The organism is Enterobacter sp. KB-221C9 (assembly GCF_041320715.1).
Taxonomy (GTDB): Bacteria; Pseudomonadota; Gammaproteobacteria; order Enterobacterales; family Enterobacteriaceae; genus Enterobacter; species Enterobacter asburiae_D.
Map to the genome: position 1 here is coordinate 284071 of NZ_JBGIWG010000006.1, position 57671 is coordinate 341741.

Annotated in this window: 50 protein-coding genes (1 of these 50 running past the window's edge); 26 read left to right on the plus strand and 24 right to left on the minus strand. The window is 54.3% G+C overall.

Going from position 1 to position 57671, the window contains the following annotated elements; all coding sequences use genetic code 11:
- Positions 1 to 32 precede the first annotated feature (32 nt).
- A complete protein-coding gene (locus AB8846_RS11505) occupies positions 33 to 473 on the plus strand; it encodes a PTS sugar transporter subunit IIA (RefSeq protein WP_063143373.1) in 441 nt (146 codons plus the stop codon).
- 62 nt (positions 474 to 535) lie between these two features.
- Entirely contained in the window at positions 536 to 1783 is a 1248-nt protein-coding gene (locus AB8846_RS11510) for a polysaccharide deacetylase family protein (protein WP_370732738.1), read from the plus strand.
- 3 nt (positions 1784 to 1786) lie between these two features.
- Here AB8846_RS11510 and AB8846_RS11515 read toward each other — a convergent pair whose 3' ends face one another.
- The 16 genes from AB8846_RS11515 to thpR all read right to left on the minus strand — a co-directional run bounded on the left by AB8846_RS11515 (position 1787) and on the right by thpR (position 16134).
- Complete coding sequence (locus AB8846_RS11515; RefSeq protein ID WP_370732739.1) at positions 1787 to 2866, minus strand: fimbrial protein; 1080 nt, start codon at positions 2864 to 2866, stop codon at positions 1787 to 1789.
- Positions 2867 to 2891: 25 nt separating this feature from the next.
- Positions 2892 to 3497 (minus strand): fimbrial-like protein, encoded by a 606-nt coding sequence (locus AB8846_RS11520; RefSeq protein WP_370732740.1) that lies wholly within the window; start codon positions 3495 to 3497, stop codon positions 2892 to 2894.
- Positions 3498 to 3521: 24 nt separating this feature from the next.
- Positions 3522 to 4085, minus strand: a complete 564-nt coding sequence (locus tag AB8846_RS11525; RefSeq protein WP_331413350.1) for a fimbrial protein — start codon at positions 4083 to 4085, stop codon at positions 3522 to 3524.
- Positions 4086 to 4111: 26 nt separating this feature from the next.
- A complete protein-coding gene (locus AB8846_RS11530; protein ID WP_370732741.1) occupies positions 4112 to 4684 on the minus strand; it encodes a fimbrial protein in 573 nt (190 codons plus the stop codon).
- 39 nt (positions 4685 to 4723) lie between these two features.
- Positions 4724 to 7318, minus strand: coding sequence for an outer membrane usher protein (locus AB8846_RS11535; protein ID WP_370732742.1), 2595 nt, complete (start codon positions 7316 to 7318; stop codon positions 4724 to 4726).
- Positions 7319 to 7399: 81 nt separating this feature from the next.
- Complete coding sequence (locus tag AB8846_RS11540; protein ID WP_331413345.1) at positions 7400 to 8143, minus strand: fimbrial chaperone; 744 nt, start codon at positions 8141 to 8143, stop codon at positions 7400 to 7402.
- Between the two features lie 83 nt (positions 8144 to 8226).
- Complete coding sequence (locus AB8846_RS11545) at positions 8227 to 8841, minus strand: fimbrial protein (RefSeq protein ID WP_370732743.1); 615 nt, start codon at positions 8839 to 8841, stop codon at positions 8227 to 8229.
- Between the two features lie 328 nt (positions 8842 to 9169).
- Positions 9170 to 9550: an aspartate 1-decarboxylase gene (gene panD, locus AB8846_RS11550; RefSeq protein ID WP_063145164.1), complete on the minus strand. Its 381-nt coding sequence runs from the start codon at positions 9548 to 9550 to the stop codon at positions 9170 to 9172.
- 59 nt (positions 9551 to 9609) lie between these two features.
- On the minus strand, positions 9610 to 10461 hold the full coding sequence (gene panC, locus AB8846_RS11555; protein WP_331413341.1) for a pantoate--beta-alanine ligase: 852 nt from the start codon (positions 10459 to 10461) through the stop codon (positions 9610 to 9612).
- A gap of 11 nt (positions 10462 to 10472) precedes the next feature.
- Complete coding sequence (gene panB, locus AB8846_RS11560; RefSeq protein ID WP_014882600.1) at positions 10473 to 11264, minus strand: 3-methyl-2-oxobutanoate hydroxymethyltransferase; 792 nt, start codon at positions 11262 to 11264, stop codon at positions 10473 to 10475.
- Between the two features lie 123 nt (positions 11265 to 11387).
- The gene (gene folK / locus AB8846_RS11565; protein WP_370732744.1) at positions 11388 to 11867 is read right to left on the minus strand and encodes a 2-amino-4-hydroxy-6-hydroxymethyldihydropteridine diphosphokinase; all 480 of its coding nucleotides are present in this window, start codon (positions 11865 to 11867) and stop codon (positions 11388 to 11390) included.
- The gene (gene pcnB / locus AB8846_RS11570) at positions 11864 to 13261 is read right to left on the minus strand and encodes a polynucleotide adenylyltransferase PcnB (RefSeq protein WP_074147334.1); all 1398 of its coding nucleotides are present in this window, start codon (positions 13259 to 13261) and stop codon (positions 11864 to 11866) included. The genes folK and pcnB overlap by 4 nt, the downstream gene beginning before the upstream one ends.
- Positions 13262 to 13303: 42 nt before the next feature.
- Complete coding sequence (gene gluQRS, locus AB8846_RS11575; protein WP_331413338.1) at positions 13304 to 14194, minus strand: tRNA glutamyl-Q(34) synthetase GluQRS; 891 nt, start codon at positions 14192 to 14194, stop codon at positions 13304 to 13306.
- 59 nt (positions 14195 to 14253) lie between these two features.
- Positions 14254 to 14709, minus strand: a complete 456-nt coding sequence (gene dksA, locus AB8846_RS11580; RefSeq protein WP_001155232.1) for an RNA polymerase-binding protein DksA — start codon at positions 14707 to 14709, stop codon at positions 14254 to 14256.
- 176 nt (positions 14710 to 14885) lie between these two features.
- The gene (sfsA, locus tag AB8846_RS11585; protein ID WP_193941163.1) at positions 14886 to 15590 is read right to left on the minus strand and encodes a DNA/RNA nuclease SfsA; all 705 of its coding nucleotides are present in this window, start codon (positions 15588 to 15590) and stop codon (positions 14886 to 14888) included.
- The gene (gene thpR, locus AB8846_RS11590; RefSeq protein ID WP_032649754.1) at positions 15580 to 16134 is read right to left on the minus strand and encodes an RNA 2',3'-cyclic phosphodiesterase; all 555 of its coding nucleotides are present in this window, start codon (positions 16132 to 16134) and stop codon (positions 15580 to 15582) included. Before thpR ends, sfsA begins: the two co-directional genes overlap by 11 nt.
- 73 nt (positions 16135 to 16207) lie before the next feature.
- Here thpR and hrpB point away from each other — a divergent pair, with 73 nt between their 5' ends.
- The 10 genes from hrpB to fhuB all read left to right on the plus strand — a co-directional run bounded on the left by hrpB (position 16208) and on the right by fhuB (position 32719).
- Positions 16208 to 18637: an ATP-dependent helicase HrpB gene (gene hrpB, locus AB8846_RS11595; RefSeq protein WP_370732745.1), complete on the plus strand. Its 2430-nt coding sequence runs from the start codon at positions 16208 to 16210 to the stop codon at positions 18635 to 18637.
- A 178-nt stretch (positions 18638 to 18815) separates the two neighbouring features.
- On the plus strand, positions 18816 to 21350 hold the full coding sequence (gene mrcB / locus AB8846_RS11600) for a bifunctional glycosyl transferase/transpeptidase (RefSeq protein ID WP_370732746.1): 2535 nt from the start codon (positions 18816 to 18818) through the stop codon (positions 21348 to 21350).
- Between the two features lie 348 nt (positions 21351 to 21698).
- Positions 21699 to 22271, plus strand: coding sequence for a fimbrial protein (locus AB8846_RS11605; RefSeq protein WP_063930396.1), 573 nt, complete (start codon positions 21699 to 21701; stop codon positions 22269 to 22271).
- 42 nt (positions 22272 to 22313) lie between these two features.
- Entirely contained in the window at positions 22314 to 23027 is a 714-nt protein-coding gene (locus AB8846_RS11610) for a molecular chaperone (RefSeq protein WP_063145175.1), read from the plus strand.
- A 20-nt stretch (positions 23028 to 23047) separates the two neighbouring features.
- Positions 23048 to 25525, plus strand: a complete 2478-nt coding sequence (locus AB8846_RS11615; RefSeq protein WP_370732747.1) for a fimbria/pilus outer membrane usher protein — start codon at positions 23048 to 23050, stop codon at positions 25523 to 25525.
- 12 nt (positions 25526 to 25537) lie between these two features.
- On the plus strand, positions 25538 to 26542 hold the full coding sequence (locus AB8846_RS11620; RefSeq protein ID WP_370732748.1) for a fimbrial protein: 1005 nt from the start codon (positions 25538 to 25540) through the stop codon (positions 26540 to 26542).
- Between the two features lie 204 nt (positions 26543 to 26746).
- Positions 26747 to 29002, plus strand: a complete 2256-nt coding sequence (fhuA, locus tag AB8846_RS11625; protein WP_370732749.1) for a ferrichrome porin FhuA — start codon at positions 26747 to 26749, stop codon at positions 29000 to 29002.
- Between the two features lie 50 nt (positions 29003 to 29052).
- The gene (gene fhuC / locus AB8846_RS11630; RefSeq protein WP_063145178.1) at positions 29053 to 29850 is read left to right on the plus strand and encodes a Fe3+-hydroxamate ABC transporter ATP-binding protein FhuC; all 798 of its coding nucleotides are present in this window, start codon (positions 29053 to 29055) and stop codon (positions 29848 to 29850) included.
- A complete protein-coding gene (gene fhuD / locus AB8846_RS11635) occupies positions 29850 to 30740 on the plus strand; it encodes a Fe(3+)-hydroxamate ABC transporter substrate-binding protein FhuD (RefSeq protein WP_370732750.1) in 891 nt (296 codons plus the stop codon). The genes fhuC and fhuD overlap by 1 nt, the downstream gene beginning before the upstream one ends.
- Positions 30737 to 32719: a Fe(3+)-hydroxamate ABC transporter permease FhuB gene (gene fhuB, locus AB8846_RS11640; RefSeq protein WP_370732751.1), complete on the plus strand. Its 1983-nt coding sequence runs from the start codon at positions 30737 to 30739 to the stop codon at positions 32717 to 32719. The genes fhuD and fhuB overlap by 4 nt, the downstream gene beginning before the upstream one ends.
- Positions 32720 to 32803: 84 nt before the next feature.
- Here the strand turns inward: fhuB and hemL are convergent, their stop codons facing one another.
- The gene (gene hemL, locus AB8846_RS11645) at positions 32804 to 34084 is read right to left on the minus strand and encodes a glutamate-1-semialdehyde 2,1-aminomutase (RefSeq protein ID WP_370732752.1); all 1281 of its coding nucleotides are present in this window, start codon (positions 34082 to 34084) and stop codon (positions 32804 to 32806) included.
- A 177-nt stretch (positions 34085 to 34261) separates the two neighbouring features.
- On the opposite strand from hemL, the gene clcA reads away from it, so the two are divergent.
- Both clcA and erpA read left to right on the plus strand, forming a co-directional pair.
- Positions 34262 to 35662 carry a H(+)/Cl(-) exchange transporter ClcA gene (clcA, locus tag AB8846_RS11650; RefSeq protein WP_370732753.1) on the plus strand — a complete coding sequence of 467 codons (1401 nt, stop codon included), beginning with the start codon at positions 34262 to 34264 and terminating at the stop codon, positions 35660 to 35662.
- Between the two features lie 79 nt (positions 35663 to 35741).
- On the plus strand, positions 35742 to 36089 hold the full coding sequence (gene erpA, locus AB8846_RS11655; protein WP_063145182.1) for an iron-sulfur cluster insertion protein ErpA: 348 nt from the start codon (positions 35742 to 35744) through the stop codon (positions 36087 to 36089).
- Between the two features lie 72 nt (positions 36090 to 36161).
- Here the strand turns inward: erpA and AB8846_RS11660 are convergent, their stop codons facing one another.
- The 3 genes from AB8846_RS11660 to mtnN are packed head-to-tail and all read right to left on the minus strand — an operon-like array spanning position 36162 to position 38304.
- Positions 36162 to 36785 (minus strand): TRIC cation channel family protein, encoded by a 624-nt coding sequence (locus AB8846_RS11660; protein ID WP_023334566.1) that lies wholly within the window; start codon positions 36783 to 36785, stop codon positions 36162 to 36164.
- Positions 36786 to 36812: 27 nt separating this feature from the next.
- A complete protein-coding gene (gene btuF, locus AB8846_RS11665) occupies positions 36813 to 37613 on the minus strand; it encodes a vitamin B12 ABC transporter substrate-binding protein BtuF (RefSeq protein WP_370732754.1) in 801 nt (266 codons plus the stop codon).
- Entirely contained in the window at positions 37606 to 38304 is a 699-nt protein-coding gene (gene mtnN / locus AB8846_RS11670) for a 5'-methylthioadenosine/S-adenosylhomocysteine nucleosidase (protein WP_370732755.1), read from the minus strand. The genes btuF and mtnN overlap by 8 nt, the downstream gene beginning before the upstream one ends.
- 82 nt (positions 38305 to 38386) lie before the next feature.
- Between mtnN and dgt the strand changes: the two genes are divergently transcribed.
- The 3 genes from dgt to cdaR all read left to right on the plus strand — a co-directional run bounded on the left by dgt (position 38387) and on the right by cdaR (position 42773).
- The gene (gene dgt / locus AB8846_RS11675; RefSeq protein WP_370732756.1) at positions 38387 to 39901 is read left to right on the plus strand and encodes a dGTPase; all 1515 of its coding nucleotides are present in this window, start codon (positions 38387 to 38389) and stop codon (positions 39899 to 39901) included.
- Positions 39902 to 40032: 131 nt separating this feature from the next.
- On the plus strand, positions 40033 to 41469 hold the full coding sequence (degP, locus tag AB8846_RS11680; RefSeq protein WP_370732757.1) for a serine endoprotease DegP: 1437 nt from the start codon (positions 40033 to 40035) through the stop codon (positions 41467 to 41469).
- A gap of 146 nt (positions 41470 to 41615) precedes the next feature.
- Positions 41616 to 42773, plus strand: a complete 1158-nt coding sequence (gene cdaR, locus AB8846_RS11685) for a DNA-binding transcriptional regulator CdaR (RefSeq protein ID WP_331413313.1) — start codon at positions 41616 to 41618, stop codon at positions 42771 to 42773.
- A gap of 135 nt (positions 42774 to 42908) precedes the next feature.
- On the opposite strand, the gene AB8846_RS11690 is transcribed toward cdaR, so the two are convergent.
- From AB8846_RS11690 to map, 4 genes are all read right to left on the minus strand, one after another.
- Positions 42909 to 43295 carry a DUF3461 family protein gene (locus tag AB8846_RS11690; RefSeq protein WP_014168696.1) on the minus strand — a complete coding sequence of 129 codons (387 nt, stop codon included), beginning with the start codon at positions 43293 to 43295 and terminating at the stop codon, positions 42909 to 42911.
- Between the two features lie 111 nt (positions 43296 to 43406).
- Complete coding sequence (gene dapD / locus AB8846_RS11695; RefSeq protein ID WP_008501915.1) at positions 43407 to 44231, minus strand: 2,3,4,5-tetrahydropyridine-2,6-dicarboxylate N-succinyltransferase; 825 nt, start codon at positions 44229 to 44231, stop codon at positions 43407 to 43409.
- Positions 44232 to 44263: 32 nt separating this feature from the next.
- On the minus strand, positions 44264 to 46939 hold the full coding sequence (glnD, locus tag AB8846_RS11700; RefSeq protein ID WP_370732758.1) for a bifunctional uridylyltransferase/uridylyl-removing protein GlnD: 2676 nt from the start codon (positions 46937 to 46939) through the stop codon (positions 44264 to 44266).
- A gap of 63 nt (positions 46940 to 47002) precedes the next feature.
- Positions 47003 to 47797, minus strand: coding sequence for a type I methionyl aminopeptidase (gene map / locus AB8846_RS11705; RefSeq protein ID WP_023310454.1), 795 nt, complete (start codon positions 47795 to 47797; stop codon positions 47003 to 47005).
- Positions 47798 to 48118: 321 nt separating this feature from the next.
- On the opposite strand from map, the gene rpsB reads away from it, so the two are divergent.
- The 9 genes from rpsB to bamA form a co-directional block, all read left to right on the plus strand.
- Positions 48119 to 48844, plus strand: coding sequence for a 30S ribosomal protein S2 (rpsB, locus tag AB8846_RS11710; RefSeq protein ID WP_003856207.1), 726 nt, complete (start codon positions 48119 to 48121; stop codon positions 48842 to 48844).
- 117 nt (positions 48845 to 48961) lie between these two features.
- Positions 48962 to 49813: a translation elongation factor Ts gene (gene tsf, locus AB8846_RS11715; RefSeq protein ID WP_014882627.1), complete on the plus strand. Its 852-nt coding sequence runs from the start codon at positions 48962 to 48964 to the stop codon at positions 49811 to 49813.
- 150 nt (positions 49814 to 49963) lie between these two features.
- On the plus strand, positions 49964 to 50689 hold the full coding sequence (gene pyrH / locus AB8846_RS11720) for a UMP kinase (RefSeq protein WP_047346409.1): 726 nt from the start codon (positions 49964 to 49966) through the stop codon (positions 50687 to 50689).
- 167 nt (positions 50690 to 50856) lie between these two features.
- Entirely contained in the window at positions 50857 to 51414 is a 558-nt protein-coding gene (gene frr / locus AB8846_RS11725; RefSeq protein ID WP_023334573.1) for a ribosome recycling factor, read from the plus strand.
- A gap of 95 nt (positions 51415 to 51509) precedes the next feature.
- Entirely contained in the window at positions 51510 to 52709 is a 1200-nt protein-coding gene (gene ispC / locus AB8846_RS11730) for a 1-deoxy-D-xylulose-5-phosphate reductoisomerase (protein WP_063145187.1), read from the plus strand.
- A 186-nt stretch (positions 52710 to 52895) separates the two neighbouring features.
- Positions 52896 to 53654, plus strand: a complete 759-nt coding sequence (gene ispU / locus AB8846_RS11735) for a (2E,6E)-farnesyl-diphosphate-specific ditrans,polycis-undecaprenyl-diphosphate synthase (protein WP_024907522.1) — start codon at positions 52896 to 52898, stop codon at positions 53652 to 53654.
- A 12-nt stretch (positions 53655 to 53666) separates the two neighbouring features.
- A complete protein-coding gene (gene cdsA / locus AB8846_RS11740; protein WP_023310457.1) occupies positions 53667 to 54524 on the plus strand; it encodes a phosphatidate cytidylyltransferase in 858 nt (285 codons plus the stop codon).
- An 11-nt stretch (positions 54525 to 54535) separates the two neighbouring features.
- A complete protein-coding gene (rseP, locus tag AB8846_RS11745; protein WP_063145188.1) occupies positions 54536 to 55888 on the plus strand; it encodes a sigma E protease regulator RseP in 1353 nt (450 codons plus the stop codon).
- Positions 55889 to 55917: 29 nt separating this feature from the next.
- On the plus strand, positions 55918 to 57671 hold the 5' portion of the coding sequence (bamA, locus tag AB8846_RS11750) for an outer membrane protein assembly factor BamA (RefSeq protein ID WP_370732759.1). Its footprint extends 679 nt past the window's final position; the window shows 1754 of its 2433 coding nt (coding positions 1-1754); its start codon is at positions 55918 to 55920; the stop codon falls past the right edge of the window.

A 57671-nucleotide genomic window follows, 5' to 3' on the forward strand; every position in this document is an offset into this window, starting at 1 on the left:
CGCTAAACTACTTGCCTGCTAAGGAGAGAGTTATGCTGGGATGGGTAATCACCTGCCACGATGAACAGGCGCAGGAAATGCTGGATAAGCTTGAAGCCAAATTTGGCCCGCTGGCGCAGTGCCGGGCGGTAAATTACTGGCGCGGGTTGAGCACCAATATGCTCAGCCGCATGATGTGTGATGCCCTGCATGAAACCGACACCGGCGATGGCGTGATTTTTTTGACCGACAAATCGGGCGCGGCGCCTTACCGTGTAGCCGCTTTGCTGAGCCATAAACATGCGTGCTGTGAAGTCATTTCGGGGATCAACTTCGCCCTGCTGGCGTTAATGTATCCACAGCGTGAATCATTAAGCAGCGCTGAGTTTCGCCATGCCATCGTGGCTCAGGGCGTGCCTGGCGTCAGCAGCTTGTGGCATCAGCAGCAAAAAAATCCTCCCTTCGTCCTGCTCCACGACCTGTATAAGAATTAAACGTTGGTATTGATGTCTCATTTGTTACAATAGCGGCAGTTTCCCGCACCGATTAAGACACCATGCTACCGCGTATTCTTTTCTTGCTATTGATGCTCATTCCCGGCGTCAGCTCAGCCAGTTTACTCAGCCAGCAAACGCTGCCAGCCCAGTATATGCAAACCACCGAAGATGCGGCGATCTGGGCGCAGGTGGGGAACGGCGTGATCAACGTGGGTAACGTGCGCGCCGGGCAGATCCTGGCCGTTGTGCCCGCGGCGGCGGACTACTACGAATTTCGCTTCGGTTTTGGCACGGGTTTTATCGATAAGGGGCATCTGGAGCCGGTTCAGGGGAAACAGCGCGTCGAGGACAGCCTCGGGGATCTCAATAAACCCCTGAGCAATCAGAACCTGATTACCTGGAAAGACACGCCGGTGTATAACGCGCCTTCCAGCGGTAGTGCACCGTTCGGCACATTAAGCGCCAATCTTCGCTATCCGATCCTGAACAAACTGAAAGACCGCCTGAATCAGACCTGGTTCCAGATCCGCATCGGCAACCGTCTGGCGTGGATCAGCAGCCTGGATGCACAGGAAGATAACGGACTTCCGATTCTGACCTACCATCATATTTTGCGTGATGAAGAGAACACCCGTTTTCGACATACGTCCACGACGACCAGCGTACGAGCGTTTAACAACCAGATGGCCTGGCTTCGCGATCAGGGCTATACCACCCTGACGATGTACCAGCTCGAAGGGTACGTGCGTAACAAAATGAACCTGCCCGCAAAAGCAGTCGTGATCACGTTTGATGATGGCCTGAAATCGGTAAGCCGCTACGCCTATCCCGTGTTGAAGGAGTATGGCTTTAACGCCACGGCGTTTATCATTTCATCGCGCATCAAGGGGCATCCGCAGAAGTGGGACCCTAAATCGCTGCAGTTTATGAGCGTGTCGGAGATTAAGGGCATACAGGATGTGTTTGATATCCAGTCCCACACGCATTTTCTGCACCGCGTGGACGGCAATAAGCACCCGATTTTACTGAGCCGCAGCTATCACGTGATCCTGTTCGATTTTGAACGCTCGCGCCGGGCGCTGGCGCAGTTCAACCCGCGCGTGCTGTATCTCTCTTATCCATTCGGCGGTTACGACAATAAAGCGATAAAGGCGGCGAACGATGCCGGTTTTCATCTGGCGGTAACGACGGTGAAAGGGAAGGTGAAGCCGGGGGATAATCCGTTCTTGCTGAAGCGCCTGTATATCTTAAGAACGGATTCGCTGGAGACGATGTCGCGGCTGATCAGTAATCAGCCGCAGGGATGAGGGTTAATCGTAAGAGAGGGTAAACACACCTGTGGCTTTAAACGAGCCCGGCTTCACTGTACTGCCATTGGCTACCAGCTGGGCAACATAATTAATTTGCTGTGAACCAGGCGTGGAGTAATCCGTTATGACATATGTTGAGCTAGGGTTATTCGGCATGAGTTGGGACGTCCCATTATACATTATTTTCACGCCAGCCCCCTCAGCTCCGGACGACAGGGTGTTCCCCAGAAGGTCATTCTTAGTTCCGGTTAATTTTGTCGTGGTGAGTTTGGTCGTAAATTTTGCTACGCTGGTGCAGTTATCCAAATTAATGGAAAAAGGAACATCCTTAACCCGATTATTCTTGATATCTGAAACATAATATTCTCCCAGGTCAACAGTGTTAGTGCCATTTGATAGTATTGCAGTGTCGCAGGTTGGAAGAACAATTGGAATCTGGAATGAATTCTCATTAACAACAAATGTCCATGGCTGGTTATTGCTATCAGTTGGATCGCCAATCGACATTTTACCCAAGGTTCCTGCTTTCGGTTTTATTACGGTTTCTTTATTCGGATTACCTATGTAACCATCATCAATAAAAATATGAACTGACGTGTTAATCCATTTCCCATCCCAGGGGTCTGAATTCTGAGACGGAGAAACGTTGACCCAACCCGTAGTATTCATTCCGAAATAGGCTCCCTTGCCGCCATCGTTTTCGTCAGTGTGGACTCTTACGGAATAATGGATTCCAGGAATATTTGTTTCAAACATAGCCTCGTGATAATGGCTTCCCACTAGCAAGCTCGGGTTTGTTTGTGACATGAGGTCATAACCATCGTTTCCTGCACCACATTTGGCCTGAATGCCAGGCGTCAGGTTAACGGTAAACAGCTCACTGATATAATTACCCGGTGGGGGAAGACGTATCGTACCACCTGAGTATTCGGAATTAATCAATGTGGTTGTGCCGCCATATCCATTATTCATTCGGCACTCACCAGCCCAGCATGTCTGGCTCATGAGTAATAATAAACTCGAAATGGCAAATGCCATTGGGAATTTAAAATTGAAGCTCTGTCTCAAAGCGTTGAACATTCTCATCCTTTTCCTGTTCTGTTTATTATTCGTAAGTGACGTCAACCCGCACTTTACTGGTGACGATACCACCAGAAACTATGCCAATATTTTGGTATCGGGCATAGAACTGATAATCCGTTAAAAATGCAGTACCTTGACCGGTCACGTCATATACGACTTTTGACGTACCGTCAATGTTTAAAACGTTAGTTTTATTTGCACTCGAAAAAACAACCACACCGACGTTTTTTGCCGCCCCGGCGGCCGTCTCGTCGCTTTTAAATACCTGGTTTTGCCCAGGCCAGAAACCAGATTGTGGAGAAAAGCTAAAATTCAGTTTTTTAGCCGTGCTGCTGCTATCTCCATAGCAATCATCGACGTGGATGCTAAAAGGTGTGCCGCCTGCTTCATCGGTAGGAGTAAAGCGGTCGCTTCCATCTGAATTATAAAACCAACTGCGCATAACGTTGGGGAGATATATTTCTCCTCCATTTTCAACGCTTAATTTACAGGTGCTATTAACAATATTGGCTGTAAGATTAACGTCGAGCCCAGAGCTTGCCTGGCTTACGCCAGGCAGGGTCATAATAGCCAGCCCCGCTAGCAACACAAGACCGGGCTGGCGTAATAAAAACGGTAATTGGCGCATGTGTATACTCTTTACTGAAGAAAATTATGGGTAAGTCACGACAAAGGTGACTGGTGCTGTCACTGCACCGGTACCTACATCGGAGATAGTTTTTCCTTTAGCAACAACGATACGAGACTTCATCGGGAATTGTCCTGCACCTGAAGTAATGGTGACTTCTTGCGCTGCTGGTGGTGTCTTACACGACATCAACACGCCACTATCTACTTCACCTGACCAGATTTCGAAGCCCGTATTCAACCCGCCGGAATATGAGTCACCATCAGCACTGTCTCCGCTACAGACTCCACCAGAACCTGGTTTTGCCTGAACGGTAGCTTTACTTACTCCTGAGCAGTTAGTGAGCTTAATAGTCAGCGGTTCAACACGGGTTTTGTTCACCAGATCGGATTTAAATGTATCGCCAAATGCCACTGTGCTGGTAGTTGTACCCGCTCCGTCTTGTGTGGTTGCCTGACAAGTGCCTGTGGTGATTTGAGTTTTGATGGTCAGTTCAGCACTCGTTACACCAGAAATGGTTGCATTTGCCATACCAGCGAATAAGGTGGCTGAAACGGACAGGGCAATAAAAGCAAAGTTAAAGTTCATGATTGTGCTCCGTTGCTCAACGCAAATTATTCATAGGTAAATTCGAAAGTTGCAACGGCCAGGAATGAACCTGCTGTAGCTTTATTAGACTGGGTTTCTCGAATTGTGGCGAGAAGAGGAACTTCTTTATTTTTAATTTCGTCCGTACTCCAGACCAGACGCTCAGCGTCGGTTGTAGAGTTTATCGTGAACCAGGTTGTAGGTGCTGATGCACGAGAGATACTTACAGCTGTAAAATCTCCTCCTCCCGATGATGCCGTAATAGAGTTAACTATGGCTGTAGGAAGATAACCTGATGGTGTACCTTTGATGGTGGTTTTAAGGGATTTCAGGCTTTCTGGACATTCAGTAATCGCAAGTTTAAAACTACCCGTTGCGGTACCTGCTTTGATGCTGTCGAGACGCACCTGGCCGTTACCATCACCAATAGTTAATGTTTGCTTAGTATCATCACCAACGGCACCAACCAGTTTCATATCACAGGTCGTTTCGCGAATATTGGCCGTGAAGTTAACGTTGAGATCGGTTGCCGCAGCAGATCCCGACATCGCTAACATTGCCAATGCGATTAATGAATAACCGCCGCGTTGTTTCTTCATATTATTTCCCATGGATATATTTCCTTGTTATCGAAACGATTACATTTGGCACAGTTGATTGTTCAGAATGGTGGTGAGGCCCGCTTTCCTGGCATTTGCTGGAATCTGATAATGCACGGTGCAAGAACTCCTGCTTTCATTTCCCCACACCACTCGAAGAGCACCTTTATCTTCTACGCCGCGTACATATGCTTGCCCAGCCTGGCCTACTGTTCCGATAGGTTCGTTTTTTTCATTCAGAACGTCTGCACCCAACGGAATAAAGCCGTTATCAGAACGCTGTAATTCCAGTACAAGTGAACGACCTTCGTCTGTTTCAAAATTCACTAATACAACTGAGCCATTGCGGGGCACCGCAACTGCGCTTGTATTTTTAATTTCGACATCCGCTTCGAGGGTACTGATATCAATTGATACCCGGTTTTCTCTGTAGGCGGACATATACGGCATAATTCCATACCCTGAGCTATTAATCCGGCTCTGACCATAACCCAGGCGAGCACCCGTCGCGCCACTCGCTTTTACCAACGCCAGTGAGTCCGTTTCGCCAATACTGCCTTGCGTAAATACAACGCCCCCAGAGTGAACAACCATCCCGCCGTTGTAACTCGCAGAATATTGCTTACTGTTGTCATCGCTAAAGGACGCGGAGACACCCAGAGGCCCGTATGGACTGTTCCAGGAACTAAAACCACTAATCTGGTTTAGATTGCCGTAGTTTCCTCCACTTGAGGAAGCACTGACGGAGTAATTCACGTCACTGTTTTTGGTGTTACCGCTCGCGGTAGAGTTGAAGCTGGTACCGCCTTTTAGATCGGAGCGCAGACTCATGTTGACGTTATTAAACCCACCAGACTGCATGCGGTCTTTATCAAAAACGCTGAACGGAATGCTGAGGTTGACGTAAACACTGTCATCCTGTTCACCCGATTCGCTATAGGTACGCTGGAGTGAAACGCTGTAGCTTCCGTAGGCAAAGCTATTGTTGTAGCCCACATTATAGTCGGAGGTTGAACTGCTATCGTTCCAGTAATCCTGCCAGGTACCGCTTATATAGAGGGAACCGTACTCGTCACCGTTTACATTCAACGGCTGACTCAGACTTACCTGTACCTGATTTTTGGTACGCTGATAGTCAGCATAAAGTTGAGCATTGCTGTCATAGGAACGATTGCCGTATTCCCGGTGATGAATACTGTCCTGCAAAGAGGCGGCATCATTCAGGCTGAGATAATCTTCTGTTGAGAATCGATAGGCTGCCACGTTCAGCGAGGTGTTGGTCGCTTCCAGCATTTTGCTAAAGGTCAGTCGATAACTCTGTCCTTTAAGCGTGTCCAGCCCCTCTATATCGGCATAAGACTGAGTCACGTCGAATGCAAACGCACCAATACGGGTGTTCATTGCCAGGCCAAGCAGGCCAGCGTAGAAATCCATATCTGTATATTGCGCGCCAACATAACTGGTAAAGGTATTATTCAGTCCATACGCATAGGTTGCGTAACCAACCTTTGGTTTGTCGTGCAGCGAATCATCGTTCAGCTCACCCAAACCCACATCCCAGCGGCTGGAGCCAGGGCGGAGCATTTGCGTTACCGAGGAGAATGGAACGGTAAACGTCCGTTTACTTCCATCAGCTTCCTCTACGGTTACAATCAAATCATTGCCATAGCCTGTTGTACTGAGGTCATTGATCTCAAAAGCACCCGGAGGAACGGTGGTTTCGTAAATCTTGTTACCACTTTGCATTACGCTAACTTTAGCATTGCTGTTTGCTACACCGCGAATCACGGGCGCATAGCCAGTAGCACCTTGCGGCAGCATGCGGTCATCGTTAAACATACGCGCACCACGCAGGCTCACCGAGTCAAAGGTGTCGCCGCGCGTGTAGGAATCACCCATGACTATCTGTGCGTTAAGCGGTGTAATGTCTCGCTGTAGGTAAATATCCTGACTTGAATAGTGTGAACCGTTGTCGCTATCCCAGTTCATGCTGCCGCGAGAACGTAAACGCCAGGCTCCCATGTTCAGGCCATAGCGCAATCCGGCATAGGCGGTATCAGAGTTTGTTCCGTTTGATTCGCTGTGCCATGTGTTGAGATCGTATGAGAGCAATCCTGCGGGAACGCCTTCATCCCATAAAGAGGGGTCGACATATCCTGCCGGAAGTTTAAGCACATAGATCTGAGGGAAGTAAAGATCCATTTCCTGCTTACTAGTATCAAAATTCGCAGAAGCACCTGGGTAATATTTCTTAATATCCACACAGGACGCTTCATCGTTCTTGATGTCATCACCTAATTTGCTGGTATCTATACCCGATTGAGACAAGATGAGTTTTGTCAGACACGCAGAAGCACGTGGCGTTTTATTATCATTAAATGTCATCTCAACCGTGGATTTTGAATTGCCATTCAAATTCACTTTTACACGGTAAGTACCTGGCAAAATTGGGTTACCGTAAGCGTAACGCTCAACGTTGATACTGCCACCATTATCGATAAGAAATTGGTCATTAAATTCAATGGCCGATTCTGATTCGGAAGCGGTGTCTACATTTTTTTTTCCATTCTCGCTGGCGTACAGAGGAAATGCTGCACAGATTGCGAGGCATAAGAGTGAACGTTGAAATAGCATGCTTCATCCAGACAAGTCGCCGTTCGAATGCTTCGCAGCATTCAAACGTTTTATATTTATAATATGGTTGCGTTTTTGTTATTAATTCACTTTGGCTTCGAAAGTATCAGAGCCACCATTGTCATTAATGGTTTCGTAAGATACAGAACCAACAACTGTGGTATTTAACCCTTTTACCTGCATGGCTTGTGTGCTAAATGGTAAAATAGATTTATGATTAACCTGATAAGTTTTATCTGCTGACTTCAACGTTACGTTCGAAATAGATACGTTATAAGGTGAGTTGTTATGAGCAACAAGGTTATAAGTATTACCTTGTTTTTGCTGCGACCACGTTACTTTAGATGCAGCATCGCCAGGAGTGCCTTTCAGACCGTCTGGACGGAAAAAGAGTTTAATACGTGTGCGAAACGCCAGTTGGAGCTGGTTTGGGCTTTCACCATCTTTTACTTTTGATTTTGGTGGGATTTCAAGCACGTTGAACCAGAATAAAGACTCGCGATCTTGTGGTAATGCTCCGCCCAAATAAGAAATACGAACAGATTGACCTTTTTGTGGATCAATTCTGGATACGGGGGGAGTAATAATAAACGGTAATTTTAATTCTTGTGGATTGGTGTCATCACGACCATCATCGAGCCATGATTGTACCAATAACGGTTTTTTACCGCGGTTATCTAAAGATACAATAACATCTTTCTGCGATTGTTGATAAACAATACGGGTGCCAGAAATAACGATATCTGCGCTTGCCTGGAATGATGCAAATACTGCAGTAGTGAGGCAAGCGACTTTTAATCCCTTATAAAATGACGTGCTGAACATTTTTCCACTTCCTGTTGGAATGATATCAATAATCCCCCGACGGATGTCAGGGGATGAATCATGCTTTTAAACTATGTTCTTAATTATTCGTAGATCATAGTGAAAGCAGCTTGCGCCTGAACAATACCAGCAGATACTGGGTTATTTGTTGCATCCCAGCTCTGGCCTTGGGTGTAAGCTACGCGGTAGTAAAGTGCGCCTGCTCCAGTCGCATCCACTGTTGCTTTCTGAGTGTTGTTAGTCTGATCGAATTTGATCTGATCGGTAGCGGAGTTGCCATCGTTTGACAGAACCAGGTTGACGTTTTTAGCAGCACCCTGGATGTTTGTTGGTGGAACCAGCAGACCGCCGGAAGTGGAAGAAGAGCCCGCCCAGGAATCGAACTGTGCAGAAGCTTTCTTAACAGTCTGAGGATCGCAGCCAGTCAGTGTCAGAGCGAATTTCTTTTCACCCAGGGTGCTGGTTGCGCCTAATGGAGAGCTGAAATCTTTTACAAATACGGTAGCCAGGTTAACGTCGAAATCATTACCATCCTGGTCGATTTTCTGATCCAGAGATACTTTACAGGTATTGTTAGAAACCATACCGTGGAAAGTAATAGTGCCCGTGTCGGAAGGAATTGGATCAGCTGCCATTGCAGAACCTGTACTCAGAACCATTGCTACTACTGTTGCCAAACCTAATTTATTAAAAGACATTTTAATATCCATATTTATGAATGCTGAAAATTGAACATTTGTAATTCTATGTTCTTTCCGAACTAATGTTTCGGGAAGGGGATTCTAAATGATGCATGAGATTTATGAAACGGCGACATCCATTAGAAATACTTAAACAATTCTTAAGAAAAGATGTTTATTATAGGTTAATGATAATGAAGGTTTTTTTTAATTTTGGTGGGGCGGAATTAACAGGGGGAGGGAGTTATAATTAATTTGTATTTGTTTGGCTTATTAATTTGTTGGCCTTATGTATTATATTACCCGAAGTTATGTCTCGGGTAATATAATGATAAGCAAGAAAGGGTTAGGCAACCTGAACCGGAATAGCTTTCGCCAGGCGTTTCATTTCATTGTCGCCTTCAAAGTAGGCCACCTTTGGCTGCCAGCGGCGCGCTTCCTCATCGGACATCATCACAAAGCTGGCGATGATGACGATATCACCCACGTCCGCGCAGTGTGCTGCCGCGCCGTTAACGGAGATGATTTTAGACCCGCGCTCGGCGGCAATCGCGTAGGTAGAGAAGCGTTTGCCGTTATTCACGTTCCAGATATCAATCGCTTCGTTTTCAAGGATGCCCGCCGCGTCGAGAAAATCCTGGTCAATGGCGCAGGAGCCTTCATAGTGCAGGTCGGCCTGGGTGACTTTCACACGGTGAAGTTTACCTTGCAGCATTTTGCGAATCATTACGTTTACCTTTAATCATGATGCGTTAGCCCCTCTCGTAAGAGGGGAGGGTAAGAATACTACGCCAGCTCAACCACTTTATTGTCGATTAGACGCGCCTGGCCCAGCCATGCCGCCACCAGAATGACCGCGCGTTTGCTGCTCTCTGTAAGCTCCAGCAGCGTGTCGGCGTCTCGAATTTGCACATCGTCAGCGCGAAGACCTTTATCGTTCAGAGCCTGCTCGGCAAGGGCGATAATCTCTTCTGCGGTCAGCTCTTTTGCCAGAAGTTGTTCTGCCATTATATTCATGACTTTGCTGAGTCCTGGTGCAATTTTACGCTGTTCAGCGGTCAAATAGCCATTCCGGGAGCTGAGTGCGAGACCGTCTTTAGCACGCACAATGGGCACACCGACGATCTCAATGTCGTAACCCATGTCGGCGACCATCTTGCGGATCAGCGCCAGCTGCTGGAAATCTTTCTCACCGAAGCAGGCAACGTCCGGCTGCACCAGGTTGAACAGCTTGCTAACGATGGTCGACACGCCGCGGAAATGACCCGGACGGCTTGCGCCTTCCAGCATGGTGGAAATGCCCGGTACGTCAACGTAAGTTGCCTCTTCCGTACCCTGCGGATACACGTCCGACGGTGCCGGAGAGAAGACAATATCCGCATGACGTTTTTTGAGCTTCTCGCAATCTTCCTGCAGGGTGCGCGGATAGCGTGCCAGATCGTCGGCGCGGTCAAACTGCATTGGGTTAACGAAGATACTGACCACCACGATATCTGCACGGGCTCTTGCTTCATCGACCAGCTTCATATGGCCGTCATGCAGGTTGCCCATGGTCGGGACCAGTGCGATACGTTTACCTTCCTGACGCGCACGACGGATATGCTGGCGCAGCAGCGGCAGGGTTTCAATGATTAGCACAACGAGACTCCTTAATGGAAACTGTGTTCTTCACCCGGGTAAACACCGGATTCAACGTCGGCAATATACTGCCTGACCGCAGCGCGCATGTCGCCCGCTTCGGTGAGGAAATTTTTGGCAAACTTCGGAATATGCCCGCCGGTGATACCAAAGGCGTCGTGCATCACCAGAATCTGACCGTCGGTCACGTTGCCCGCGCCAATACCAATCACCGGAATGGACAGTGCCTCAGTAATACGCTTCGCCAGCTCAACCGGCACGCACTCCAGCACCAGCAGCTGCGCGCCTGCGGCTTCCAGCGCCAGGGCATCATCAAACAGCGTTTGGGCGGCGTCACCGCGGCCCTGCACCTTATAGCCACCAAAGATGTTGACGGACTGCGGCGTCAGACCCAAATGGCCGCACACCGGCACGGCGCGTTCGGTGAGCATCTTCACCGTATCTACCAGCCAGGCGCCGCCTTCAATTTTGACCATATTGGCCCCGGCGCGCATGACGGCTGCCGCGTTTTCAAATGCCTGCTCTGGCGTGGCATAGGCCATAAACGGCAGATCGGAGAGCAGCAGGCAGGCTGGGGCGCCACGGCGCACGGCGCGGGTATGGTAAGCGATATCCTCAACCGTGACCGGCAGGGTGGAATCATGTCCTTGTACCGTCATCCCTAACGAATCTCCGACCAGCATGACGTTGATACCCTCTTCGGCAAAGAGTTTGGCGAAGCTGTAGTCATACGCGGTGATGGTGGCGAAGCGTTTTTTTTCCTGTTTGCATTTCTGCAGTAAGGAGATGGTGGTTGGTTTCATACTGTTTCCTGATAGCCCAAAAGCGAATCTTTGCGCATTCTAACAGTAACATTCGAGGGAACAATGATTTTAGGCAACCGATTAGCCACAATTAATTTGAGGCTAATCGGCTGGGAAACCAGATCACCAGCGGGCGGGTCTTTCCGCGTTGAGGCTGTCCAGAATGGACTTAAGCGAGGTGCCGTCCGGGAAGATGAGATCGGGGGCGACTTCAAAGAGCGGCCAGAGCATAAACCCGCGATTTTTCATGTCGTAATGCGGAATGGTTAGGCGTTCAGTGTTAATGGTCTCGTGACCAAACAGCATAATGTCGAGGTCCAGCGTGCGCGGTCCCCAGCGCTCGGCTTTGCGCACGCGGCCCTGCTGCAGTTCGATGCGCTGGGTGTTATCCAGCAGCGTTTCGGCAGGAAGAGCGGTTTCAAGCGCCACGGCGGCATTGAGATAATCAGGCTGATCCTGCGGACCCAGCGGCGGGGTACGGTAGAACGAGGAGACCGCCACGATCCGACTCTGCGGGATCTCGCCCAGCGCCTGTACGGCAGCGTTAACCTGCTCCAGCGGAGAGGCTAAATTGCTGCCGATGGCGATGTACGCGAGGGTCATGCCGTCCCTTCACGACGCGGCGCGCGTTTGCGCGGGCGACGATGACGGCGTCGCGGTTCCGGCTCTTCATCCAGCCCGGTAAGCATATCTTTCTGCTCCGGCGGGGCGGAAACCTGGAATTCGGCCCACCACTGCGTCAGGCGCTGCAGCTCCTGATTTCTTTCAATTTCAGCACGCAGCGACAGCAGATCGAAGGCGGCGCGGAATTTTGGATGCTCCATCAGCTTCCAGGCGCGTTTGCCCTGACGACGGGACATGCGCAGCTGAAGCTGCCAGATGTCGCGCACCAGCGTGGTAATACGTTTCGGAATAGCGAGCGTACGGCACCCTTCGTCCAGCACGTCGTTTGCGGCCAGCGCGAAGGCATCATAATAGGCGAGCCCGCTTTCCTGGGTAATGCGCTGGGCCGTTTCCAGCAGCGGATACCAGAACATCGCTGCAAACAGGAACGCCGGATTGACGCGCATGTCGTTGCGAATACGGGTATCGGTATTTTTCAGCACCTGCGCAATCATCCGCTCCATTGGGCTGTCACCGCTTTCGGTGAAGTAGCGAGTAATGGTCGGGAACAGCGGCTGGAACAGGTTATATTCGCGCAGCAGATTATACGTTTCAAAGCCGTGGCCGGCCTGCAGCAGCTTCAGCGCCTCTTCGAACAGGCGGGCAGGCGGCACGTCGTTGATCAGCGTCGCCAGGCGCGGAATCGGCTCTGCCGTTTCCGGGCTGATGCGCATATCCAGCTTGGCGGCGAAACGCACGGCGCGCAGCATACGCACGGGATCTTCACGATAGCGCGTTTCCGGCGTGCCAATCAGACGGATCAGACCTTCTTTCAGGTCCTGCATGCCGCCGACGTAATCGCGTACGGTGAAATCCGCCACGCTGTAGTAAAGGCTGTTGATGGTGAAATCGCGGCGCTGGGCATCTTCTTCGATAGAGCCGAAGATGTTATCACGCAGCAGCATGCCGTTCTGGCCCTGCTGGGACGTCGTGCGATCCGATACGCCCGCTTCGTGGTGGCCGCGGAAGGTCGCCACTTCGATAATTTCCGGCCCAAACATCACGTGAGCCAGACGGAAACGGCGGCCAACAAGACGGCAGTTACGGAATAATTTGCGCACCTGCTCAGGCGTGGCGCTGGTCGTCACGTCGAAATCTTTTGGTTTTTTGCCCAGCAGTAAATCACGCACTCCACCGCCCACGAGGTAGGCCTCGTAGCCCGCTTTATTCAGACGATAGAGCACCTTGAGGGCATTTTCACTGATATCTTTGCGGGAAATAGTGTGCTGCTCACGCGGAATAACCGACATGTGTGGCTGTGCAATAGCATCGTTCGCCATGCTCTCTTCGCGGCTTAGCACTTTACGGCAAAAATTAGCGACTCGGGTAAAAATGGTACACCTCGTAGTGTGTTTTGTTATGAAAAAAGCGGCTAATCATAGCTCAGCGCAACGCATTTGAGAATGCTGGATTTTTGGCACTGCCGCGAGCGTCCAGTTGGCAACGGCCATTTTCAGCAGTTCGTCTATACGCAGATCCTGCCATTCGTTGGTTACATTCTGGTTGAGAAATCGCAGCGCGTCGATCAAAACAGGACGCGGATCGCCGTCTGGCAGGGCCGGGGCGTGGTTCTGCTTTGACAATTTAAAGCCCTGCGCATTGACCGCCAGCGGCAGATGAATGTAGTCCGGTGCCGTCCAGCCAAACTGATGATAGAGCGATATTTGTCGCACGGTCGGTTCGACCAGGTCTGCTCCGCGCACAATTTCCGTCACGCCCTGAAAACGATCGTCGACGACCACCGCCAGGTTATAGGCAAACAGACCATCACGGCGGTGAATAATAAAATCCTCGCGTGCAAGACGTTCATCGGCATGAATCTCACCGGAGAGGAGGTCGGTAAAGCGCGTCACCGGGGAACGCTGGCGTATACGCACGGCGGCATTTTCCGGGGGATGGTTGAGCGTGCGGCAGTGGCCGTCATAGACGCCACCCACGCTCTGGATACGCGCGCGGGTGCAGGTGCAGTTATAGGACAGCCCCCGATCGCGAAGCCAGTCCAGACGTTCCCGATAAGCCTCGTGACGTTTTGACTGCCAGAGCACCTCGTCATCCCAGTGAAGACCGTAATGTTCCAGCTGACGCAGAATCGTCTCTGCAGCACCGGGAACTTCACGTGGAGGGTCAATATCTTCAATGCGTACGAGCCATTTTCCCAGGCGGGCGCGAGCCTGCAGGTAGCTGCCGAGCGCGGCAATTAATGAGCCGAAGTGTAATTCACCGGAAGGAGATGGCGCGAAGCGCCCTATATAGTGTGATTCAGACATATCAACAGTAACAAGGCGGGATAGACTCCCGCCTTTGGAGTGTGTAAACAGCGCTGGTATTAACCGGCCATCTGTTTTTCGCGGATTTCGGCCAGCGTTTTACAGTCGATGCATAGATCGGCGGTTGGACGCGCTTCCAGGCGACGAATGCCGATTTCAACACCGCAGGATTCGCAGTAGCCAAAATCTTCGTCTTCGACTTTTTTCAGCGTTTTCTCGATCTTTTTGATCAGTTTGCGTTCGCGGTCACGGTTACGCAGTTCGAGGCTGAACTCTTCTTCCTGAGCGGCACGGTCTACCGGGTCCGGGAAGTTAGCAGCTTCATCCTGCATATGAGTAACGGTGCGATCGACTTCATCCCTGAGTTGATTACGCCATGCTTCAAGAATACGCTTGAAGTGCGACAGCTGGGCTTCGTTCATATACTCTTCGCCCGGCTTCTCTTGATACGGCTCCACCCCAGCGATGGCGAGAATACTCAGGGACGATGTTTTACGGTTTTGCCCTTCTTGCATGTTGCTTCTCCTTAACACGCACTATCGATCCCCGTGTTGGGGGAAAAATCAGGTCGCTATAAATAGCAGATGCTTTTCCGGATGGCAATTATCTAAACGTAACACTTGACAAGCCTGTGAGGAAAAGCGTATTTGCGCACGCGGCCAGAACACTTAATCGTCAATCGTCTAATCCCTTATAAGACAATGGGAAGAGAGGATCTCAGAGTCATATTATCGGCAGAAAGTTCCGCTTTATAAGCGAAAACCTCTACCCCCTGCTTTTGTGCCTCATTCAACAATTGCGCGTATTTAGGATCAATATGGCGGGCAGGGGAGAAACGTTCAATGGCTGAATGCAACACCGCAAACAGCAATACGGCGCGTTTGCCCGCCGCCGCAACACTCATTAGCTCTCGCAGATGCTTCTGGCCACGTAGCGTTACCGCATCCGGGAAGTAGCCATTTTCCTGTTCCGCTAACGTCACTGATTTCACTTCAATATAGCACTCCGGCCTGTCTTCCGCCTGTAACATGAAGTCAATTCTGCTGCCTTCATCGCCATATTTCACTTCACTTTTATGCGTGCCGTATCCTACCAGTTCAGGAATTGTGCCATGGGTCAGTGCTTCCTTAACCAGTTGATTTGCGCGCAGGGTGTTAACGCAAATAAATGCCCCATTTTGGGTTTCGGTCATTTCCCAGGTATGGGCATATTTGCGTTTAGTATTTTCTGAGGTGGAATACCAGACCCTGTCACCCGGCGTCGCACAGCCCGTCATGGCACCGGTATTGGGGCAGTGCAGGGTGAGCTGTACCCCTTCGGGGGTGATCACGTCGGCGAGAAAGCGTTTGTAGCGTTGGATAAGCGTAGCGTGCTGCAGGGGAGGACTAAACTTCATCAGAATTCCTTTCGGTGTTGCCCAGCGTCCAGCGCTGTAGCGGCGTATAGCGGGTGCGTCCCTGTGCAAAGACGGATTCGTAAAGCGCAAATCCGTTGACCGGAAAGGCCCAGTGAAAACCCGGCGGCGGGATGGCAACGGCCTGACCGGCATCGCGCAGCAGCGTGATATGTGGATGAAACGGCTGTGGGCTCTGATAACAGCCGCTGCGCGCCGCCTGCGCGCGCAGCATATTCGCCAGCTGCAATAATCCGCGCGGTGGCTGGCGCGTGCCCAGCCAGACCACGCGCGAACGCAGCCACTGACCCGCGTCGTCGAGGTGCAGCGTAAATTCCGGCTGGGCGATACGTCCGGCCATTGCGGCTAACGCCCGCTGCTTTTCGGCACTCACGTCGCCCAAAAAGGCCAGCGTCAGGTGCAGGTTGGCCGCCGCGACAGGGCGGCCTGCCTCCGGCGGGAAGCGATCGGCGCGCCAGCGAACAATTTGACGCTGTATCGCGGTGGGCAATTCAATGGCAAAAAACAGCCGTTTCGACTCAGGCATACGGAGGACTCGGTAATGATATGCGCCGATGCTACAATGTACGCCGACTAATGTTAACCCTCTGGAGCTGTTAGTGTCCTCATTGCCGGTCGCCGTCATTCTTCCTGAGCTTCTCGCTGCCTTACACCATGCCCCGCAGGTTTTGCTGAATGCCCCTACGGGCGCGGGCAAGTCCACCTGGCTGCCGCTGCAGATTCTGAAAGACGGAAACATCAGCGGGAAAATTATCCTGCTGGAGCCGCGCAGGCTGGCCGCGCGCAACGTGGCGCAGCGTCTGGCGGAACTGCTGAATGAAAAACCGGGCGAAACGGTAGGTTACAGGATGCGTGCCGAGACCTGCGTTGGCCCGACCACGCGTCTTGAAGTGGTCACCGAGGGCATTCTCACCCGTATGCTGCAAAACGATCCGGAGCTGACCGGCGTCGGGCTGGTGATCCTGGATGAATTTCACGAACGCAGCCTGCAGGCGGATCTGGCCCTCGCCCTGTTGCTGGACGTGCAGCAGGGACTGCGCGACGATCTCCGTCTGCTTATCATGTCGGCCACGCTGGATAATGAGCGGCTACGACAGGCATTACCCGATGCGCCGGTCATCAGCTCAGAGGGGCGGGCGTTTCCGGTTGAACGCCGCTATCAACCGCTTCCCTCCCATCAGCGTTTTGACGAGGCCGTCGCCATTGCCACCGCTGAGCTGCTGCGCCAGGAGCCTGGTTCCCTGCTGCTGTTTTTGCCGGGCGTCGGTGAAATCCAGCGCGTGCAGGAGCAACTTTCTACCCGCGTAGGCGGCGATGTGCTGCTTTGCCCGCTCTATGGCGCGTTGTCGCTACAGGATCAGCGTAAAGCCATCCTTCCGGCCCCGGTGGGGCAGCGCAAGGTGGTGCTGGCAACCAACATTGCTGAAACCAGTTTGACCATCGAAGGCATTCGTCTGGTGGTGGATAGCGCGCAGGAGAGGGTGGCAAGCTTTGACCCGCGCACCGGGCTGACTAAACTCCTGACGCAACGCATTAGCCAGGCGTCGATGGTGCAGCGCGCGGGACGTGCGGGGCGTCTTGAGCCGGGTATCTGCCTGCATTTGACCAGCGCGGAACAGGCTGAACGCGCAGCACAGCAAAGCACGCCGGAAATTTTACAAAGCGATTTGTCTGGCCTGGTGATGGATCTGCTGCAGTGGGGCTGCCCGAACCCTGATCAACTCACCTGGCTTAATCCTCCGCCCGTCGTGAACCTCACCGCTGCGCGCACGTTGCTGACCCAGCTCGGCGCGCTGGAAGGCGAGCGTTTGACGGCGCGCGGCCAGAAAATGGCGGCGCTGGGCAACGATCCGCGTCTGGCCGCGATGCTGGTGGCCGCGCAAGGGGATGATGAAATTGCCACGGCGGCAAAACTGGCGGCTATTCTTGAGGAGCCGCCTCGCGGTGGCAGCAGCGATCTGGGGCAGGCGTTTTCGCGCAGTCAGGGGAACTGGCAGCAGCGGGCGCAGCAGTTGTGCAAACGCCTGAATAGCCGGGGGGGATCGCCTGACAGCGATAAGATTGCCTTCCTGCTGGCACAGGCCTTCCCGGACAGGATTGCGCGCCGGCGCGGGCTGGACGGTCGCTACCAGCTGGCAAACGGCATGGGGGCGATGCTGGACAGCGATGATGCGCTGACGCGTCACGAATGGCTGATTGCCCCACTGTTGCTTCAGGGCAGTCATTCACCGGATGCGCGTATCCTGCAGGCGATTGCCGTAGAGATTGACGCCCTGACGCGTACCTGTCCGCAGCTGCTTCAGCAATCTGATACCGTGGAATGGGATGACGCCCAGGGTACGCTGAAGGCGTTTCGTCGCAGCCAGATTGGAAAGTTGACGTTAGGGACGAAGCCGCTGGCGAAGCCGTCGGAAGAAGAGCTCCATCAGGCCATGCTGAACGGCATTCGGGAAAAGGGGCTGAGCGCCCTGAACTGGACGCCGGAAGCCGAGCAGTACCGCATTCGTCTGCACTGCGCCGCGAAGTGGCTACCGGAATACGGTTGGCCTGCGGTGGATGATGAGACGCTGCTTGCTACGCTTGAGCACTGGCTACTGCCTCAAATGAGCGGCGTGCACTCCCTGCGAGCCCTTAAGGCGCTTGATGTTAAGACAGCGTTACAGAATTTACTGGACTGGTCATTACGTCAACGTCTGGATAGTGAACTGCCTGGGCATTACACTGTGCCGACCGGAAGCCGGATTGCCATCCGTTATCATGAGGATAATCCGCCGGCGCTGGCGGTTCGGATGCAGGAGATGTTTGGTGAGGCCACCACGCCGTCCATTGCGGAAGGGCGTGTGCCGTTAGTGCTTGAGCTGCTGTCCCCTGCGCATCGTCCATTACAAATCACCCGAGATTTGGGGGCGTTCTGGGCGGGAAGCTACCGTGAAGTGCAAAAAGAGATGAAGGGGCGATATCCCAAGCATGTCTGGCCGGACGATCCGGCGAATACGGCGCCGACGCGGCGAACGAAGAAATATTCGTGAAAGGGGAGTGCGGCCTGATGCCCTCACCCCAGCCCTCTCCCACGGGGAGAGGGAGAAAACACTAAAGACTTTCCTGACAGGAAAGTCTTGCTGTTTATTTTGAGAGATTTCTTCTTTCACAGGCCTGTGAAAGAAAAGAAAATCTGGCCTTTGCGCCTGAAAGTTGCGGAGAAAAAGCATGGCGGGGAATGACCGCGAGCCAATAGGACGTAAGGGAAAACCCACGCGTCCGGCGAAAGAAAAGGTAAGCCGTCGTCGCCTCAGAGATGAGGACTATGACGATGACTATGAAGACGATTATGAGGATGAAGAACCGATGCCGCGTAAAGGAAAAGGCAAAGGGCGTAAGCCTCGGGGCAAGCGCGGCTGGTTCTGGCTGCTGCTGAAGCTGTTTATTGTTTTTGTTGTGCTGATGGCGATTTACGGCGTGTATCTGGATCAGAAGATCCGCAGCCGTATCGACGGTAAAGTCTGGCAGTTACCTGCGGCAGTATATGGCCGTATGGTGAACCTTGAGCCAGATATGTCCATCACTAAGAACGAGATGGTTAAACTGCTGGAAGCCACCCAGTATCGTCAGGTGTCAAAAATGACGCGGCCTGGCGAATTTACCGTGCAGTCAAACAGCATTGAGATGATCCGTCGTCCGTTTGATTTCCCGGACAGCAAAGAGGGGCAGGTGCGCGCGCGTCTGACCTTTGACGGCGATCGTCTGGACACCATCGAGAACATGGATAACAACCGTCAGTTCGGTTTCTTCCGTCTCGATCCGCGCCTGATCACCATGCTTTCGTCGGCAAACGGCGAGCAGCGCCTGTTCGTGGCGCGTAACGGCTTCCCGGATCTGCTGGTCGATACTCTGCTGGCAACCGAAGACCGTCACTTCTACGAGCACGATGGCATCAGCCTCTACTCGATTGGTCGTGCGGTGCTGGCTAACCTGACTGCCGGTCGCACCGTGCAGGGGGCGAGTACGCTGACTCAGCAGCTGGTGAAGAACCTGTTCCTCTCCAGCGAACGTTCTTACTGGCGTAAAGCGAACGAAGCCTACATGGCCGTGCTGATGGATGCGCGCTACAGCAAGGATCGTATCCTTGAGCTGTACATGAACGAGGTGTACCTCGGCCAGAGCGGCGATAACGAAATCCGCGGTTTCCCGCTGGCGAGCCTGTACTACTTTGGTCGTCCGGTGGAAGAGCTGAGCCTGGACCAGCAGGCGCTGCTGGTGGGCATGGTGAAAGGGGCGTCCATTTATAACCCGTGGCGTAACCCGAAACTGGCGCTGGAGCGTCGTAACCTCGTTCTGCGTCTGCTGCAACAGCAGCAGGTGATTGACCAGGAGCTGTACGACATGCTGAGCGCGCGTCCGCTTGGCGTTCAGCCGCGCGGTGGCGTGATTTCGCCTCAGCCTGCGTTTATGCAGCTGGTGCGTCAGGAGTTGCAAAGCAAGCTTGGCGATAAGGTCAAAGATCTCTCCGGCGTGAAGATCTTCACCACCTTTGACTCCGTTGCGCAGGATGCGGCAGAAAAAGCGGCGGTGGAAGGCATTCCGGCGCTGAAGAAACAGCGTAAGCTCTCCGATCTTGAAACCGCGATGGTGGTGGTTGACCGTAACTCCGGCGAAGTTCGCGCCATGGTGGGCGGTGCCGAGCCGCAGTATGCAGGCTACAACCGCGCCATGCAGGCGCGTCGCTCAATCGGCTCTCTGGCAAAACCGGCAACCTACCTTACTGCCCTGAGTCAGCCAAACCAGTATCGCCTGAATACCTGGATTGCGGATGCGCCGATCTCCCTGCGCCAGCCTAACGGCCAAGTCTGGTCACCGCAGAACGATGATAAACAGTTCAGCGGCCAGGTGATGTTAGTGGATGCGTTAACGCGCTCCATGAACGTGCCGACGGTGAACCTGGGCATGTCGCTGGGACTGCCAGCGATTGTCGATACCTGGCAAAAGCTGGGCGTGTCGAAAGATCAGCTGCACCCGGTGCCGGCGATGATCCTCGGCGCGCTTAACCTGACGCCGATCGAAGTCGCCCAGGCATTCCAGACCATTGCCAGCGGGGGCAACCGTGCACCGCTGTCTGCCCTGCGTTCGGTGATTGCCGAAGACGGATCCGTGCTGTATCAGAGCTTCCCGCAGGCGGAGCGTGCCGTTCCTGCTCAGGCCGCCTATATGACGCTGTGGACGATGCAGCAGGTTGTGCAGCGCGGTACCGGGCGTCAGCTGGGTGCGAAATATCCGGGTCTGCATCTGGCGGGTAAAACCGGGACCACCAACAACAACGTCGATACCTGGTTTGCCGGTATCGACGGTCGTGAAGTGGTGATCACCTGGGTAGGGCGCGACAACAACCAGCCGACCAAACTGTACGGGGCGAGCGGGGCGATGTCGATTTACCAGCGCTATCTGGCCAATCAGTCCCCGGTGCCGTTAAACCTGGTTGCGCCGGAAGATATCGTGGATATGGGCGTGGACAGTTCCGGTAACTTTGTCTGCGGCGGCGGGATGCGTACCCTGCCGGTCTGGACGGCCAACCCGGACTCGCTGTGCCAGCAAAACCAGCCTGAACAGCCGACGGGCAATCCGTTCGATCAGTCTTCTCAGCCACAGCAGCCACAGCAGCCGCAGCAGCAACAGCCGCAGCAGCAGAATGAGAAGAAAGACAGCGATGGCGTAGCCGGCTGGATTAAGGACATGTTTGGCGGAAACTGATTAGTTTCCTGAATAGTAAAGCCGCTTAGTGATAAGCGGCTTTTTTTTTATCTTTACATTTGTTCTTATTTTAATTTTAGTAAATTTCTAATTAAGAATTATTAATGTGCGAAGTTTATTATGTTATTCAGTGTGTTGGCGTCTCTTTAGGCTATTTTACTCGTCAGCCTGCTGGACACGATAAAGAATAATCTGATGTAATTGAACTCATGAATTTCACTTTCCTCATGGGATGTTCTTATTAATGAAATCCCGTGTCTAAGTGATATCAAATTTTACAGAGCATTCTGGCGAAAAGTATTTTTCCCAGGAATGGATTCCGTTATAACCATATATAAGGATGTTGTTATGAATAAGACAATTATTTCTTCTTTATTGGCCGGAAGTATTATGGCGGCTTTGTCGCTGCCGGCCTTTGCGGCGAATGATTCAGGTACGGTAAATTTCGCCGGAAAAATTGTGGCGGATACATGCGAGATCAATGTTGATGGTACAGGGAACAATACATCCACCGTCACATTCGCAGATACTTATCCTTCAGATTTTGGCATCGACGGTCAGGTCGGGACGTCTAAAGCTTTTAAGATTGAAGTGCAAAAATGTGACCCGCTGGTCGCCAAACTGAACCTCAAGTTCAGCGGCACAACAACAGACGCTGCGTACAAGCGTTTGAAGAACGATCTCTCCGGCGCAGGCAACGCCACTAATGTTGGCATTATTGTCAGCAACGATAACGGTGCCAAAGGCGATGTGGTCTTCGACGGTTCAGTACCGGATGCCGGTACCGACGTGGCTAACGATGCGACCGGCGCAGCGGCTTCTGTCTTTAACTACACCGCGAAAGTGATTCAGGTCGGTGATACCGCGCCAACCGCGGGTCATTACTCCTCCTCAGCCACATTTGAGGTTGTCTATCGCTAAACAATGACTGGCAGCCTGAAAGGCTGCCTTCTGGAACGCTGTATGAAGACGTTATTTAAGTTGTTATGTGGTTGTTTAATTATCTCTTGCTGTTCAGTGCAGGCAAGCGTTGTTCTCGGTGGGACGCGAATTATTTATCCATCGAATAAATCTGAAGTACAAATCGCACTTAAAAATAAAGATCCTCATACGCGTTATCTGGTGCAAAGCTGGGTCAGTTATCCCAATGATGCAAAAGCCCCCTTTATTATTACGCCGCCTGTCTATAAGTTGCAGGAAAATCGTCAGACGCTGTTACACGTTATTTTCACCGGTGATAAAAACAGCCTGCCGGCAGACCGCGAATCACTGTTTCTGGCGAACGTGAAATCCGTCTCTGCACTCTCGCCCGAGCTGAAAGAGAAAAACACGCTGCAGTTCGCAATGAAAACGCGCCTGAAGCTTTTCTGGCGTCCCGCTCAGCTGAAGGAAGCCGATGCGCTGGGGGCCTATGAAAAAATCACGTTCCAGCGTCAGGGTGACTCGCTCGTCGCAAACAACCCCACGCCTTTTTACGTCTCTTTTGGCGAACTGGCCGTTGGCGGGAAAAGTGTACCGGTCAAAGAGACCAAAACTACGCCGGGTGCCATTTCAATGATGGTTGCACCGTTTAGCAAGCAGAGTTTCGCGATACCAAAAGCGGCAAATGGCGCGGTCACCTGGACGGCTATCAATGATTTCGGCGCCCAGACTCCTCAACGCAAGCAGGCCCTTTAAATCGATCATGTTGGTAAGTTATGTCGTCATCTTTACATCACAAACAGGTACTGTCCGGGATCGCGCTGGCGCTGCTCGCCGCGATCCAGCCTGTCAGTGCGGATGACGAATTCAACCTGCGGATCCTTGAACTGGATACCCCTCTCGAAAATACCGCCACGCTCAAAAACTTCATAAGTGATAACGGGTTACTTGCGGGGAGCTACCCTACGACGATCGTGTGGGATCGGGACGTGCTGGATATACGTACGCTCACCTATGTGCTTTCTGACGACAAACAGCATCTCCTGCCGGAGCTCACCAAAGCGGACCTGCGGGAATACGGTGTGAAAGTCGACACGATCCCGGATTTGAAAGAACTGGGCGACGAGGCTTACGTTCGGGATATCTCTCATTTCATTGAAAATGCACGCTACGATTACGATCAGGATAACCAGACCCTGAAGCTGGTCATTCCGCAGATCTACCGCGATCGCGCCGCCGCCGGAGCGATTAACCCGAAATTCTGGGATGACGGCGCGCCTGCCGCCTGGACAAGCTATCAGCTCAGCGGCTCTCAGCAGCACTATAGCTCGGGCAACACGTCTTCAACCTGGCTTGGTCTGGCGTCGGGGATGAATATTGGGGCGTGGCGACTGCGTAATAACAGCACCTGGAGCGACGCTTCCGGCTGGGAGGCCATCGCCAGTACTTTACAACGTGACATCAAAACGTTGAAAAGCCAGCTGGAGATGGGGCAGACGTATACCAATGGCGAGCTTTTTGACAGCGTCCAGATGACCGGCGTGAAGCTGGAAACGGACACCGCGATGCTGCCCGCCAGCCAGCAAGGCTTTGCGCCTGTTGTGCGCGGTATTGCGAATAGCGACGCGAAAGTCACCATCAAGCAAAATGGCTACACCATCTATCAAACAAACGTCTCGCCGGGGCCTTTTGAGATCCGCGACTTAAGCCAGGTGACTTCCGGAGCCGATCTGGAAGTCACCGTCGAAGAGGCGGATGGCAGCGAGCACAGCTTCATTCAGGCTAGCGCGTCGGTACCGGTATTGCAGCGAGAAGACGGTTTTAAGTATTCGCTGGCAGCAGGACGCTATCGCGGTAACGAAGGTGAAGATGAACCCACCTTTGCGCAAGGTACAGCTATCTATGGATTGCCTTACGGCGTGACGGTTTATACCGGCGCGCTGGGAGCGTCGCTGTATCGTGCGCTGCTGCTGGGGCTTGGTGCCGATCTGGGGCACTTCGGCTCCGCTTCTGTCGATCTCACGGCTGCGCGTACTGCGTTTGATGACGGGCGTGACGATGCCAGCGGATTATCGTGGCGGGCACAGTACTCAAAAGATATCCCTGACACGGATACGACCGTCACGCTTGCAAGCTACCGCTACTCCACCTCAGGGTTTTATACCTTTCAGGAGGCTATCGATCAGCGGGACAGCGAGATCGACGACGGTATTTATACCTACCGCAGAACCAACAACCGCCGTAGCCGTATGCAGCTAAATCTTTCCCAGCGCATTTCAGACTGGGGCTCGGCGTATCTCAACGGCTATCAGCAGGATTACTGGGACATGGACGGCCATGAGCGTAGCGTCAGCGCAGGGTTGAGCTCCAGCTGGCGCGATATTACCTGGTCGATAAGCTATAACCTGACCCGCACGCCGAACGCCGATACCGACCGGCAAATGGCGTTGACGGTCAACATTCCGTTCTCAAAGTGGCTGCCTGATGCCTGGGCAACCTACAGCGCTAACACCGCCAGCGGTGGGTATGTCTCGCATCAGGTCGGGCTCGGCGGTACCGCGCTGGAGGACAATAAGCTGAGCTACAACCTTCAGCAGACCTATGCCAATCAGAACACGGGCTACGGCGGCAGCCTGTCCGGGCGTTACCGTGGGGCTTCCGGTGAGGTGGGGATGGGCTACAGCTACGGCGGCGATAATCGACAGTGGAACTACAGCGCGCAGGGGTCGATCGTTGCCCACGAGCATGGTGTGACGCTGGGGCAGCCTGTGCGCGATGCTTTCGCGATTGTCCATATCAAGGATGGCGACAACGTTAAAGTTCAGAACGGGCGTGGAATTTATACCGATGCATTTGGCAATGCGATTGTTCCCTCCCTGACGGCCTACCGGCACAACGCCATCACGGTAAATACGCAAGAGCGGGAAGATATCGATATCGAAGCGGCAACGAAGGATCTTGTCCCCACGAAAGGCGCAGCGATGCATGCCACGTTTGATGCGCGCGTTGGACGGCGAGCCCTGGTGACCTTGCGCTACGCGGGTAAGCCCGTTCCGTTTGGCGCGTTGGTGGCGCTGGATAACTCCACTGCCATCGTCGGGGATGACGGTGAGGTTTACCTGACAGGCATACACGGCAAAACGACGTTTAGCGTGCAGTGGGGAGAAGAGGGCGGCCAACAATGCGAGGGGACGCTGGACGTCCCTACAGAGGGGTCTGCGGGGATCGTCAACGCAACGGTTAACTGCCATTAACAGAGGTATTCCATGAGTCAGCGATGTTCAGTTAAAACGTTTCTTTTATCGGCGCTGCTCTTGCTTACGGGCGCATTTTTCCATCTGGCCCGGGCAGGCTGTACCTTTAACGGCAAAGCTGACGTGGATGCCGTGGTGACGTTTCAACTTCCTCCGGTGATTATTATTGCCCCCGACACGCCGGTCGGCACCGTGATTTACGATGCCAGCGTTGAAAGTAAAGAGGTGTTAATTGACTGCAACGGAGATGAGTATATTCGGCGCGGGTATCTGGCGCTGTCAGATGATGACGCGCGCGAAGATGTTTTACCTGGGGTATATCAAACCAACGTGCCGGGCATTGGCATCCGTTCGGCTTCGTCAACCGAGCAGTTTCCCAGCTATCTCGAAGAGAATCTTACACGTCCTATGCACTATGTGGGATCAACACATGGTTCTTCGCAGAGTAAATCGACATTTCGCGCAGCTGCGCAACTGGTGGTAACAGGCGATATTCAGGATGGTGACCTGGATACCTCGCTGTTAACGTCGGTGGATATTCTGGGCAACACGGTGATTGGCGAAATGCGGTATTCCCCCACCAGCGTGCGCATCACCACCAACACCTGTAATCTGGTAGACCGTAACATTTATGTTCCGCTGAAGACCGTTAATACCCGTGATTTCGACGGGCAGTATTCCGACATACTGACTGACAGCAGTTTTAAGATTGAAATAACCGATTGTGCTGCGGGAACGAAAGTTGATTATCAGTTCACCAGCGCCGGTTCTACCGGAGTGACGAACGGCAATATTCTAGGTATCGCAACCGGAGATTCCGCCGCCGCGGGTGTCGGCATTCAAATTCTCGATAAGAACAATACGGTGCTGCAGTTTGACCAGAACTACACGGCGATAACCAGTACGCAGGACAAGGTTCCCGTCGAAATCCCCCTCAAGGCGCGCTACGTCAAAACGGGGGAGGTTAAAGCGGGCAAAGTCGATTCCGTCGCCACGTTCGAGGTGTTTTACCGTTAATCCTCTCAGCCCGTGTCGGCGGGCTTTAGCGAACATTTCGCTAACCTCATTAACCCTCTCTTTTCATCTGGTTAATTCTTAAACCCTTAAATCTTGTAGGGCCGCTTACTGCTTGCTATGCAACCAGCGTTTCGCATATTATTCTGGCGCTCATAATAATAATTCTCGTTTACGTTATCATTCACTTTTCCATCAGAGAACAACATGGCGCTTTTCAATACAGCTCAGCCTATTAACACGTCGCGACGTAAAATCGCGGTCGTTGTCGCCACAGCGGTTGCCGGCATGTCTGCTTATGGACATGCGGCCGAAGCCCCGAAAAAAGAAGAAACCATTACGGTAACAGCAGCACCTGCGGCGCAGGAAAGCGCCTGGGGGCCTGCTGCGACTATCGCCGCAAGGCAATCCGCGACCGGGACCAAAACGGATACCCCGATTCAAAAAGTTCCTCAGTCTATTTCTGTGGTCACGGCCGAAGAGATGGCGCTGCATCAGCCGCGCTCGGTGAAAGAAGCCCTGAGCTACACGCCGGGCGTTGCGGTAGGCACGCGCGGTGCGTCTAATACCTATGACTATTTGATTATTCGCGGCTTTGCGGCGGATGGTCAGACGCAGAATAACTACCTCGACGGCATGAAAATGCAGGGGAACTTCTATAACGACGCGGTGATTGATCCTTATATGCTGGAGCGCGCCGAGATCTTGCGCGGTCCGGTTTCCGTTCTGTACGGCAAAAGCAGCCCAGGCGGTTTGCTGAATATGGTCAGCAAGCGCCCAACAACCGAGCCGCTGAAAGAGATCCAGTTCAAAGTCGGCACGGACAGCCTGTTCCAGACCGGGTTCGACTTTAGCGATGCAATTGACGATGACGGCGTTTACTCTTACCGATTAACGGGTGTGGCACGTTCAAATAATTCCCAGCAGGAAGGTAAGGGCGAGCAGCGTTACGCCATCGCGCCATCTTTCTCCTGGCGTCCGGATGACAAAACCACCTTCACGTTCCTCTCCTACTTCCAGAACGAGCCTGAAACGGGTTATTACGGCTGGCTGCCAAAAGAGGGGACGGTTGATCCGCTGCCGAACGGCGATCGTCTGCCGACGAACTTCAACGAAGGCGCGAAGAACAATACCTATTCCCGTAACCAGAAAATGGTGGGATACAGCGTCGACCACGAGTTCAACGATACCTTTACCGTGCGTCAGAACCTGCGCTATGCGCAGAATAAGACCTCGCAAAACAGCGTTTACGGCTACGGTATGTGTTCCGATCCGCTCCATTCGAGTAATCCGGCATCCAGCCCTTGCGCGAGCGTTCCTCAGTCGCAGTGGGGTCATACGCTGACTCGCCAGTATGTGATCGATAACGAGAAGCTGGAAAACTTTACTGTTGATACGCAGTTGCAGAGCAAGTTCGCGACGGGTTCACTCGATCATACTCTGCTGACGGGTGTGGATTTCATGCGCATGCGTAATGACATCGACTCGTGGTTCGGTTATGCCGGTTCCGTTGCGCCATCTGATATCTATAACCTCGATCGTAGCGATTTCGATTTCGGTTCACATCCTGGACCGTCAGGTGCCTATCAGGTGTTGAACAAGCAAAAACAGACCGGCGTTTACGCTCAGGATCAGATTGAGTGGGACAAAGTCCTGGTAACCCTGGGCGGTCGTTATGACTGGGCCGATCAGGAATCCTACAACCGCGTGACGAACACTACCTCCAAACGTGATGATACCCAGTTCACCTGGCGCGGTGGCGTTAACTATCTGTTTGATAACGGCGTAACCCCGTACTTTAGCTACAGCGAATCGTTTGAACCGGCTTCGCAGAGCGATGCCCAGGGCAAGCTGTTCGCGCCGTCTAAAGGCAAACAGTACGAAGCGGGCGTGAAATACGTGCCGAACGATCGTCCGATCGTCGTCACCGGCGCATTGTACCAGCTGACCAAAACTAACAACCTGATGGCGGACCCGGCGGGCTCCTTCTTCTCGGTTCAGGGCGGTGAAATCCGCGCGCGTGGCGTAGAGGTGGAAGCGAAGGCGGCCCTGTCTGCGAGCGTTAACCTGGTGGGTTCTTATACCTATACCGATGCGGAATACACCACGGACACCACCTACAAAGGCAACACGCCAGCTCAGGTGCCAAAACACATGGCGTCGCTGTGGGGCGATTACACCCTGTTTGACGGTGCGCTGTCTGGTCTGACGCTGGGTACCGGCGTGCGTTACACGGGCTCAAGCTATGGCGATCCGGCGAACTCCTTCAAGGTGGGCAGCTACACCGTTGTCGATGCGCTGGTCAGATACGATCTGGCACGCGTTGGCATGGTGGGCTCAAACGTGGCGCTGCACGTGAACAACCTGTTCGATCGCGAGTACGTTGCCAGCTGCTTCAATACCTACGGCTGCTTCTGGGGTGCTGAACGTCAGGTTGTTGCCACCGCGACCTTCCGCTTCTAATCTCTTTTCGGGCACGGTTCGCCGTGCCCTTTTTATTTAAGTTGGCTGAAATGCAGGATATTCAAACGCAACCCGACACCACCTTTACGCTCAACCATCTCTCCTTTCGCGTACCCGGGCGCACGCTGCTGCATCCGCTCTCTCTGACGTTCCCTGCCGGTAAAGTGACGGGCCTGATTGGTCACAACGGTTCCGGTAAATCCACGCTGCTCAAGATGCTGGGGCGCCATCAGCCGCCTTCAGAAGGGGATATTCTGCTGGATGACCAACCGCTGGAGAGCTGGAGCAGTAAAGCCTTTGCCCGCAAAGTGGCCTATCTGCCGCAGCAGCTGCCCCAGGCGGAAGGGATGACGGTGCGTGAGCTGGTGGCGATTGGCCGTTATCCGTGGCACGGGGCGCTTGGGCGCTTCGGCGTCGCCGACAGAGAGAAGGTGGAAGAGGCGATTGCGCTGGTCGGGTTAAAGCCGCTGGCGCACCGTCTGGTGGATAGTCTGTCCGGCGGCGAACGCCAGCGCGCGTGGATTGCGATGCTGGTGGCGCAGGACAGCCGCTGTCTGCTGCTGGATGAACCGACCTCTGCGCTGGATATTGCGCATCAGGTCGACGTCCTGGCGCTGGTGCATCGCCTGAGCCAGCAGCGTGGTCTGACGGTCATTGCGGTCCTGCACGATATCAACATGGCCGCGCGTTATTGTGACTACCTCGTCGCGCTGCGCGGGGGCGAGATGATTGCCCAGGGCACACCGTCTGAGCTGATGCGCAGCGAAACGCTGGAACATATTTACGGTATTCCGATGGGTATTCTGCCTCACCCTGCCGGGGCTGCACCGGTGAGCTTTGTCTACTGATGCTGGATAACGCTCGCATTAGCCGCCGTCGCCTGCTGACGGCGATGGCGCTCTCACCGCTGCTGTTAAAAATGAATACGGCGCGTGCCGTCGCGGTCGATCCGCACCGTATTGTGGCCCTGGAGTGGCTGCCGGTCGAGCTGATGATGGCGCTGGGCGTCACGCCCTATGGCGTGGCGGACATACCTAACTATAACCTCTGGGTGAACGAGCCGAAGCTGCCGGACTCGGTGATCGACATCGGCCTGCGTACGGAGCCAAACCTCGAACTGCTCACCCAGATGAAACCCTCGTTTATGTTCTGGTCAGCGGGCTACGGTCCGTCAGAGGATATCATGGCGCGCATTGCGCCAGGACGTGGATTCGCCTTCAGCGACGGTAAAAAACCGCTGGCGATGGCGAAAAACTCGATTAACGAGATGGCGCGTTTCCTCAATCGCGAAGTCGAGGCCAAAAAGCATCTCGACGAATTTGATGCCCTGATCGACTCCCTGAAGCCACGCTTTGCCAACCGGGGCGATCGTCCGCTGCTGATGGTGACGCTGCTGGATGCCCGCCATATGCTGGTCTTTGGTAAAAACTGTCTTTTCCAGGAAGTGCTGGACAGCTTCGGCATTCGCAATGCCTGGGAAGGGGAGATGACGTTCTGGGGAAGTACTGCCGTGGGTATCGATCGTCTGGCGGCGTTTCGCGACGTCGACGTGCTGTGCTTCGATCACGGCAACGAACGCGACATGCAAACCCTGATGGCGACTCCGCTCTGGCAGGCGATGCCGTTTGTGCGCGAGCAGCGCTTCCAGCGCGCCCCGGCGGTCTGGTTCTACGGTGCGACGCTGTCGGCCATGCATTTTGCCCGCGTGCTGGATAACGCCCTGGGAGGTAAAGCATGAGTACGCGTATCGCCCGCTTACCGGCGCTGCTGTTATCCCTGATTTTTTTGGTTGCGCTGGTATTAACCGGGTTCAACCTCTCGACGGCATTACCCCGCGCGCAGTGGGGGGGCGCTCTGGCCTCGCCGGATATCGACAATATTCAGCAGATGCTGTTCCACTACAGCCTGCTGCCGCGTCTGGCGATCTCCCTTTTAGTCGGCGCCGGTTTAGGGCTGGTTGGCGTGCTGTTCCAGCAGGTTTTGCGTAACCCGCTGGCAGAGCCAACCACGCTCGGCGTCGCGACCGGCGCACAGCTTGGGATCACCATCACCACGCTGTGGGCGCTGCCGGGAGCGTTAACCTCGCAGTTTGCGGCACTCGCGGGGGCGTGCGCGGTGGGCGCGCTGGTCTTTGGCGTGGCCTGGGGCAAGCGCCTTTCTCCGGTAACGCTTATCCTGGCCGGGCTGGTGGTGAGCCTCTACTGTGGCGCGATTAACCAGCTGCTGGTGCTGTTCCACCACGATCAGCTGCAAAGCATGTTCCTGTGGAGTACCGGCACGCTCACCCAGACCGACTGGAGCATTGTGCAGCGCCTGTGGCCGCAGCTGGCTGGCGGTGTTGTGCTGACGCTGCTGCTCTTGCGTCCCCTGACGCTCATGGGGCTGGATGATGGCGTGGCGCGTAACCTGGGGCTGGCGCTGTCGCTGGCTCGCCTGGCGGCGCTGACGCTGGCGATTGTATTGAGTGCCCTGCTGGTGAACGCGGTCGGCATCATCGGGTTTATTGGCCTGTTTGCGCCACTGCTGGCGAAAATGCTCGGGGCGCGTCGTTTACTGACGCGTCTGATGCTGGCACCGCTGATTGGGGCGCTGATCCTCTGGCTTTCCGATCAGCTTATTCTCTGGCTGGCGCAGGTCTGGAGGGAAGTATCCACCGGCTCTGTGACCGCGCTTATCGGGGCGCCGCTGCTGCTGTGGCTGCTCCCGCGCCTGCGCAGCATGAGCGCGCCGGCGATGGACGCGGGCGATAGAGTTTACGCTGAACGTCAGTCGGTTCTGTGGTTTAGCCTTGCCGGTCTGGCGGTGCTGATGATCGCCTCGTTCGCGGCGCTCTCATTCGGACGCGATGCCTCGGGCTGGCACTGGGCAACGGGTGATTTACTCAATGAACTGCTGCAGTGGCGCTGGCCGCGTATCTTCGCTGCGCTGATCGCAGGGGTAATGCTGGCGGTGGCGGGGTGCATTATTCAGCGTCTGACCGGCAACCCGATGGCGAGCCCTGAAGTGCTTGGGATCAGCTCTGGCGCCGCCTTTGGCGTGGTGCTGATGCTGTTCTTTGTGCCGGGCAATGCGTTTGGCTGGCTGATGCCTGCCGGCAGTATCGGCGCGGCAGCCACGCTGATGATTATCCTGATAGCCGCCGGTCGCGGCGGTTTTTCGCCGCACCGCATGCTGCTGGCCGGGATGGCGCTTAGTACCGCATTTACGATGCTGCTGATGATGCTGCAGGCAAGCGGCGATCCGCGTATGGCGAAGATCCTGACCTGGATTTCCGGCTCGACGTACAACGCCACCGGCAGCCAGGTAGTCTGGTCCGGGATGGTGATGCTCGTGCTGCTGGCGATGGTGCCGCTGTGCCGCCGCTGGATGACCATTCTGCCGCTTGGCGGTGAAACCGCTCGTGCGGTGGGGATGGCGCTGACGCCAGCGCGCGTGGCCCTGCTGCTGCTAGCGGCGTGCCTGACGGCTGTGGCTACCCTGACGATTGGACCGCTGAGTTTTGTCGGATTAATGGCCCCGCACATTGCCAGAATGATGGGATTCCGCCGGACGATGCCGCATATTGTGATGTCGGCCCTGACGGGCGGGGTGATGCTGGTGTTCGCGGACTGGTGCGGAAGAATGGTGCTGTTCCCGTATCAGATCCCGGCGGGTCTACTGTCGACCTTTATCGGTGCGCCGTACTTTATTTATCTGTTGAGAAAGCAGAGCCGGTAGTCAGGTGCGGCCTGATACCCTCTCCCTCGGGGAGAGGGAGAACATCGTAGGCCGGGTAAGCGTTAGCGCCACCCGGCAATGCCCTTAGAGCTTCGCAAACACCTTACGCGCCGCGTCGATGGTGTTGTTGATATCTTCTTCGCTGTGCGCCACGGACATAAAGCCCGCTTCGAACGCGGAAGGCGCCAGGTACACGCCTTCTTCCAGCATCAGGTGGAAGAAGCGCTTGAAGCGTTCAACGTCGCACTTCACCACGTCCTGATAGCAGGTCACGGTTTTCGCATCGGTGAAGAAAATCCCGAACATGCCGCCCACGTGGTTAACCACCAGAGGGATGCCGGCCTCTTCTGCGGCTTCCAGCAGACCGTTTGCCAGCTGCGTCGTCAGGTCGGTCAGGGTTTCGTGAATGCCCGGCTGAGCCACTTCGGTCAGGCAGGCAAAGCCCGCAGCCATGGCGATAGGGTTACCGGAGAGCGTGCCTGCCTGGTAAACCGGGCCGGTTGGCGCCAGGGCTTCCATCACGTCCTTACGCCCACCGAATGCACCCACAGGCATACCGCCGCCGATGATTTTACCGAGGCAGGTCAGGTCCGGCTCAACGCCGTAGTAAGACTGGGCACCCGCCAGCGCTACGCGGAAGCCGGTCATCACTTCATCGATGATCAGCAGCGCGCCGAACTCATCGCACAGGGCGCGCAGGCTCGGCAGGAACTCGGGCTGCGGTGGGATGCAGTTCATGTTGCCCGCAACCGGCTCAACGATGATGCAGGCGATCTCCTGCGGATACTGCTCGAACGCCGCGCGAACGGTAGCAAGATCGTTGTAGGTGCAGGTCAGGGTGTGCTTCGCGAAATCTGCCGGTACGCCTGGCGAGTTTGGCTGGCCAAGCGTCAGCGCGCCGGAACCGGCTTTCACCAGCAGGCAGTCTGCGTGGCCGTGGTAGCAGCCTTCGAATTTGATGATTTTATCGCGGCCCGTAAAACCACGCGCCAGGCGGATGGCGCTCATGGTGGCTTCGGTACCGGAGTTCACCATGCGTACCATGTCCATGGTGGGCACCAGTTCGGTCACCAGCTCCGCCATTTTCACTTCCATTTCGGTTGGCGCGCCGAAGCTCAGGCCGCGCTGGGCGGCTTCGATTACCGCGTTACGAATCGCCGGGTGGTTGTGGCCCAGCACCATCGGGCCCCAGGAACCCACATAATCGATATAGGCTTTGCCATCGACATCATACAGATACGCGCCGTCAGCACGTTCGATAAACAGCGGCGTACCGCCCACGCCGGTGAAGGCGCGCACAGGTGAGTTCACGCCACCCGGAATAAGCTCGCGGGCTGCACTGTAGAGGTTTTCAGACTTGCTCATGGCGTCGTTCCTGGTTCGTATAAAATGATTAAGCCCACTATTCTAAGTGATTCGGGGAAGGTTATGAAATTTTTGCCCCATTAATGCATAAACAATTGTTAAGGATTTTTCACGGGACGGCGCGACTGTCTCTGGTAAAATCCTCGCGGCTTTTTGTGTGACGAATAAGAACAGGACATGAAATCAGATTCTCCGTCTTTTGAAGAACAACAGTTTACGCGCGCCCAGCACCGAATCAGTATTCGGCGGCTGCTCAATCGCGATAAAACGCCGCTGGCTATCCTGCTGGCCGCTGCCGTGGTGGGGACTCTCGCGGGTCTGATTGGCGTGGCGTTTGAAAAAGCGGTTAATGCCGTACTCAACTGGCGAGTGGGCACCGTGGCCGGTTTCGCCGATAGCGAATGGCTGGTCTGGGTGTGGGCATTCGGGCTGTCTGCGCTGTTTGCCATGGTGGGGTATTTTCTGGTGCGTAAATTCGCGCCGGAGGCGGGTGGATCGGGCATCCCGGAAATTGAAGGTGCGCTGGAGGAGCTGCGTCCGGTGCGCTGGTGGCGGGTGATTCCGGTTAAATTCATCGGCGGCATGGGTACGTTGGGCGCGGGCATGGTGCTTGGCCGGGAAGGGCCCACGGTACAGCTGGGGGGGAACGTCGGCCGCATGGTGGGCGATCTGTTTCGGATGCGAAGCGCCGAAGCGCGTCATACGCTGCTGGCAACCGGCGCGGCGGCGGGGCTTTCAGCCGCGTTTAACGCGCCGCTGGCGGGCATTTTATTTATCATCGAAGAGATGCGCGCGCAGTTTCGCTACAACCTGATCTCGATTAAAGCGGTGTTTACCGGCGTCATTATGTCGAGCATCGTGTTCCGCATCTTTAATGGCGAGGGCGCGGTCATTGAGGTGGGTAAACTGACCAACGCGCCGGTCAACACCCTGTGGCTTTACCTGATCCTCGGCATGATTTTTGGCGTGGTGGGGCCGCTGTTCAACACCTTTATCCTGCGCGCTCAGGATATGTTCCAGCGCATTCACGGCGGGAACACCACGAAATGGGTGCTGATGGGCGGTCTGCTGGGCGGAATGTGTGGCGTACTCGGGTTTATTGAGCCGAATGCCGCAGGCGGCGGGTTCGGGCTGATTCCCATTGCGGCGGCGGGGAATTTCAGCGTGGGTCTGCTGCTGTTTATGTTTATTTCAAGAGTCATCACGACGGTGCTGTGCTTCTCCTCCGGCGCGCCCGGCGGGATTTTCGCCCCGATGCTGGCGCTGGGGACATTGCTGGGCACCGCGTTTGGTATGGCGGCTGAAGCGGGGTTTCCCGCCTATCATCTTGACGCCGGGACCTTTGCCATCGCCGGAATGGGGGCGTTGCTGGCCGCATCCCTGCGTGCGCCGTTGACCGGGATCGTGCTGGTGCTGGAGATGACGGACAATTACCAGCTCATTTTGCCAATGATCATTACCTGTCTCGGCGCGACACTATTGGCCCAGTTCCTGGGTGGAAAACCGCTATACTCCACCATCCTTGCGCGTACCCTGGCAAAACAAGAGGCTGAGCGGGCCGCCACGCAGAATACTTGAATGAATTACCAGGGTATTAGATAATGAGATAAAGAATTGGGTGAATTTTACCCAATAGCAGTATTCATGGGAGCATAAGATGAGTGATGACGTAGTAGCTGTACCGCTCGAATTTACCGAAGCAGCAGCCAAAAAAGTGAAAGTCCTGATTGCCGATGAGGACAATCCGGATCTGAAACTGCGTGTCTATATTACCGGTGGCGGCTGCAGCGGCTTCCAGTATGGTTTTACTTTTGACGATCAGGTTAACGATGGCGATATGACTATCGAGAAACAGGGCGTCGCGCTGGTGGTTGACCCGATGAGCCTGCAGTATCTGGTGGGTGGTTCGGTGGATTACACCGAAGGTCTGGAAGGTTCGCGCTTTGTGGTGACCAACCCGAATGCGACAAGCACCTGCGGGTGTGGTTCTTCGTTCAGTATTTAAGCGGGTGCGGGCTGATGCCCTCACCCCCGGCAAAACGCTAAAAACGGTAACCTGATGGTTACCGTTTTGCATTTACCTGCCATTCTCATCCAGCGCAAACGTCGGCAGCTTCAGGTGCCAGCGTATCGCCGCTAAACGTATCACCAGCGTCACGACCATCCCCAGCATGGCGGCATTTTCCAGCGGGAGGGCAAAGGTGTAGTACGCGGTCGCGTGAACGATCCCGCCCACAATGCAGGCCGTTGCGTAAATTTCAGTACGCAGGATCATCGGCACTTCTCGCGCCAGAATATCGCGAATGATCCCACCGCCCACGCCGGTTAATACGCCCATACAGATTGCCACCATCGGACCGGTACCCGCATTAAACGCCTTATTGACGCCAATACCGACAAACACGGCCAGACCCACGGCATCCAGCACCGGCAATATCCATTTTGGTAATCTGCGCGGCTGGCGAACCAGCACAATGGTTAACAGGCAGGTGACCATCGCGACCACCAGATCGGTCGGATCTTTCACCCAAAATACCGGGCCATTCGCCAGCGCCATATCGCGGATAGTCCCGCCGCCAACGGCGGTCACCACGCCCAGCACCAGCACGCCAAACGGATCCATGCGTAGTTTTCCGGCGAGTAAAACGCCGGAGATAGCAAAAACGGCTGTGCCAAGAATATCCAGCCAATAAACGAGCATCGTTAAATCCTCGAAAAGGGTCTTATGTTAGTGACTCTCTGCCAGCGCGGCACAGAGCTGTTTTGCGGCGAGGATAATACGCGGGCTGGCGCGTTCAAACCAGTCGCTGTTGAGCGGGATCACCGGAATTTTTAGCTGCCTTTGCCAGAATTGTTCGATTTTAGGAATTTCGCTCGCATTTCCGACCACGACGATGGCCTGCGGCTGGCGCGCCAGGACCTGTTCACGGCTGACCTGAGGCCACGGCACCCGGCTGGCAGCAAAGATATTTTCACCGCCACAGACTTCCAGCACCTGGTTCTGAATCGACCCTTTTCCGGTGGTGAACAGCGGCTGGCTGCCAAACTGCAGGAAGATGCGCTTTTTAACAGGGGTATCGTACCGGGATTTCAGCGCGGCATAGTCGCTCAGCATCTGTTTCGCCGCAGCCTCGGCTTTTTTGGGCGTAGGGCTGTAGGGTGCCAGGGCGCGTAGCGCCTGAGCGACCTGCTCAATGCTGACGGCATCAATCCACATCACTTTTATGCCAAGCGAGGTGAGCTGGTTGACCTGCCGCTCGGCGTTGCCGCCACGCCAGGCCAGCACGAGATCCGGTTTAAGCGCCACGATGCGCTCAAGGTTCATCCCCTGCCAGGTTGCCACTTGTTCAATATCCGCGGCTTGCGGTGGGTAATCCGAATAGCTACTCACGCCAACGGGCGTGATCCCGGCGGCAAACGCCAGTTCCGTATTCGCGGGAGAGAGCGTAATCACACGCGGTACAGCATAGAGCCACAGCGGTGTGAGAAGAAGCAGGGCGGCCAGCGCCCTGACGGTATGTTTAGCCACGTGCCAGATTCTGCACCAGGCGTTCCACCATCACGGTGGACTGTTTTGCCGCAACGGTCAGGAACTCGTCGAAGCTGATGTGGGACTGCTGGTCAGCCACGTCGGAGATGGCGCGAACCACCACGAACGGTACGCTGAAGTTATGGCAAACATGAGCGATCGCGGTCGCTTCCATCTCAACGGCAACCGCCTGGGGGAAGTTATGACGGATTTTCGCCAGCCCAACGGAGCCGTTGATGAAGGCATCGCCGCTGACAATCAGACCGCGTACCGCGTTGAGGTCGAGTTCTGCGATGCAGGTCTCTGCCGCCGCAATCAGTTTGTCGTCAGCTTTAAAACCCGCAGGGCAGCCCGGGAGCTGACCGTACTCGTAACCGAATGCGGTGACGTCGGCGTCATGGTAACGCGCTTCGTCGGAGACAACGATATCACCCACTTTCAGCGTCGGCGCCAGGCCGCCCGCAGAGCCGGTATTCACGATCACGTCCGGCTTGCAGCGCTCAAGCAGCAGGGTTGCACCCAGTGCAGCAGCCACTTTACCGATGCCTGATTTCAGCAGAGCCACGTCAACGCCGTTCAGCTGGCCGGTGTAGATTTCACAACCACCAAGAGAGAGCGTCTGACGGTTCTCAATTTTGTCACGCAGCAGCGTAACTTCTTCTTCCATTGCACCAATAATGCCGATTTTCATAGATTTACTCGCGATGTGCCTTGTTAAGATGCATAGTCTATCATGCGGTTAAGGGGAAACGCATTCTCACGCGGGGGAGCACATGGCACCAATCGATTTTCGCACCAAAATTAACTGGCACCGACGTTTCCGTTCGCCGCAGGGCGACAAGAGCGAACATGAGATCCTGCGTATCTTCGAGAGCGATCGCGGGAGGATTATTAACTCGCCCGCTATCCGGCGTTTACAGCAAAAGACCCAGGTGTTCCCGCTGGAGCGTAACGCCGCGGTGCGCACCCGCTTAACCCACTCCATGGAAGTGCAGCAGGTCGGACGCTACATTGCCAAAGAGATTTTGAGCCGTCTCAAAGAGCAGCGTTTACTGGAAACCTATGGTCTGGACGAACTGACGGGGCCCTTCGAGAGCATCGTTGAGATGGCCTGCCTGATGCATGACATCGGCAACCCGCCTTTCGGCCACTTTGGTGAGGCGGCTATCAACGACTGGTTTAAGCAGCGGCTTTATCCTTCGGATGCGGTAAGCCAGCCCCTCAGCGATGACCGCTGCATCGTACGCGATTTACGCCTGCGTGAAGGTGAAGAGGGGCTGAACGATCTGCGTCGCAAAGTGCGCCAGGATTTGTGTCACTTCGAGGGCAACGCGCAGGGGATCCGGCTGGTCCATTCCCTGATGCGCATGAACCTCACCTGGGCACAGGTCGGCTGCATTCTGAAATATACCCGCCCCGCGTGGTGGATGGGGGATACGCCCGCGTCCCACAGTTATTTAATGAAAAAACCGGGCTATTACCTTTCCGAAGAGGCCTATATTGAACGGCTACGTAAAGAACTTTCATTGACGCCAAATGGCCGCTTTCCATTGACCTGGATTATGGAAGCCGCCGATGATATTTCCTATTGCGTGGCCGATCTGGAAGATGCCGTTGAGAAAAGAATCTTCAGCGTCGAGGAGCTTTATCAGCATCTTTATGCGGCCTGGGGTACCCATGAAAAAGGCTCGCTCTTTTCGCAGGTTGTCGAAAATGCCTGGGAAAAATCGCGCTCAAATACATTAAGCCGCAGTACGGAAGACCAGTTCTTTATGTATTTGCGGGTCAATACATTAAATAAACTGGTGCCGTATGCGGCGTCGCGCTTTATTGATAATTTACCGCTCATCTTCAGCGGAGAATTCAACCACGCGCTGCTGGAAGATGACAGCAGTTTCAGCCAGCTTCTTGAGCTTTATAAACATGTGGCGATGCGGCATGTATTTAGCCATCCGGATGTCGAGCAGCTGGAACTGCAGGGCTATCGGGTAATCAGTGGGTTACTGGAAATTTATTCCCCGTTGCTCCAGCTGTCGGTCGACGAGTTTAGCGAGCTGGTGGAACACGAGCGCGTGCGCGGAATACCTATCGAATCGCGGCTTTATCAGAAACTCTCTACCCGGCATCGTCTGGCGTATGTCGAAGCGATTGGCAAGCTGGATCGCCACTCTTCCCAATGGCCGGTGATGGAATATTATTATCGCTGCCGTCTTATCCAGGACTATATCAGCGGCATGACGGATTTGTATGCCTGGGATGAATACCGCAAGCTGATGGCGGTGGAATAATCCCGGAGTTTTGTAAAGACGGCCAATAAATTTTTACCTTTTCCATAAACTTATCGCCGGAACTAAGCGGTATAAAACGAATCTGAGTTACACAGCAATTTTGCGTTACCTGTAAATCGAGATTGAGAAACATGAAAAAAACCACATTAGCAATGAGTGCACTGACTCTGAGTTTAGGTTTAGCGCTGTCTCCTCTGACTGCTACTGCAGCCGAGACCGCGTCGTCGGCAGCAACCGCGCAGCAGATGCCAAGCCTGGCACCGATGCTCGAAAAAGTGATGCCATCGGTGGTGAGTATTAACGTTGAGGGCAGCACGACCGTCAATACGCCGCGTATGCCGCGTAACTTCCAGCAGTTCTTCGGCGACAACTCGCCGTTCTGCCAGGACGGTTCGCCATTCCAGAGTTCACCGTTCTGTCAGGGCGGTGGTGCCGGGGATGACAGCCAGGGCGGCGGCCAGCAGCAGAAATTCATGGCGCTTGGCTCGGGTGTAATTATTGATGCGGCGAAAGGCTATGTCGTCACCAACAACCACGTGGTTGATAACGCTAACAGCATTAAGGTTCAGCTGAGCGATGGCCGTAAATTCGACGCCAAGGTAGTGGGTAAAGACCCGCGCTCCGACATCGCGCTGATCCAGATCCAGGATCCGAAAAACCTGACGGCGATTAAAATTGCCGACTCCGACGCGCTGCGCGTGGGCGACTACACCGTGGCGATCGGTAACCCGTTCGGTCTGGGTGAAACCGTGACCTCCGGTATCGTCTCTGCGCTGGGCCGTAGCGGCCTGAACGCGGAAAACTACGAAAACTTCATCCAGACGGATGCGGCGATCAACCGCGGTAACTCCGGCGGCGCGCTGGTGAACCTGAACGGTGAGCTGATCGGTATCAACACCGCGATCCTGGCACCGGACGGCGGCAACATCGGGATCGGCTTTGCTATCCCAAGTAACATGGTGAAAAACCTGACCGCGCAGATGGTGCAGTATGGCCAGGTGAAACGCGGCGAGCTGGGTATCCTCGGGACCGAGCTGAACTCCGAGCTGGCTAAGGCGATGAAAGTTGACGCCCAGCGCGGGGCATTCGTCAGCCAGGTGATGCCGAATTCCTCCGCGGCGAAAGCGGGCATTAAAGCGGGGGATGTGATCACCTCCCTGAACGGTAAGCCGATCAGCAGCTTTGCCGCTCTGCGTGCCGAAGTAGGCTCAATGCCGATTGGCAGCAAAGTGACCCTCGGCCTGCTGCGCGACGGTAAGCCGGTTAACGTGAGCCTGGAGCTGCAGCAGAGCAGCCAGAATCAGGTGGATTCCAGCACCATCTTCAGCGGTATTGAAGGTGCCGAGATGAGCAATAAAGGCGCAGACAAAGGCGTGGTGGTGAACAACGTGAAGGCGAATTCACCGGCAGCCCGTATCGGCCTGAAAAAAGGCGATGTGATCATGGGCGCTAACCAGCAGCCGGTGAAAAACATCGCTGAACTGCGCAAGATCCTCGAAAGCAAGCCTTCCGTGCTGGCGCTGAATATCCAGCGTGGTGATACCTCGCTTTATCTGCTGATGCAGTAATCCTCTTAAGCCCCTGTTCGCAGGGGCTTTCTCGTTTCTGTGATTCTTGCCACAACTCCATACTTCTCCCTCTCTCTTTGTGCATTCGCACAATGCAGCCGTCGCCGAACTTCCCTATGCTTGAGCACTGCTCACGGGAGGGTTATATGGCTGGCTGGCATCTTGATACCAAAATGGCGCAGGATATCGTGGCGCGCACCATGCGCATCATTGATACCAATATCAACGTGATGGATGCCCGCGGGCGCATTATTGGCAGCGGCGATCGCGAGCGTATTGGGGAATTGCACGAAGGTGCGCTGCTGGTGCTTTCCCAGGGGCGGGTCGTGGATATCGACGATGCGGTAGCGAAACATCTGCACGGCGTCCGTCAGGGCATCAATTTACCGCTGCGCCTTGAAGGCGAGATCGTGGGGGTAATCGGCCTGACCGGCGAGCCGGAGTCCTTGCGTAAATACGGTGAGCTGGTCTGTATGACGGCAGAGATGATGCTGGAGCAGTCGCGCCTGTTGCACCTGCTTGCCCAGGACAGCCGCCTGCGTGAAGAGCTGGTGATGAACCTTATTCAGGCGGAAGAGCATACGCCTGCGCTCAGCGAATGGGCGCAGCGTCTGGGGATCGATCTGAACCAGCCGCGCGTGGTGGCGGTCATTGAGGTCGATAGCGGCCAGCTTGGCGTAGACAGCGCTATGGCCGAGCTGCAGCAGCTGCAAAATGCGCTGGCGACGCCGGAGCGCGATAACCTGGTGGCGATCGTTTCTCTGACGGAGATGGTGGTGCTCAAACCCGCGCTCAATGCGTTCGGCCGCTGGGATGCCGAAGATCATCGTCGTCGCGTGGAGCTGCTGATCTCCCGGATGAAGGAGAATGGTCAGCTGCGTTTTCGCGTTGCGCTGGGCAACTACTTTACCGGGCCGGGCAGTATCGCCCGCTCCTGGCGTACCGCGCGCACCACCATGATGGTGGGCAAGCAGCGGATGCCGGAGAGCCGCAGTTATTTCTATCAGGATCTGATGCTTCCGGTGCTGCTCGACAGCCTGCGCGGGGGCTGGCAGGCCAATGAGCTGGCGCGGCCATTAGCGCGTCTGAAAGCCATGGACAACAACGGCCTGCTGCGCCGAACGCTACAGGCGTGGTTCCGCCATAACGTGCAGCCGCTGGCGACGTCGAAAGCGCTGTTTATTCACCGCAATACCCTGGAGTATCGGTTAAACCGGATTTCGGAGCTGACGGGGCTGGACCTGGGGAATTTTGACGACAGGCTGCTGCTGTATGTGGCGCTGCAGCTGGACGAGCAGAGATGATGCTGTTTGCCGGGTGGCGGCTTCGCCTTACCCGGCCTACATGCTGAGTGCGGTCTGGTGCCCTCACCCCATCCCTCTCCCACGGGGAGAGGGCGCAAACATTAAAAACGGCAATCAAGGATTGCCGTTTTGCTTTTATTTCCGCGTTAATTTCTCAAGATCCGCTTCAATCTCGCTGATCTTATTCGTTACAACGCTTTCAAGGTGACGCAGATCGTCAAGGATCTTACGCTTGAGATCGACTTCGGTGCGGTCGCGCTGGCAGATCTGATCGAGTTCATCGATCACATAGCGCAGGTTAGGGCTGATTTCCTGTACTTCTTTGTATCCCTGTCCTACGCCGTCAGCGACAACGGTCTTACGCTGGCGTGGATATTTAAACTTCACGCTTTTGGCGAAAAACTCTCCTTTGTCCTTGTGAAAATAGATTTTCAAAATATCGTTATTGGCTTCCTGACGGAGGCTGTAACGATCAATTTCATCAGGATTGGTAATGCCCAGACTTTTCAGATTATCGTACATAGCGGTACCCTTGATCTCAACATAACCTTTGAATAATTAACGAAAAAATCTATTTTCGCCACCCTCAGATATAAAAAAAGCGGGGTTGCCCCCGCTTTTTGTTATACCCGATTAATCGATGGTGCGCAGCAATTCGTTGATGCCCACTTTACCGCGCGTTTTCGCATCTACTTTCTTCACGATAACCGCACAGTACAGGCTGTATTTGCCATCTTTTGACGGCAGGTTGCCGGAAACCACCACGGAGCCCGCCGGAACGCGACCGTAGTGAACTTCGCCGGTTTCACGGTCGTAAATACGGGTGCTCTGACCGATGTAAACGCCCATGGAGATCACGGAGCCTTCTTCAACGATCACGCCTTCAACCACTTCAGAGCGCGCGCCGATGAAGCAGTTGTCTTCGATGATGGTCGGGTTAGCCTGCAGTGGCTCCAGAACACCACCGATGCCCACGCCGCCGGACAGGTGAACGTTTTTACCGATCTGCGCGCATGAACCGACAGTCGCCCAGGTGTCAACCATGGTGCCTTCGTCAACGTAGGCACCGATGTTCACGTAGGATGGCATCAGCACGGTGTTGCGTGCGATGAATGCGCCCTGACGTACTGCCGCAGGCGGTACCACGCGGAAGCCTTCTTTCTGGAAACGCGCTTCGTCGTAGTCAGCGAATTTCATAGGGACTTTATCGAAGTAGCGGCTTTCAGCTCCGTCGATAACCTGGTTATCGTTGATACGGAAAGAGAGCAGCACGGCTTTCTTCAGCCATTGATGAGTGACCCACTGACCGTCGATTTTTTCTGCCACGCGCAGCGCGCCGGAATCCAGAAGGGAAATCACCTGGTTTACCGCTTCACGGGTCACGGTATCCACATTTGCCGGGGTAATCTCGGCGCGGCGCTCAAAAGCGGACTCAATAACGTTCTGTAACTGCTGCATTGTTTACTCTTTCCATTTCACTAAAAAACATATCACCCTTTATCGTTTGGATTGAGGGCTGCTGTCAACCGTTGTTGCACTTCAAGCTGCAGGTCATTATTAAGGGCACGCCGGTCCGCTGTCGCGATTATAAATAAATCTTCTACTCGCTCGCCAATCGTTGTAATTCGGGCCCCGTGGAGCGAAATTCCCAGATCGGCAAAAACCTGGCCGACGCGGGCGAGCAGTCCCGGCTGGTCGAGCGCGATCAGCTCCAGGAACGATTTACGATCGGTGTGGGTCGGCAGGAAATTGACCTCGGTATCGACGGTAAAGTGGCGCAATTTCGCCGGCTGGCGACGCGGCTGCGGGGGCTGCCAGCTGCGCTGGGTAATCGCCTGTTCCAGACCAAAACGTATCCCTTCATGCCTGTCCGACGACAGCGGGCTGCCATCCGGCTCCAGCACGATAAAAGTATCCATTGCCATGCCGTCGCGGGTGGTAAAAATCTGCGCGTCGTGAACGCTCAGGTTACGCCTGTCGAGCTCCGCACAGACGGCGGCAAACAGGTAGGCGCGGTCGGGGCTCCAGATGAAGATCTCCGTGCCGCCGCGCGTGGCCTGCGGGCTGAGCAGGATCATTGGCTTCGACAGATCGTGTTTCAGCAAATGACGCGCGTGCCAGGCGAGCTGGTTTGGGCTGTGGCGTACAAAGTAGTTCGCGCGGCAGCGCGCCCAAATCTGATGCAGCGCCTCTTCATCAATATTGTCCATCCGCAGCAGCGCCAGCGCCTGTAGCTGGTGATGGCGCACGCGCTCGCGCATGTCCGGGGTGTTTTGCATCCCGCGACGCAGCTGTTTTTCGGTCGCGAAGTACAGCTCGCGCAGCAGGCTCTGCTTCCAGCTGTTCCACAGCGTTTCGTTGGTGGCGCAGATATCGGCCACCGTCAGGCAGACCAGATACCGCAGGCGGTTTTCCGTCTGAACCACTTCCGCGAACTGCTTGATCACCTCAGGATCCTGAATGTCACGACGTTGAGCGGTGACCGACATCAGCAGATGGTGGCGTACCAGCCAGGCCACCAGCTGCGTTTCACGCGAGTTCAGGCCGTGCAGCTCGGCAAATTTCAGCACGTCCTGCGCGCCCAGAACCGAATGGTCACCGCCGCGACCTTTGGCGATATCGTGGAACAGGGCGGCAATCAGGATCAGTTCCGGATGGGTCAGGCGCGGCCACAATTCCACGCACAGCGGATGGCGGGAGCGCGTCTCTTCTTTCGCAAAGCTTTCAAGCTTGAGCATCACGCGGATCGTGTGTTCATCCACCGTGTAGGCGTGGAACAGATCGAACTGCATTTGCCCGACAATGTGCGACCACTGCGGCATATAGGCCCACAGCACGCTGTGGCGGTGCATCGGCAGCAGCCCGCGGCTGACGGCGCCCGGGTGACGGAGCATGCTCAGGAACAGCGAGCGCGCTTCCGGGATATAGCACAGCGGCTGCGTCAGATGGCGGCGCGCATGGCGCAGATGGCGCAGGGTGGTGGAGTAGATCCCGGTGATGGTGCTGTTGCGCACCATGGTATAGAACATTCGCAGAATCGCTTCCGGCTCGCGGATGAACAGCGTTTCGTCGCGCAGATCGATAAGCGTGCCGCGCAGCTGGAATTCGTCATCAATCGGGCGCGGTTTTTCGTCCGCGGTCAGGGCCAGAATGGCCTCGTCGAACAGCTGCAACAGCATCTGGTTCAGCTCGGTCACCCGGCGGGTGACGCGGAAGAAATCTTTCATCATGTGCTCAACCGGCTCGTTGCCTTCGCCCTGATAATTCAGGCGCTGGGCCACGCTGAGCTGGCGGTCAAACAGCAGACGGTTATCGTAGCGGGTGACTTCCAGATGCAGGGCAAATCGGATGCGCCACAGCAGGTGCAGGCACTCGTTCAGCTCGTTACGCTCTGCCTCGGTTAAGAAGCCGAAGCCGACCATCTCGTCCATCGAGGTGGCGCCAAAATGGCGGCGGGCGACCCACTGCAGGGTGTGGATGTCGCGCAGGCCGCCGGGGCTACTTTTAATATCGGGCTCAAGATTATAGCTGGTGCCGTGGTAGCGCTGGTGGCGCTGATTTTGCTCCTCGACCTTCGCGGCGAAGAACTTTTCTGACGGCCAGAAGCCGTCGCTGAAGATGTGCTTTTGCAGCTCCAGAAACAGCGCGACGTCGCCAATCAGCAGGCGGGTTTCAATCAGGTTGGTGGCGACGGTCAGGTCCGATAATCCTTCCAGCAGACACTCTTCCAGGGTGCGCACGCTGTGGCCGACTTCCAGCTTCACGTCCCAGAGCAGCGTCAGCAGTTCGCCAATTTTTTGCGCCTGTTCGTCCGGGAGCTTTTTGCGGCTTAAGATCAGAAGATCGATATCGGAAAGCGGATGCAGCTCACCGCGGCCATAGCCCCCGACGGCAACCAGCGCAACATCACTGATTTGCCCAAACCCGTAATCGATCCACAGGCGCTGCAGCAGCTGGTCGATAAATTCGGTGCGCGCTTCAATGAGCTGCTCGGCCGACACGCCTGCGTCGAACGCACTGCCCAGCCAGCGATGGAAAACATCCATATGGGCTTTAATATGCGCGCAGGTCAGCTCGTGCGACGGCCAGACGCCCGGGTTATCGGGCTGGTCGGGAAGGGTGGGAAGTGCTGTGTTAGCATACTGTTCGGGTAAAAGATTACTCATCGTGCGCCACCCATAAGAAAAAGCTATAGCCATTAAAAAAGCCGGCATTTGCCGGCTTTTTTATCATTCATCGTGCGTCAGTATCGCCGGGATGGTGTCATCCTTGCGCAACGTCATAATTTCGCAGCCGTTGTCTGTTACCACAATAGTATGCTCGTACTGCGCAGACAAGCTTCTGTCTTTGGTTTTCACCGTCCAGCCGTCTTTCATGGTACGGATGCGGTAATCCCCCGCGTTGACCATCGGCTCAATGGTAAAGGTCATGCCTTTTTGCAGCACCACGCCGCCGTCATCTGCATCATAGTGCAGGACCTGCGGTTCTTCATGGAAGACGCGACCAATGCCGTGACCGCAGTACTCGCGCACCACGGAGAAACCTTCTGCTTCCACAAACTTCTGGATTGCCGCACCGATGGTACGCAGGCGAATACCCGGTTTAACCATTTTCAGCGCCAGGTAGAGGCTTTCTTGCGTTACTTTACACAGACGCTCGCCTAGGATAGTCGGCTTGCCAACGATGAACATTTTTGAGGTGTCACCGTGGTACTCATCTTTAATGACGGTCACGTCGATGTTGACGATGTCGCCATCTTTCAGCAGTTTTTCGTCGTCTGGGATGCCGTGGCAAACCACTTCATTAATAGAGATGCAGACGGATTTCGGGAAACCGTGGTAGCCGAGGCAGGCGGAAACCGCGTGCTGCTCGTTCACGATATAGTCGTTACAAATACGGTCCAGTTCACCGGTGCTGACGCCCGGCTTCACGAACGGCTCGATCATTTCCAGCACTTCCGCGGCCAGACGACCGGCGACGCGCATCTTTTCAATTTCTTCAGGTGTCTTAATAGAGATAGCCATGTAATCTGTCCATCGGTGTCGATTTTTTCGACAATACTAGTCTAAGTGTCGTCAATGGTATCAGTCAGGCACACCCCGTGCCAAATTGAGAATCATTAACAGCACACTCCGCCAACAACTGTTGGTTTCTGGTCGTGTTTTGTGGTATAAAGCGCGCCGGACTTCCGATCCATTTCAGATACACAGGCTGGACGGAAGCGACAAATCTCACTTTGTGTAACAACACACACGTATCGGCACATATTCCGGGGTGCCCTTCGGGGTCGGTAATATGGGATACGTGGAGGCATAACCCCAACTTTCAATATAGAGGTTTTAAACATGGCAACTGTTTCCATGCGCGACATGCTCAAGGCTGGTGTTCACTTTGGTCACCAGACCCGTTACTGGAACCCGAAAATGAAGCCTTTCATCTTCGGCGCGCGTAACAAAGTTCACATCATCAACCTTGAGAAAACTGTACCAATGTTCAACGAAGCCCTGGCTGAGCTGAACAAGATCTCTTCCCGTAAAGGTAAGATTCTGTTCGTTGGTACTAAGCGCGCTGCAAGCGAAGCTGTGAAAGATGCTGCTAACAGCTGCGACCAGTTCTTCGTGAACCATCGCTGGTTGGGCGGCATGCTGACCAACTGGAAAACTGTTCGTCAGTCCATCAAGCGCCTGAAAGATCTGGAAACCCAGTCTCAGGACGGTACTTTCGACAAGCTGACTAAGAAAGAAGCGCTGATGCGCACTCGTGAACTGGACAAGCTGGAAAACAGCCTGGGCGGTATCAAAGATATGGGCGGCCTGCCAGACGCGCTGTTCGTAATCGATGCAGACCACGAGCACATCGCAATCAAAGAAGCTAACAACCTGGGTATCCCGGTATTCGCTATCGTTGATACCAACTCCGATCCGGACGGTGTTGACTTCGTTATCCCGGGTAACGACGACGCAATCCGTGCTGTTAGCCTGTACCTGAGCGCTGTAGCTGCTACCGTTCGTGAAGGCCGTTCCCAGGATCTGGCTTCTCAGGCGGAAGAAAGCTTCGTAGAAGCTGAATAATAAGGTTTTACCCCTTATTAGTACCGTGTATGAATAGGGGCCCATTACCGGCCCCTTTTTTCAATTTACACTGTTTGGCCCCCGGCCGGGCAGTTCACATCTCCCGAGGATTTAAGAATGGCTGAAATTACCGCATCCCTGGTAAAAGAGCTGCGCGAGCGTACTGGCGCAGGCATGATGGATTGCAAAAAAGCGCTGACTGAAGCGAACGGCGACATCGAGCTGGCAATCGAAAACATGCGTAAATCCGGTGCGATCAAAGCAGCTAAAAAAGCAGGCAACGTTGCTGCTGACGGCGTGATCATCACTAAAATCGACGGCAACTACGGCATCATTCTGGAAGTTAACTGCCAGACTGACTTCGTTGCTAAAGATGGTGGTTTCCAGGCATTTGCTAATAAAGTTCTGGACGCAGCTGTTGCTGGTAAAATCACTGACGTTGAAGTTCTGAAAGCACAGTTCGAAGAAGAACGTGTTGCGCTGGTTGCTAAAATCGGTGAGAACATCAACATCCGTCGCGTATCTTCTCTGGAAGGCGACGTTCTGGGCTCTTACCAGCACGGTGCACGTATCGGTGTTCTGGTTGCGGCTAAAGGCGCTGACGAAGAGCTGGTTAAACAGCTGGCTATGCACATCGCTGCAAGCAAACCAGAATTCGTTAAGCCAGAAGACGTGTCTGCTGAAGTGGTAGAGAAAGAGTACCAGGTTCAGCTGGACATCGCGATGCAGTCTGGTAAGCCAAAAGAAATCGCAGAGAAAATGGTTGAAGGCCGCATGAAGAAATTCACCGGCGAAGTTTCTCTGACTGGCCAGCCATTCGTAATGGACCCAAGCAAGTCTGTTGCTCAGCTGCTGAAAGAGCACAACGCTGACGTAACTGGCTTCATCCGCTTCGAAGTGGGCGAAGGCATCGAGAAAGTTGAGACTGACTTCGCAGCAGAAGTTGCTGCAATGTCCAAGCAGTCTTAATGATTGAAAAGGAGCCGCCTGAGGGCGGCTTCTTTTTGTCACCCGTCACAGGAAATCAGACAGGCTCCAGTATCGCTGTGCTGATTTGCGGCATATCATGTCGCCAGAATTAACCCCCATCTTAATCGTTGACAGTCTCAGGAAAGAAACATGGCTACCAATGCAAAACCCGTGTACAAACGCATTCTGCTTAAGCTGAGTGGCGAAGCGCTGCAGGGATCGGAAGGCTTCGGTATTGACGCAAGCATCCTTGATCGCATGGCACAGGAAATCAAAGAACTGGTCGAACTGGGTATCCAGGTTGGCGTGGTCATTGGCGGTGGCAACCTTTTCCGTGGTGCTGGTCTGGCGAAAGCGGGGATGAACCGCGTTGTGGGCGACCACATGGGTATGCTGGCAACCGTTATGAATGGTCTGGCAATGCGTGACGCGCTGCATCGCGCTTATGTTAACGCCCGCCTGATGTCCGCGATTCCACTGAATGGCGTATGTGATAACTACAGCTGGGCAGAAGCCATCAGCCTGCTGCGTAACAACCGCGTGGTGATCCTCTCCGCCGGTACGGGTAACCCGTTCTTTACGACCGATTCCGCTGCCTGCCTGCGCGGTATCGAGATCGAAGCCGACGTGGTACTGAAAGCGACCAAAGTAGACGGCGTGTTTACTGCCGACCCGGCAAAAGATCCTTCTGCCACCATGTACGATCAGCTGTCCTATAATGAAGTGCTGGATAAAGAGCTGAAAGTGATGGATCTTGCCGCCTTCACGCTGGCTCGCGACCACAAACTGCCGATCCGTGTCTTCAACATGAACAAACCTGGCGCACTGCGTCGCGTGGTCATGGGTGAAAAAGAAGGCACTTTGATCACGGAATAATTTCCGTTGACGATAAATAGAGGTAAGATTCCGCTTTATTTTGTAGTGGTATCTTACCCGGACGCGCCTTTGGCGCTGTCATGAATTAAACGCGACTATAATTAGCACACCTGTAGCGCTGTGCTGGCGGATAGTCTGCCTGAGACAAGTTTTCAAGGATCCGTAACGTGATTAACGACATCAGAAAAGATGCTGAAGTACGCATGGAAAAATGCGTAGAAGCGTTCAAAACCCAAATCAGCAAAATCCGTACTGGCCGTGCTTCCCCAAGCCTGCTGGATGGCATCATCGTAGAATACTACGGTACGCCAACCCCTCTGCGTCAGCTGGCGAGCGTAACGGTAGAAGATACCCGTACGCTGAAAATCAACGTGTTCGATCGTTCTATGAGCCCAGCCGTTGAGAAAGCGATCATGGCCTCTGACCTCGGTCTGAACCCAAGCTCTGCGGGCGCTGACATCCGCGTTCCACTGCCTCCACTGACGGAAGAGCGTCGTAAAGATCTGATCAAAGTGGTTCGTGGCGAAGCTGAGCAGGGTCGTGTATCCGTGCGTAACGTCCGTCGCGACGCGAACGATAAAGTAAAAGCGCTGCTGAAAGAAAAAGAGATCAGTGAAGATGACGATCGTCGTTCTCAGGACGACATTCAGAAAATGACCGACGCTGCCATCAAGAAAATTGATGCGGCGCTGGCAGATAAAGAAGCGGAACTGATGCAGTTCTGATTTCTGTCGTACACTGATAAACGCCGTTCAGGGGAACTTCGGGTCTTGCTGGCGGCGTTTTGCTTTTATCTGGTCTAACTTTTTTCGGGCATCTCATGAAGCATTTAACACTCCTCGGCTCAACCGGCTCTATCGGTTGCAGCACTCTCGACGTTGTTCGCCATAATCCTGAACTTTACACCGTGACAGCGCTGGTGGCCGGTAAGAATGTGCAGCGAATGGTCGAGCAGTGCCTGGAGTTTGCGCCCCGCTATGCGGTGATGGATGACGAAGAGAGCGCGCGTCTGCTGAAGGCACAGCTGCTTGAACAGGGTAGCCAAACCCAGGTGCTAAGTGGCCAACAGGCGGCCTGCGAGATGGCTGCGCTGGATGAGGTGGATCAGGTGATGGCGGCTATCGTCGGGGCGGCAGGATTATTGCCCACGCTTGCCGCGATTGATGCCGGTAAGGATGTTCTGCTGGCCAATAAAGAGTCGCTGGTCACCTGCGGACGCCTGTTTATGGATGCGGTGAAGCAGCGCGGCGCGCGTCTTTTGCCGGTCGACAGCGAACACAACGCGATTTTTCAGAGTTTACCGCAACCTTTTCAACAGAACCTGGGGTACGCTGACCTGGAGCAGAATGGCGTAGTGTCTATTCTGCTTACCGGGTCTGGTGGCCCGTTCCGTGAAACGCCACTGTCTGAACTGCGCGCCATGACGCCGGATCAGGCGTGCCGTCATCCGAACTGGTCGATGGGGCGTAAAATCTCCGTTGATTCTGCCACCATGATGAACAAAGGTCTGGAATACATTGAAGCGCGCTGGCTGTTTAATGCGTCAGCGAAACAGATGGAAGTACTGATTCACCCGCAATCGGTGATTCACTCGATGGTGCGTTATCAGGATGGCAGCGTGCTGGCACAGCTGGGCGAACCGGATATGCGTACGCCGATTGCCCATTCAATGGCGTGGCCAAATCGAGTGAAATCCGGCGTGAAGCCGCTTGATTTCTGCAAGCTAAGTTCCCTGACGTTCAGTGAACCAGACTACGACCGCTATCCTTGTCTGAAGCTTGCGATGAATGCCTTTGACCAGGGGCAGGCGGCGACGACGGCACTTAATGCAGCCAATGAAATTACCGTTGAGGCATTTCTGAATCAGCAAATTCGTTTTACCGATATCGCGTCGTTAAATTTATCGGTACTGGAGATGATGGATTTGCGCGAACCACAGAGCGTGGAAGAGGTGCTGGCGGTGGATGCAGCTGCGCGTAATATTGCGCGCGAACAGGTGACACGTCTCGCAAGCTGGTGATAAAGCAAGCACTAGTCGTCGTGCTATTTGTTAGCGTTGGGCTTCAGTGATATAGTCTGCGCCACCTGATCGCAGGTATTTGACTTAATGTGGTCAGGTGAGCCGTGGTTTGACACGGCTTTTTTATGTATAGGCTTCAGTATTCCTGAGTACCGTTAAATCCTTTTCAGGGACAAAAAACGCGTTATGTTGTCTGCGAATCAACCAATAAGCGAAAATTTGCCAGCTCATGGCTGCCGTCATGTAGCAATCATTATGGATGGCAATGGCCGCTGGGCGAAAAGACAAGGGAAGATACGAGCCTTTGGGCATAAAGCGGGGGCGAAATCCGTTCGCCGCGCCGTTTCTTTTGCCGCCAACAACGGCATTGATGCGTTAACGCTCTATGCTTTTAGCAGTGAAAACTGGAATCGACCTCTGCAGGAAGTGACTGCGTTGATGGAATTGTTTGTGTGGGCGCTAGACAGCGAAGTAAAAAGCCTGCACCGCCACAACGTCCGCCTGCGTATCATTGGCGATACCAGTCGTTTTAACTCACGTTTGCAGGAACGGATTCGCAAAGCAGAAGCGCTGACGGAAAATAATACCGGTCTGACGCTGAATATTGCGGCGAATTACGGCGGACGCTGGGATATTATCCAGGGCGTTCGGCATCTGGCCGAACAGGTTCAGGAAGGGCTGTTGAGACCCGACCAAATTGATGAAGAGGCGCTGAGCAAGCAAATCTGCATGAATGAACAGGCACCTGTGGATTTGGTAATTAGGACAGGGGGGGAACATCGCATAAGTAACTTTTTGATATGGCAAATTGCCTATGCCGAACTTTACTTTACGGATGTTCTTTGGCCCGATTTTGATGAACAAGACTTTGAAGGTGCGCTGCATGCCTTTGCCAATCGAGAGCGTCGTTTCGGCGGCACCGAGCCTGGTGGCGACAAAGCCTGATGGGGGTAGCTTTTGCTGAAGTATCGCCTGATTTCCGCTTTTGTATTAATACCCATTGTCATTGCGGCGCTGTTTTTACTGCCCCCGGTGGGATTCGCTATTGTCACGCTGGTGGTGTGCATGCTCGCCGCGTGGGAGTGGGGACAGTTTAGCGGCTTTACCTCGCGCACTCAGCGAGTATGGCTTGCGGTACTTTGTGGCTTTATCCTGGCCATAATGCTGTTTACGTTGCCTGAATATCATCATGATATTCATCAACCCCTGGTTGCCGGTTCCTTGTGGATATCGTTGGCCTGGTGGGTTGCCGCGCTGTTGCTGGTTCTTTTTTATCCAGGTTCCGCGGCGTTATGGCGTAATTCAAAAGTGCTGCGACTGATTTTTGGTTTGCTCACAATTATTCCTTTTTTCTGGGGTATGGTTGCGCTGCGCGCCTGGCACTACGACGAAAACCACTACAGCGGTGCGATCTGGCTGCTTTATGTGATGATTCTGGTCTGGGGGGCTGACTCCGGGGCCTATATGTTTGGTAAACTGTTTGGCAAACATAAGCTGGCACCGAAGGTTTCCCCGGGCAAAACCTGGCAAGGATTCATCGGCGGCCTGTTTACGGCAGCGATCATCTCCTGGGGCTATGGCGTCTGGGCGAATCTTGAAGTGGCACCGTCAATACTGCTGGTGTGCTCGATTTTTGCTGCGCTTGCCTCCGTGCTCGGTGATTTAACCGAAAGTATGTTTAAGCGTGAAGCAGGGATTAAGGACAGCGGACACCTGATTCCAGGGCATGGCGGTATACTGGATCGCATTGATAGCCTGACAGCGGCTGTTCCAGTGTTTGCATGTTTGCTTTTACTGGTATTCGGGACGATTTAACGGAAGGTTTTATGCTGAGCATTCTCTGGAATCTGGCGGCGTTCATTGTTGCACTGGGTGTACTGATTACCGTGCATGAATTTGGCCATTTCTGGGTTGCTCGCCGCTGTGGCGTGCGCGTAGAGCGATTTTCCATCGGTTTTGGTAAGTCACTCTGGACGCGCACCGACCGTCACGGCACGGAATTTGTCATCGCCCTTATCCCGCTGGGCGGCTACGTCAAAATGCTCGACGAACGCGTCGAGCCTGTCGCTCCTGAGCTGCGACACAGCGCATTCAACAATAAAACCGTTGGACAACGCGCCGCCATCATTGCTGCCGGACCGGTAGCCAACTTCATCTTTGCGATTTTCGCTTACTGGCTGGTGTTTATCATCGGTGTCCCTGGCGTGCGTCCGGTGGTGGGAGAAATTGCCCCCAACTCCATCGCGGCGAGTGCGCAAATTACATCCGGGATGGAACTTAAAGCGATTGATGGCATCGAAACCCCTGATTGGGATGCCGTGCGACTGCAGCTGGTAGCCAAAATCGGCGATCCGCAGACCACCATCAGCGTATCACCGTTTGGTTCAGATACGCGTCAGGACAAAGTACTCGATTTACGTCACTGGCGTTTCGAGCCAGACAAAGAAGATCCCGTCGCTGCGCTGGGCATTCGTCCACGCGGTGCGCAGATCGAGCCGGTATTGGCCGAAGTACAGGCAAATTCGGCGGCGAGCAAAGCGGGTTTGCAAGCGGGCGACAGGATCGTTAAAGTCGATGGTCAACCATTAACAGAGTGGATGACCTTTGTTACTCTGGTGCGCGATAATCCGGGAACGTCTCTCGCGCTGGAAGTTGAAAGGCAAGGCAGTCCGCTTTCGCTGACGCTGATCCCGGATACGAAGTCGGTCGGCAAAAAGGCAGAAGGGTTCGCAGGCGTTGTGCCAAAAGTGATCCCGCTGCCAGATGAGTACAAGACAATACGCCAGTATGGGCCGTTCAGCGCCATCCTTGAAGCCACGGATAAAACATGGCAACTGATGAAGCTGACGGTCAACATGTTGGGGAAATTGATAACCGGTGATGTGAAACTGAACAACCTCAGTGGGCCAATTTCGATTGCTCAGGGGGCTGGGATGTCAGCGGAATTCGGGGTGATTTACTATTTCATGTTCCTCGCGCTCATTAGCGTGAACCTTGGGATAATCAACCTGTTCCCGCTTCCCGTTTTAGACGGGGGTCATCTGCTGTTTTTAGCGATTGAAAAGCTAAAAGGCGGACCGGTATCCGAGCGAGTTCAAGACTTTAGTTATCGCATTGGCTCGATTTTGCTGGTGCTGTTAATGGGGCTTGCACTTTTCAATGATTTCTCTCGGTTGTAAGAGAGTGTTAGGAAGAACGCATAATAACGATGGCGATGAAAAAGTTGCTCATAGCGTCGCTGCTGTTTAGCAGCGCCACCGTATACGGTGCTGACGGGTTCGTAGTGAAAGACATTCATTTCGAAGGCCTCCAGCGTGTCGCCGTTGGTGCGGCCCTCCTCAGTATGCCTGTACGCCCCGGCGATACGGTTAATGATGATGATATCAGTAACACCATCCGTGCTCTGTTTGCCACCGGCAACTTTGAGGATGTCCGCGTCCTGCGCGATGGTGATACGCTGCTGGTACAGGTAAAAGAACGTCCAACGATTGCCAGTATCACTTTCTCCGGTAACAAGTCGGTGAAAGATGACATGCTCAAGCAGAACCTTGAAGCATCCGGTGTTCGTGTGGGTGAATCCCTGGACCGCACAACCCTTTCAGACATTGAAAAAGGTCTGGAAGACTTCTACTACAGCGTCGGTAAATACAGTGCCAGCGTGAAAGCGGTTGTCACTCCGCTGCCGCGCAACCGTGTTGACCTGAAGCTGGTCTTCCAGGAAGGTGTTTCTGCGAAGATCCAGCAGATCAACATTGTCGGCAACCACGCGTTCAGCACCGACGAACTGATCTCCACCTTCCAGCTGCGCGACGAAGTGCCATGGTGGAACGTGGTAGGCGATCGCAAATACCAGAAACAGAAACTGGCGGGCGACCTTGAAACCCTGCGCAGCTACTATCTCGATCGTGGCTATGCGCGTTTCAACATCGACTCGACTCAGGTGAGCCTGACGCCGGACAAGAAAGGGATCTACATTACGGTCAACATCACTGAAGGCGAGCAGTACAAGCTTTCGGGTGTTGAGGTGAGTGGTAACCTTGCGGGGCATTCTGCTGAAATCGAATCGCTGACCAAAATTCAGCCAGGCGACCTGTATAGCGGTTCCAAGGTAACCAAAATGGAAGACAGCATTAAGAAGCTGCTCGGCCGCTATGGTTATGCCTATCCGCGCGTACAGACTCAGCCGGAAATCAACGACGCGGATAAAACCGTAAAGCTGCACGTGAATGTTGATGCGGGCAACCGTTTTTACGTGCGTAAGATCCGCTTCGTCGGTAACGACACCTCCAAAGATTCCGTTCTGCGTCGTGAAATGCGTCAGATGGAAGGCGCATGGTTGGGTAGCGATCTCGTTGATCAGGGTAAAGAGCGTCTGAACCGTCTGGGCTATTTTGAAACGGTGGATACCGATACCCAGCGCGTACCGGGCAGCCCGGATCAGGTTGATGTCGTTTATAAGGTGAAAGAGCGCAACACCGGTAGCTTCAACTTCGGTGTAGGCTACGGTACTGAAAGCGGCGTTAGCTTCCAGGTCGGCGTGCAGCAGGATAACTGGCTGGGTACGGGTTACTCTGTCGGTATTAACGGCACCAAAAACGACTACCAGACCTACTCTGAGTTCTCTGTGACTAACCCATACTTCACCGTAGACGGTGTGAGCCTGGGCGGTCGTATCTTCTATAACGACTTTAAAGCAGACGACGCGGACCTGTCCTCATACACCAACAAGAGTTACGGTGTAGACGGTACGCTTGGCTTCCCGGTTAACGAATACAACACCCTGCGCGCGGGCTTAGGTTACGTGCATAACGACCTGTCCAACATGCAACCGCAGGTGGCGATGTGGCGTTATCTGGACTCTATTGGTCAGTCGGCGAGCACATCCAGTGATAACAACGGTTTCGCTGCGGATGACTTCACCTTCAACTACGGCTGGACCTATAACCGTCTCGACCGTGGCTA

Excerpts from the sequence above, each read along its gene's own strand:
- hemL (WP_370732752.1), bottom strand. The coding sequence starts at position 34,084 with ATGAGCAAGTCTGAAAACCTCTACAGTGCAGCCCGCGAGCTTATTCCG.
- mrcB (WP_370732746.1), top strand. The coding sequence starts at position 18,816 with ATGGCGGGGAATGACCGCGAGCCAATAGGACGTAAGGGAAAACCCACG.
- ispU (WP_024907522.1), top strand. The coding sequence starts at position 52,896 with ATGTTGTCTGCGAATCAACCAATAAGCGAAAATTTGCCAGCTCATGGC.
- folK (WP_370732744.1), bottom strand. The coding sequence starts at position 11,867 with ATGACCCTCGCGTACATCGCCATCGGCAGCAATTTAGCCTCTCCGCTG.
- gluQRS (WP_331413338.1), bottom strand. The coding sequence starts at position 14,194 with ATGTCTGAATCACACTATATAGGGCGCTTCGCGCCATCTCCTTCCGGT.
- AB8846_RS11525 (WP_331413350.1), bottom strand. The coding sequence starts at position 4,085 with ATGAACTTTAACTTTGCTTTTATTGCCCTGTCCGTTTCAGCCACCTTA.
- pyrH (WP_047346409.1), top strand. The coding sequence starts at position 49,964 with ATGGCTACCAATGCAAAACCCGTGTACAAACGCATTCTGCTTAAGCTG.
- mtnN (WP_370732755.1), bottom strand. The coding sequence starts at position 38,304 with ATGAAAATCGGCATTATTGGTGCAATGGAAGAAGAAGTTACGCTGCTG.
- panD (WP_063145164.1), bottom strand. The coding sequence starts at position 9,550 with ATGATTCGCAAAATGCTGCAAGGTAAACTTCACCGTGTGAAAGTCACC.
- AB8846_RS11540 (WP_331413345.1), bottom strand. The coding sequence starts at position 8,143 with ATGTTCAGCACGTCATTTTATAAGGGATTAAAAGTCGCTTGCCTCACT.
- AB8846_RS11520 (WP_370732740.1), bottom strand. The coding sequence starts at position 3,497 with ATGCGCCAATTACCGTTTTTATTACGCCAGCCCGGTCTTGTGTTGCTA.
- thpR (WP_032649754.1), bottom strand. The coding sequence starts at position 16,134 with ATGCCTGAGTCGAAACGGCTGTTTTTTGCCATTGAATTGCCCACCGCG.
- fhuA (WP_370732749.1), top strand. The coding sequence starts at position 26,747 with ATGGCGCTTTTCAATACAGCTCAGCCTATTAACACGTCGCGACGTAAA.
- dapD (WP_008501915.1), bottom strand. The coding sequence starts at position 44,231 with ATGCAGCAGTTACAGAACGTTATTGAGTCCGCTTTTGAGCGCCGCGCC.
- AB8846_RS11505 (WP_063143373.1), top strand. The coding sequence starts at position 33 with ATGCTGGGATGGGTAATCACCTGCCACGATGAACAGGCGCAGGAAATG.
- clcA (WP_370732753.1), top strand. The coding sequence starts at position 34,262 with ATGAAATCAGATTCTCCGTCTTTTGAAGAACAACAGTTTACGCGCGCC.
- rseP (WP_063145188.1), top strand. The coding sequence starts at position 54,536 with ATGCTGAGCATTCTCTGGAATCTGGCGGCGTTCATTGTTGCACTGGGT.
- fhuC (WP_063145178.1), top strand. The coding sequence starts at position 29,053 with ATGCAGGATATTCAAACGCAACCCGACACCACCTTTACGCTCAACCAT.
- AB8846_RS11510 (WP_370732738.1), top strand. The coding sequence starts at position 536 with ATGCTACCGCGTATTCTTTTCTTGCTATTGATGCTCATTCCCGGCGTC.
- rpsB (WP_003856207.1), top strand. The coding sequence starts at position 48,119 with ATGGCAACTGTTTCCATGCGCGACATGCTCAAGGCTGGTGTTCACTTT.
- fhuB (WP_370732751.1), top strand. The coding sequence starts at position 30,737 with ATGAGTACGCGTATCGCCCGCTTACCGGCGCTGCTGTTATCCCTGATT.
- AB8846_RS11545 (WP_370732743.1), bottom strand. The coding sequence starts at position 8,841 with ATGTCTTTTAATAAATTAGGTTTGGCAACAGTAGTAGCAATGGTTCTG.
- AB8846_RS11690 (WP_014168696.1), bottom strand. The coding sequence starts at position 43,295 with ATGTACGATAATCTGAAAAGTCTGGGCATTACCAATCCTGATGAAATT.
- degP (WP_370732757.1), top strand. The coding sequence starts at position 40,033 with ATGAAAAAAACCACATTAGCAATGAGTGCACTGACTCTGAGTTTAGGT.
- AB8846_RS11615 (WP_370732747.1), top strand. The coding sequence starts at position 23,048 with ATGTCGTCATCTTTACATCACAAACAGGTACTGTCCGGGATCGCGCTG.
- AB8846_RS11620 (WP_370732748.1), top strand. The coding sequence starts at position 25,538 with ATGAGTCAGCGATGTTCAGTTAAAACGTTTCTTTTATCGGCGCTGCTC.
- AB8846_RS11660 (WP_023334566.1), bottom strand. The coding sequence starts at position 36,785 with ATGCTCGTTTATTGGCTGGATATTCTTGGCACAGCCGTTTTTGCTATC.
- glnD (WP_370732758.1), bottom strand. The coding sequence starts at position 46,939 with ATGAGTAATCTTTTACCCGAACAGTATGCTAACACAGCACTTCCCACC.
- erpA (WP_063145182.1), top strand. The coding sequence starts at position 35,742 with ATGAGTGATGACGTAGTAGCTGTACCGCTCGAATTTACCGAAGCAGCA.
- cdaR (WP_331413313.1), top strand. The coding sequence starts at position 41,616 with ATGGCTGGCTGGCATCTTGATACCAAAATGGCGCAGGATATCGTGGCG.
- AB8846_RS11535 (WP_370732742.1), bottom strand. The coding sequence starts at position 7,318 with ATGCTATTTCAACGTTCACTCTTATGCCTCGCAATCTGTGCAGCATTT.
- sfsA (WP_193941163.1), bottom strand. The coding sequence starts at position 15,590 with ATGAAGTTTAGTCCTCCCCTGCAGCACGCTACGCTTATCCAACGCTAC.
- dksA (WP_001155232.1), bottom strand. The coding sequence starts at position 14,709 with ATGCAAGAAGGGCAAAACCGTAAAACATCGTCCCTGAGTATTCTCGCC.
- AB8846_RS11530 (WP_370732741.1), bottom strand. The coding sequence starts at position 4,684 with ATGAAGAAACAACGCGGCGGTTATTCATTAATCGCATTGGCAATGTTA.
- tsf (WP_014882627.1), top strand. The coding sequence starts at position 48,962 with ATGGCTGAAATTACCGCATCCCTGGTAAAAGAGCTGCGCGAGCGTACT.
- fhuD (WP_370732750.1), top strand. The coding sequence starts at position 29,850 with ATGCTGGATAACGCTCGCATTAGCCGCCGTCGCCTGCTGACGGCGATG.
- ispC (WP_063145187.1), top strand. The coding sequence starts at position 51,510 with ATGAAGCATTTAACACTCCTCGGCTCAACCGGCTCTATCGGTTGCAGC.
- AB8846_RS11515 (WP_370732739.1), bottom strand. The coding sequence starts at position 2,866 with ATGTTCAACGCTTTGAGACAGAGCTTCAATTTTAAATTCCCAATGGCA.
- AB8846_RS11610 (WP_063145175.1), top strand. The coding sequence starts at position 22,314 with ATGAAGACGTTATTTAAGTTGTTATGTGGTTGTTTAATTATCTCTTGC.
- dgt (WP_370732756.1), top strand. The coding sequence starts at position 38,387 with ATGGCACCAATCGATTTTCGCACCAAAATTAACTGGCACCGACGTTTC.
- AB8846_RS11605 (WP_063930396.1), top strand. The coding sequence starts at position 21,699 with ATGAATAAGACAATTATTTCTTCTTTATTGGCCGGAAGTATTATGGCG.
- panB (WP_014882600.1), bottom strand. The coding sequence starts at position 11,264 with ATGAAACCAACCACCATCTCCTTACTGCAGAAATGCAAACAGGAAAAA.
- map (WP_023310454.1), bottom strand. The coding sequence starts at position 47,797 with ATGGCTATCTCTATTAAGACACCTGAAGAAATTGAAAAGATGCGCGTC.